44 protein-coding genes (2 of these 44 running past the window's edge) are annotated in these 57671 nt (G+C 71.8%); 34 read left to right on the top strand and 10 right to left on the bottom strand.

The window, feature by feature from the left end; translation table 11 throughout:
* Positions 1-765 carry the 3' portion of an ROK family protein gene (locus ACIBEA_RS17830; RefSeq protein ID WP_399261958.1) on the top strand. Its footprint begins 168 nt before the window's first position, so only the last 765 of its 933 coding nucleotides appear in the window; its start codon lies beyond the left edge, outside the window; its stop codon occupies positions 763-765.
* 84 nt (positions 766-849) lie between these two features.
* Here ACIBEA_RS17830 and ACIBEA_RS17825 read toward each other — a convergent pair whose 3' ends face one another.
* Positions 850-1845, bottom strand: coding sequence for a TAXI family TRAP transporter solute-binding subunit (locus ACIBEA_RS17825; protein WP_399261846.1), 996 nt, complete (start codon positions 1843-1845; stop codon positions 850-852).
* Between the two features lie 63 nt (positions 1846-1908).
* Between ACIBEA_RS17825 and miaB the strand changes: the two genes are divergently transcribed.
* Entirely contained in the window at positions 1909-3438 is a 1530-nt protein-coding gene (gene miaB / locus ACIBEA_RS17820; RefSeq protein ID WP_399261845.1) for a tRNA (N6-isopentenyl adenosine(37)-C2)-methylthiotransferase MiaB, read from the top strand.
* Positions 3439-3687: 249 nt separating this feature from the next.
* Positions 3688-4416, top strand: coding sequence for a class III extradiol dioxygenase subunit B-like domain-containing protein (locus ACIBEA_RS17815; protein WP_399261843.1), 729 nt, complete (start codon positions 3688-3690; stop codon positions 4414-4416).
* Between the two features lie 141 nt (positions 4417-4557).
* Here the strand turns inward: ACIBEA_RS17815 and ACIBEA_RS17810 are convergent, their stop codons facing one another.
* Positions 4558-4803, bottom strand: a complete 246-nt coding sequence (locus ACIBEA_RS17810) for an antitoxin (RefSeq protein ID WP_385786416.1) — start codon at positions 4801-4803, stop codon at positions 4558-4560.
* Between the two features lie 26 nt (positions 4804-4829).
* The gene (locus tag ACIBEA_RS17805) at positions 4830-5036 is read right to left on the bottom strand and encodes a gliding motility protein (RefSeq protein ID WP_399261841.1); all 207 of its coding nucleotides are present in this window, start codon (positions 5034-5036) and stop codon (positions 4830-4832) included.
* A gap of 164 nt (positions 5037-5200) precedes the next feature.
* Between ACIBEA_RS17805 and miaA the strand changes: the two genes are divergently transcribed.
* The 6 genes from miaA to hflX all read left to right on the top strand — a co-directional run bounded on the left by miaA (position 5201) and on the right by hflX (position 13313).
* The gene (gene miaA, locus ACIBEA_RS17800; RefSeq protein ID WP_399261839.1) at positions 5201-6139 is read left to right on the top strand and encodes a tRNA (adenosine(37)-N6)-dimethylallyltransferase MiaA; all 939 of its coding nucleotides are present in this window, start codon (positions 5201-5203) and stop codon (positions 6137-6139) included.
* 132 nt (positions 6140-6271) lie between these two features.
* Positions 6272-6805 carry a hypothetical protein gene (locus ACIBEA_RS17795; RefSeq protein WP_399261956.1) on the top strand — a complete coding sequence of 178 codons (534 nt, stop codon included), beginning with the start codon at positions 6272-6274 and terminating at the stop codon, positions 6803-6805.
* Positions 6806-6839: 34 nt separating this feature from the next.
* Positions 6840-7721, top strand: a complete 882-nt coding sequence (gene dapF / locus ACIBEA_RS17790) for a diaminopimelate epimerase (RefSeq protein ID WP_399261837.1) — start codon at positions 6840-6842, stop codon at positions 7719-7721.
* A 140-nt stretch (positions 7722-7861) separates the two neighbouring features.
* Positions 7862-9985 carry a RelA/SpoT family protein gene (locus tag ACIBEA_RS17785; protein WP_399261835.1) on the top strand — a complete coding sequence of 708 codons (2124 nt, stop codon included), beginning with the start codon at positions 7862-7864 and terminating at the stop codon, positions 9983-9985.
* 155 nt (positions 9986-10140) lie between these two features.
* Entirely contained in the window at positions 10141-11586 is a 1446-nt protein-coding gene (locus tag ACIBEA_RS17780; protein WP_399261833.1) for a M1 family metallopeptidase, read from the top strand.
* A 221-nt stretch (positions 11587-11807) separates the two neighbouring features.
* The gene (gene hflX / locus ACIBEA_RS17775) at positions 11808-13313 is read left to right on the top strand and encodes a GTPase HflX (RefSeq protein ID WP_399261831.1); all 1506 of its coding nucleotides are present in this window, start codon (positions 11808-11810) and stop codon (positions 13311-13313) included.
* A 116-nt stretch (positions 13314-13429) separates the two neighbouring features.
* Here hflX and ACIBEA_RS17770 read toward each other — a convergent pair whose 3' ends face one another.
* Positions 13430-14608, bottom strand: a complete 1179-nt coding sequence (locus tag ACIBEA_RS17770) for a trypsin-like serine peptidase (protein WP_399261829.1) — start codon at positions 14606-14608, stop codon at positions 13430-13432.
* Positions 14609-15090: 482 nt separating this feature from the next.
* Between ACIBEA_RS17770 and ACIBEA_RS17765 the strand changes: the two genes are divergently transcribed.
* From ACIBEA_RS17765 to ACIBEA_RS17745, 5 genes are all read left to right on the top strand, one after another.
* On the top strand, positions 15091-16386 hold the full coding sequence (locus ACIBEA_RS17765; RefSeq protein WP_399261955.1) for a diaminobutyrate--2-oxoglutarate transaminase family protein: 1296 nt from the start codon (positions 15091-15093) through the stop codon (positions 16384-16386).
* A 530-nt stretch (positions 16387-16916) separates the two neighbouring features.
* Positions 16917-18650, top strand: a complete 1734-nt coding sequence (locus ACIBEA_RS17760) for an IucA/IucC family protein (protein ID WP_399261827.1) — start codon at positions 16917-16919, stop codon at positions 18648-18650.
* A 16-nt stretch (positions 18651-18666) separates the two neighbouring features.
* A complete protein-coding gene (locus ACIBEA_RS17755; RefSeq protein WP_399261825.1) occupies positions 18667-19338 on the top strand; it encodes a GNAT family N-acetyltransferase in 672 nt (223 codons plus the stop codon).
* Positions 19339-19388: 50 nt separating this feature from the next.
* A complete protein-coding gene (locus ACIBEA_RS17750; RefSeq protein ID WP_399261823.1) occupies positions 19389-21245 on the top strand; it encodes an IucA/IucC family protein in 1857 nt (618 codons plus the stop codon).
* 52 nt (positions 21246-21297) lie between these two features.
* Complete coding sequence (locus ACIBEA_RS17745; RefSeq protein ID WP_399261821.1) at positions 21298-23268, top strand: ATP-dependent DNA helicase; 1971 nt, start codon at positions 21298-21300, stop codon at positions 23266-23268.
* Between the two features lie 110 nt (positions 23269-23378).
* On the opposite strand, the gene lexA is transcribed toward ACIBEA_RS17745, so the two are convergent.
* Positions 23379-24170 carry a transcriptional repressor LexA gene (gene lexA / locus ACIBEA_RS17740; RefSeq protein ID WP_354381387.1) on the bottom strand — a complete coding sequence of 264 codons (792 nt, stop codon included), beginning with the start codon at positions 24168-24170 and terminating at the stop codon, positions 23379-23381.
* Between the two features lie 480 nt (positions 24171-24650).
* Here lexA and nrdR point away from each other — a divergent pair, with 480 nt between their 5' ends.
* The 3 genes from nrdR (at position 24651) to ACIBEA_RS17725 (ending at position 28920) form a co-directional block, all read left to right on the top strand.
* Positions 24651-25163, top strand: a complete 513-nt coding sequence (gene nrdR / locus ACIBEA_RS17735) for a transcriptional regulator NrdR (RefSeq protein WP_354381388.1) — start codon at positions 24651-24653, stop codon at positions 25161-25163.
* A gap of 117 nt (positions 25164-25280) precedes the next feature.
* Complete coding sequence (locus ACIBEA_RS17730; RefSeq protein ID WP_399261819.1) at positions 25281-28169, top strand: vitamin B12-dependent ribonucleotide reductase; 2889 nt, start codon at positions 25281-25283, stop codon at positions 28167-28169.
* A gap of 205 nt (positions 28170-28374) precedes the next feature.
* Entirely contained in the window at positions 28375-28920 is a 546-nt protein-coding gene (locus ACIBEA_RS17725) for an NUDIX domain-containing protein (protein WP_399261817.1), read from the top strand.
* A 5-nt stretch (positions 28921-28925) separates the two neighbouring features.
* Here the strand turns inward: ACIBEA_RS17725 and ACIBEA_RS17720 are convergent, their stop codons facing one another.
* Complete coding sequence (locus tag ACIBEA_RS17720) at positions 28926-31460, bottom strand: TIR domain-containing protein (RefSeq protein WP_399261815.1); 2535 nt, start codon at positions 31458-31460, stop codon at positions 28926-28928.
* A gap of 539 nt (positions 31461-31999) precedes the next feature.
* Between ACIBEA_RS17720 and ACIBEA_RS17715 the strand changes: the two genes are divergently transcribed.
* From ACIBEA_RS17715 to ACIBEA_RS17690, 6 genes are all read left to right on the top strand, one after another.
* Complete coding sequence (locus ACIBEA_RS17715; protein WP_399261813.1) at positions 32000-32692, top strand: DUF6215 domain-containing protein; 693 nt, start codon at positions 32000-32002, stop codon at positions 32690-32692.
* Between the two features lie 134 nt (positions 32693-32826).
* Entirely contained in the window at positions 32827-33657 is an 831-nt protein-coding gene (locus ACIBEA_RS17710) for an arylamine N-acetyltransferase (protein ID WP_399261811.1), read from the top strand.
* A 33-nt stretch (positions 33658-33690) separates the two neighbouring features.
* Positions 33691-34296, top strand: coding sequence for a YdbC family protein (locus tag ACIBEA_RS17705; protein ID WP_354381392.1), 606 nt, complete (start codon positions 33691-33693; stop codon positions 34294-34296).
* A 106-nt stretch (positions 34297-34402) separates the two neighbouring features.
* On the top strand, positions 34403-35062 hold the full coding sequence (locus ACIBEA_RS17700; RefSeq protein ID WP_399261809.1) for a histidine phosphatase family protein: 660 nt from the start codon (positions 34403-34405) through the stop codon (positions 35060-35062).
* 11 nt (positions 35063-35073) lie between these two features.
* The gene (locus ACIBEA_RS17695; protein ID WP_399261807.1) at positions 35074-35985 is read left to right on the top strand and encodes an ADP-ribosylglycohydrolase family protein; all 912 of its coding nucleotides are present in this window, start codon (positions 35074-35076) and stop codon (positions 35983-35985) included.
* A 217-nt stretch (positions 35986-36202) separates the two neighbouring features.
* Positions 36203-37852, top strand: a complete 1650-nt coding sequence (locus ACIBEA_RS17690; RefSeq protein WP_399261805.1) for a DUF4153 domain-containing protein — start codon at positions 36203-36205, stop codon at positions 37850-37852.
* An 87-nt stretch (positions 37853-37939) separates the two neighbouring features.
* On the opposite strand, the gene ACIBEA_RS17685 is transcribed toward ACIBEA_RS17690, so the two are convergent.
* Positions 37940-39493, bottom strand: coding sequence for an MFS transporter (locus ACIBEA_RS17685; protein WP_399261803.1), 1554 nt, complete (start codon positions 39491-39493; stop codon positions 37940-37942).
* 141 nt (positions 39494-39634) lie between these two features.
* On the opposite strand from ACIBEA_RS17685, the gene ACIBEA_RS17680 reads away from it, so the two are divergent.
* Genes ACIBEA_RS17680 through ACIBEA_RS17670 form a run of 3 tightly spaced genes read left to right on the top strand, consistent with a single transcriptional unit; the run spans position 39635 to position 41745 of the window.
* On the top strand, positions 39635-40237 hold the full coding sequence (locus ACIBEA_RS17680) for a TetR/AcrR family transcriptional regulator (RefSeq protein WP_399261953.1): 603 nt from the start codon (positions 39635-39637) through the stop codon (positions 40235-40237).
* 57 nt (positions 40238-40294) lie between these two features.
* A complete protein-coding gene (locus ACIBEA_RS17675; RefSeq protein ID WP_399261801.1) occupies positions 40295-41005 on the top strand; it encodes a ribonuclease HII in 711 nt (236 codons plus the stop codon).
* Positions 41006-41013: 8 nt separating this feature from the next.
* Entirely contained in the window at positions 41014-41745 is a 732-nt protein-coding gene (locus ACIBEA_RS17670) for a hypothetical protein (protein ID WP_399261799.1), read from the top strand.
* Positions 41746-41899: 154 nt separating this feature from the next.
* Here ACIBEA_RS17670 and ACIBEA_RS17665 read toward each other — a convergent pair whose 3' ends face one another.
* Both ACIBEA_RS17665 and ACIBEA_RS17660 read right to left on the bottom strand, forming a co-directional pair.
* Complete coding sequence (locus ACIBEA_RS17665; protein WP_399261797.1) at positions 41900-42529, bottom strand: hypothetical protein; 630 nt, start codon at positions 42527-42529, stop codon at positions 41900-41902.
* Between the two features lie 216 nt (positions 42530-42745).
* Positions 42746-44905 (bottom strand): RecQ family ATP-dependent DNA helicase, encoded by a 2160-nt coding sequence (locus ACIBEA_RS17660; protein WP_399261795.1) that lies wholly within the window; start codon positions 44903-44905, stop codon positions 42746-42748.
* Positions 44906-45016: 111 nt separating this feature from the next.
* On the opposite strand from ACIBEA_RS17660, the gene ACIBEA_RS17655 reads away from it, so the two are divergent.
* The 7 genes from ACIBEA_RS17655 (at position 45017) to ACIBEA_RS17625 (ending at position 55349) form a co-directional block, all read left to right on the top strand.
* Entirely contained in the window at positions 45017-46330 is a 1314-nt protein-coding gene (locus tag ACIBEA_RS17655) for a DUF4192 domain-containing protein (protein ID WP_399261793.1), read from the top strand.
* A gap of 275 nt (positions 46331-46605) precedes the next feature.
* Positions 46606-48573, top strand: a complete 1968-nt coding sequence (locus ACIBEA_RS17650; RefSeq protein ID WP_399261791.1) for a glycogen debranching N-terminal domain-containing protein — start codon at positions 46606-46608, stop codon at positions 48571-48573.
* Positions 48574-48665: 92 nt separating this feature from the next.
* Complete coding sequence (locus ACIBEA_RS17645; RefSeq protein ID WP_399261789.1) at positions 48666-49415, top strand: NUDIX domain-containing protein; 750 nt, start codon at positions 48666-48668, stop codon at positions 49413-49415.
* 107 nt (positions 49416-49522) lie between these two features.
* The gene (locus ACIBEA_RS17640) at positions 49523-51313 is read left to right on the top strand and encodes an ATP-binding cassette domain-containing protein (RefSeq protein ID WP_399261787.1); all 1791 of its coding nucleotides are present in this window, start codon (positions 49523-49525) and stop codon (positions 51311-51313) included.
* Positions 51314-51450: 137 nt separating this feature from the next.
* A complete protein-coding gene (locus ACIBEA_RS17635; protein ID WP_399261785.1) occupies positions 51451-52392 on the top strand; it encodes a FadR/GntR family transcriptional regulator in 942 nt (313 codons plus the stop codon).
* A gap of 391 nt (positions 52393-52783) precedes the next feature.
* A complete protein-coding gene (locus ACIBEA_RS17630; RefSeq protein ID WP_399261783.1) occupies positions 52784-54382 on the top strand; it encodes an RNA polymerase sigma factor in 1599 nt (532 codons plus the stop codon).
* A 127-nt stretch (positions 54383-54509) separates the two neighbouring features.
* Positions 54510-55349, top strand: a complete 840-nt coding sequence (locus ACIBEA_RS17625) for a S1 family serine peptidase (protein ID WP_399261781.1) — start codon at positions 54510-54512, stop codon at positions 55347-55349.
* A gap of 123 nt (positions 55350-55472) precedes the next feature.
* Here ACIBEA_RS17625 and ACIBEA_RS17620 read toward each other — a convergent pair whose 3' ends face one another.
* Positions 55473-55706: a hypothetical protein gene (locus ACIBEA_RS17620; protein ID WP_385778219.1), complete on the bottom strand. Its 234-nt coding sequence runs from the start codon at positions 55704-55706 to the stop codon at positions 55473-55475.
* 443 nt (positions 55707-56149) lie between these two features.
* On the opposite strand from ACIBEA_RS17620, the gene ACIBEA_RS17615 reads away from it, so the two are divergent.
* Positions 56150-57671: the 5' portion of a type IIA DNA topoisomerase subunit B gene (locus tag ACIBEA_RS17615; RefSeq protein WP_399261779.1), read on the top strand. 599 nt of this gene lie beyond the right edge of the window; the window shows 1522 of its 2121 coding nt (coding positions 1-1522); it begins with the start codon at positions 56150-56152; its stop codon lies beyond the right edge, outside the window.

Raw genomic sequence — 57671 nt, 5'->3', positions numbered from 1 at the left:
GTGCGGTGCGGGATCGGCAGCGCGGGACCGGTGGACACCTCGCGGGGCACCGTCAGCCCGGTGAACATCGGCGCGTGGCGGGGGTTCCCGGTCCTGGACCGGGTGGTCGCCGAGCTGGCCCGGCACGGGGCCGACCTGCCGACCGTCCTCGCCGGCGACGGCGTGGCCATGACGGCGGCCGAACACTGGCTGGGCGCCGCCCGCGGGCACGCGAACGCCCTGTGCATGGTCGTGTCCACGGGCGTCGGCGGCGGACTGATCCTGAACAACCAGCTCCACCCCGGTCCCACCGGCAACGCCGGTCACATCGGCCACATCAGCGTCGCCTTCGACGGCGAACCGTGCGCCTGCGGCGGCCGCGGCTGCGTGGAGTCCCTCGCCTCCGGCACCGCCATCGCGCGCCGGGCCCTGGAACAGGGCTGGACCCCGGCCCCGGGGGGCGACCGCACGGCCGCGGGCGTCGCCGCGGCCGCTGTGGCGGGCGACCCCGTCGCCCTGGCCGCCTTCGACCGCGCGGGCCGCGCCCTGGCCGCCGCCATCGCGGCCACCGCGACCCTGGTCGAGACGGACATCGTGGTCATCGGGGGCGGTGTCGCGGCCGCCGGGGACACCCTCTTCGGCCCGATCCGCGCCCACCTGGCCTCGTACGCGACCCTGTCCTTCGTCCAGGGCCTCCAGGTCGTCCCGGCCACCCTGGGCACCCACGCGGGCCTCATCGGCGCGGCGGCCTCGGCGACCATGCTCCTGCCGACCGCCCGCGGCTGACCCGAGGGGGCCGATCAGCCCGCCCGGCTTCTGCGGGCCCGCCGGAGGCGGCATCGGCCCCGGCGGTGGTTCCGCTTCAGCCCGCTACGGCTTGACCGACCGGTAGTACCGGCGGGCGCCCTCGTGCAGCTCCAGCGGTTCCGTGTAGATCGCCGTGCGCAGGTCCACGAGCTGCGCCGCGTGCACCTCGTGGCCGATCCGGTCCCGGCTGAGGATCACGGTCCGGGTGAACTGCTCGGTCAGCTCCGGCGCCGTCCGGTCCGTGGTGACCAGCAGGTTCGGCACCGCCAGGGTCGCCACCGCCGAGGTGTTGCGGGCCCGCGCGTAGGCGTCCTGCGGCATGACCGCCGCCCGGTAGTAGTGCGTCGGGCTGCCGCCCTTCTGCAGCTCCGGCACCAGGTCTCCGAGCGGCACCAGCCGGATCTCGTAGCGCTCCGAAAGCCCCCGCACGGCACTGGTCGGCAGCCCGCCCGACCAGAAGAACGCGTCGATGCGCCCGGCCTCCAGCTCCGCGGGCATCGTGTCGATGCCGATGGGCACGGCCGTGAGGTCCCGTGCCGGATCCAGCTTGGCCGCCGCCAGCATCCGATCGGAGATCAGCCGGACCCCGGAACCGGGCTGGCCGACCGCGACCCGCTTGCCCCGCAGGTCCTTCGTCGACTGGATCTTGGAGACCGCCGGGACCACCAGCTGCACGTAGTCGTCGTAGAGCCGCGCGACCCCGCGCAGGTGCTCCGCCCCCGGCTTCCCGTCGCGCTTGTACTTGGCCACCGCGTCCGCCGTCGCCACGGTGAAGTCCGCCTGGCCGGCCGCCACCCGCTCCAGGTTCTGCTGGGACCCCTCGCTGGTCACCAGGCGTACGTCGACCCCCGGCACGTCGGTCGCCAGCGCCTGCTGGAGCAGCTCCCCGTAGCGCTGGTAGACCCCGGTGCGCACGCCCGTGCTGAAGACCAGGGTCCCCCGCAGCTCCGCCTTCCCGAAGGGCCACAGCCACCAGAGCAGCACCCCGAGGACGGCCAGCACGGCCACCAGGCCCCGCACGGCGCGGCGCCTGCCGATCTGGTCCGGTGCGAGGGGCATGGCCGCGATCCTGCCAGCCGACCGGCGTCCTGTCACGGCGCGCCGACCGCCTACCCTTGTCACATGAGCAGCGTGGAGCCGGGTGGAGCAGTGGACGTCATGGAAGCCAAGGGCACGTACGAGGTGCGCACGTACGGGTGCCAGATGAACGTGCACGACTCCGAGCGGCTCTCGGGCCTGCTGGAGGGCGCGGGCTACGTCCGCGCACCCGAGGGCTGCGACGGTGACGCGGACGTCGTGGTCTTCAACACCTGCGCCGTCCGTGAGAACGCCGACAACAAGCTGTACGGCAACCTCGGCCGCCTCGCGCCCATGAAGACCAAGCGCCCCGGCATGCAGATCGCCGTCGGCGGCTGCCTCGCCCAGAAGGACCGCGACACCATCGTCCAGCGGGCCCCCTGGGTCGACGTGGTGTTCGGCACGCACAACATCGGCAAGCTGCCGGTGCTGCTGGAGCGCGCCCGGATCCAGGAGGAGGCGCAGGTCGAGATCGCCGAATCGCTGGAGGCGTTCCCCTCGACGCTGCCGACCCGGCGCGAGTCCGCGTACGCGGCCTGGGTGTCGATCTCCGTCGGCTGCAACAACACCTGCACCTTCTGCATCGTCCCGGCGCTGCGCGGCAAGGAGGAGGACCGCCGTCCCGGCGACATCCTCGCCGAGATCGAGGCCCTGGTCGCCGAGGGCGTCTCCGAGATCACGCTGCTCGGCCAGAACGTCAACGCCTACGGCTCCGGCATGGGCGACCGCGAGGCGTTCTCGAAGCTGCTGCGCGCCTGCGGCCTGATCGAGGGCCTGGAGCGGGTCCGCTTCACCTCGCCGCACCCGCGAGACTTCACCGACGACGTGATCGCGGCGATGGCCGAGACCCCGAACGTGATGCCGCAGCTGCACATGCCGATGCAGTCCGGTTCGGACGGCATCCTCAAGGCGATGCGCCGCTCGTACCGGCAGGACCGCTTCCTCGGCATCATCGACAAGGTGCGCGCCGCGATCCCGCACGCGGCCATCTCCACGGACATCATCGTGGGCTTCCCCGGCGAGACCGAGGAGGACTTCCAGCAGACGATGCACGCCGTGCGCGAGGCCCGCTTCGCGAACGCCTTCACCTTCCAGTACTCCAAGCGGCCCGGTACCCCGGCGGCCGACATGGAGGGGCAGATCCCCAAGGAGGTCGTCCAGGAGCGCTACATGCGGCTCGTGGCACTCCAGGAGGAGATCTCCTGGGAGGAGAACAAGAAGCAGGTCGGCCGGACCCTGGAGGTCATGGTCGCCGAGGGCGAGGGCCGCAAGGACGGCGCCACGCAACGGCTGTCCGGGCGCGCCCCCGACAACCGCCTGGTCCACTTCACCAAGCCGGACGCGGAGGTCCGCCCGGGTGACGTGGTGACGGTGGACATCACCTACGCCGCTCCGCACCACCTGCTGGCCGAGGGCCCGGCGGGAACGGTACGGCGGACCCGCGCCGGCGACGCGTGGGAGAAGCGGAACGCCGCTCCGCCCCAGCCCGCCGGAGTCATGCTGGGCATCCCCACCCTCGGCGTCCCGGCCCCGCTCCCCACCGTCGCCTCAGCCTGCGCGGTCCCCACCCCCTGACCCGGGCCAGATCCAGCCCCCCCCCCGGGGGGGCCTGATCCAGCCCCGCCGGCGTTTGAGGCGCCGCCGGAGGCCAACGAGCGGAGCGTCACCCGCGCCGCCCCGGAGGCCCCGGCGGGCCAGATCCAGCCCCGCCGGCGTTTGAGGCGCCGCCGGAGGCACCAGGGCCACCTCTGCCCGGCCTGACCCACCCCCAGGACCGGGCTCCGGGCACGCCCCCCGCCACCCCCGGCGACTAGGCTGGCCGGCATGCTCGTAGCCGCAGCCGTCTGCCCCGCCCCGCCCCTCCTCGTGCCCCCGGTGGCCGCCGGAGCCGCCGGTGAACTCGCCGACGCCCGCACCGCCTGCTCCGACGCCCTCGCGGTGCTCGCCGCCGCCCGCCCCGACCTCCTGGTCGTGGTCGGGTCCGCCGACCCCGGCGAGGGGGGCCCGTACCCGCAGGGCACCCGCGGCGGATTCCACGGCTTCGGCGTCGACGTCGAGGTACGGCTGGGCGAGCCCCCGACCGACCCGGGGACCGACCCCCTGTCCGGGCCCCCGCTCCCCACGTCCCTCGCCGTCGCCGCCTGGTTGCTCGGCCACACGGCCTGGTCCGGAGCCCCGGTGGAGGGCCTGGGCGTCGAAGAGCCGCTGACCACCGCCCGCTGCCTGGAAACGGGCCGCGAGCTCGCCACCCGCGCCGAGCGGGTCGCCCTGCTCGTCATGGGCGACGGCAGCGCCTGCCGCACCCTCAAGGCCCCCGGCTACCTGGACGAGCGCGCCGCGGCCTTCGACGAAGGCGCCGCCAAGGCCCTCGCCGCCGCCGACCTGCCCGCACTGGCCGCCCTCGACGCGGATCTCGCCGCCGAGCTGAAGGCGGCCGGCCGCGCCCCCTGGCAGGTGCTCGCCGGCGCCGCCGAGGGCGCGGGCCTCGAAGGCCGCCTGCTGTACGAGGACGCCCCCTACGGCGTCGGCTACTTCGTCGCCGCCTGGTCCTAGCCCGCGCGCCAGGAGTCGTCGTCGTGCGCTGGGCCGAACGGGTCGCGCGCGCCCCGACCTGACGGACATCACCCCGCGCCCGGCACGTAAAACGCGAAGAAGGGGCGCGGGGGAAGCCCCCGCGCCCCTTCCGGGATCACGTCAAGCAGACGCCGGCGGTGTCGGCCCGCCGGGGCTGTCCTTGTGCGCGACCTTGCCCAGGGCGTCCTTCGCCTTGCCGGCGCCCGAGGTGATCTGGTCGCTGTACTTGCCCTTGGTCTTGGAGTCCACGACCTTGGCGACCTTGTCCAGGCCGTCGCCGATCTTTCCCTCGTGCTGTTGCGCGAGGTCACCCAGCTTGTCCTTGGCCGGCGCGAGCTTGGCCTTCAAATTGTCCAGCAGGCCCATGGGACACCTTCCAGTGGCAGTAGCTCCTACGTACGGGCGCCCTCACCGGCCTCGCTGTCCGCGGCTTCCTCCGCGCACTGCTGCTTGGGGATCTCCACGCCCTCCGGCGCGGCGGTCTCCGTCTCGGCCTTGGGGGCCTCGTCGGTCACCTCGGCTTCCTCCGCGGCGGCCGACTCGACGACCTCCTCGGTAGGCTCCGCGGCCTTCCGGCGAAACCGATCAAAAACGCCCATATCTACTCCCATAACGTTACTCGTGCGGGTGAAGTTCCGCCTTGGCCGGACCGGCCACCGCCGGTCGTGCGCCGGGCCGGAACCTCGCCAGGGCAACGACCCCGTACCCGGCCCGTCACGTAACTCGATCGGGTACATGCCTCGGGGTTTGCGAGACTGGGACGGTGAAGAGCCCAGCCCCCGCACCGCGGGTCATCGCCGTCGTCGGCCCCACGGCAGCCGGAAAGTCCGATCTGGGCGTCGCCCTGGCCCGTCGGTACGACGGAGAAGTCGTCAACGCCGACTCCATGCAGCTCTACCGTGGGATGGACATCGGGACCGCCAAACTGACGACCGAGGAGCGCGGCGGAGTCGTCCACCGGCTCCTGGACGTCTGGGACGTGACGGAAACGGCCAGCGTGGCCGAGTACCAGCGCCTCGCACGCATCGAGATCGACCGGCTGCTCGCCGAAGGCCGCACCCCCGTCCTCGTCGGCGGTTCCGGGCTGTACGTCCGCGGCGCCCTCGACGCGATGGAGTTCCCCGGGACCGACCCGCAGGTCCGGGCCCGGCTGGAGGAAGAGGCCACCCTGCGGGGCCCGGGCGCCCTGCACGCCCGCCTCGCCGCCGCCGACCCGGCCGCCGCCCTCGCGATCCTGCCGAGCAACGGCCGGCGGATCGTCCGGGCACTGGAGGTCATCGAGATCACCGGGCGCCCGTACACGGCGAACCTGCCCGGCCACGAGTCCGTCTACGACACCGTGCAGATCGGGGTGGACGTGGCCCGGCCCGAGCTGGACGAGCGGATCACCCTGCGCGTGGACCGGATGTGGGAGGACGGCCTGGTCGAGGAGGTGCGGGCACTGGAGGCCCAGGGGCTGCGCGAGGGGATCACCGCCTCCCGGGCGCTCGGCTACCAGCAGGTGCTCGACGCGCTGGCGGGCCGCTGCACCGAAGCGGAGGCCAAGGCCGAAACGGTCCGCGCCACGAAGCGGTTCGCCCGCCGCCAGGACTCCTGGTTCCGCCGGGACCCACGGGTCCACTGGCTCAGCGGGGCCGCCCTGGACCGGGCGGAACTCCCCGGACTCGCGCAGTCGTTGGTCGAACGGGCGGTCACAGCCTGATCACGTGATGGCATCGGGACGCTCCGGGCGCCTGTTCGGAGGCCGGGGCCGTGCCATCATCAAACTCCGGCCGGTGTCGACACCGGCGGTGATCGACAACGTACGAAGTCCGAGTGGGGAGGGCGCGTGGCGATGGAGGCCGGCCCTCGAGACACCGGGCGGGAGCGCGACCGGCAGGAAACGGATCCGGTCCTTCCTGACGGACTCGGCCTGCCCGCCGAACCGGTCCGGCTGACTCCCGACGGTCCGGACGGACCCGACGCGCTGGCGGGCCTGGCCGGGCTGGACGGCGGCCTGGACGCCGCCGACGCCGCGGCCGCCCAGGCTCCCGAGTTCGAGGTCGAACTACGCCCGCAGCGCCGCCTGCGGATCTGGCAGATCGCGCCCATCGTGATGCTGGCCGCCGCCGGGTCCCTGATGTTCGCCTTCCCCCTCGCCTTCGAGTTCGGCGACGGCGGCGCCGTCGTCGCCATGCTCGGCCTGCTCATCAGCTCCTGCGCCGGGGGCTGGGGCATGATGGCCGCCCGCCGCGTCGGCTACACCTGGCCGGGGCTACCGGCCCGCGGCTCCGGCCGCCGCCCGGACTGGCGCATCGCCGCCCTCTACGCGCTGGTCGTCCTCGGCCTGGTGGCGCTGGCCGTCCTGCGCGTGGCCCGGCTCCGCTGACGCCCTGGGCGGCGCGGGTTTGTACGATGTGGACGTGACCACCTCCACCGCGCCGCTGGCGTTCCTCAAGGGCCACGGGACCGAGAACGACTTCGTGATCGTCCCGGACCCGGACAACGCCATCGACCTGCCCGCCACGGCCGTGGCCCGGCTCTGCGACCGCCGGGCCGGGATCGGCGGCGACGGAGTGCTCCACGTGGTGCGCTCCGCCGCGCACCCCGAGGCGCGGTCGATGGCCGACGAGGCCGAGTGGTTCATGGACTACCGCAACGGCGACGGCTCCATCGCCGAGATGTGCGGCAACGGCGTCCGCGTCTTCGCCCGCTACCTCCAGCACGCCGGCCATGTCGAGGCGGGCGACCTCGCCGTCGCCACCCGCGGCGGCGTCAAGCACGTCCACCTCCACAAGGACGGCGCCGTCACCGTCTCGATGGGCCGCGCGGCGCTCCCCGAGGGCGAGGTCACCGTCACGGTCGGCCCGAAGAGCTGGCCCGCGCGCAACGTGAACATGGGGAACCCGCACGCCGTCGCCTTCGTTGATTCCCTCGACGACGCCGGGAGCCTGTTCGCCGCCCCCGGCTTCGGCCCGGCGTCCGCCTACCCGACGGGTGTCAACGTCGAGTTCGTCGTCGACCGCGGCCCCCGGCACGTCGCCATGCGCGTCCACGAGCGCGGCTCCGGCGAGACCCGCTCCTGCGGCACCGGTGCGTGCGCGGTCGCCGTGGCCACCGCCCGCCGCGACGGGGCCGACCCGACCGTCACCGGCGAGCCGGTCACGTACACGGTCGACCTGCCCGGCGGCACCCTGCTCATCACCGAACACCCCGACGGCGCGGTGGACATGACCGGACCCGCCGTCATCGTGGCCGCGGGCGAGTTCGATCCGGCCTGGCTCACCGAAACGGCTTTCGGCTAGAGGTTCCCTCTAATGGGTGATCCATTTCACGCTGTGCGAGAGCTGGACTGCGCCACGTGGTGGGGTCGGTAGCATCAGGCACCGGCCCTGAGGGCTCACCCCATGCCCACCACCGCCGGTCGAAGCCGCCGGAGGTGCCCATGAGTGCAGAGGCCACGAACCCCGACGCACGACCCGAGTTCCGCAGACGTGGCCGGACGCGGCTCGATCTGCTCCGACTGGGACGCGCGGCCCTGCTCGGGCCGACGTCCCGGGACCGGCTCCCCGACGCCATCGGTCACGTCGCCGAAGCCCACCGCGCCCACCACCCGGACGCGGACCTCTCCCTGCTGCGCCGCGCCTACGTACTGGCCGAGACCTCGCACCGCGGCCAGATGCGCAAGAGCGGTGAGCCCTACATCACCCACCCCCTCGCCGTCACCCTGATCCTGGCCGAACTCGGCGCCGAGACCACGACCTTGACGGCCTCGCTCCTCCACGACACCGTCGAGGACACCGAGGTGACCCTCGATCAGGTCCGCCAGGAGTTCGGCGACGAGGTCTGCTTCATCGTCGACGGCGTCACCAAGGTCGAGCGGATCGACTACGGCGCCGCGGCCGAACCGGAGACCTTCCGCAAGATGCTCGTCGCCACCGGCAACGACGTCCGCGTGATGTCCATCAAGCTCGCCGACCGGCTGCACAACATGCGCACCCTCGGCGTGATGCGCCCGGAGAAACAGGCCCGCATCGCCAAGGTCACCCGGGACGTGCTCATCCCGCTGGCCGAGCGGCTCGGCGTACAGGCCCTCAAGACCGAGCTGGAAGACCTCGTCTTCGCGATCCTGCACCCCGAGGAGTACGAGCGCACGCGCGCCCTCATCGCCGCCCACGCGGGCGAGCGCGACCCGCTCCCCGGCATCGCCGACTCCGTCCGGGCGGTCCTGCGCGAATCCGGTATCCAGGCCGAGGTGCACATCCGCCCCCGGCACTTCGTCTCCGTCCACCGGATCTCCCTCACCCGCGGCGAACCGCGCGGCTCCGACTTCGGCCGCCTCCTCGTCCTCGTCGCCGAGAACGCCGACTGCTACGGCGTGCTGGGGGAGTTGCACACCTGCTTCACCCCGGTCGTCTCCGAGTTCAAGGACTTCATCGCGGTACCCAAGTTCAACCTCTACCAGTCCCTGCACACCGCCATCGCCACCTCCGGGGGCAACGTCGCCGAGGTCATCGTCCGCACCCACCAGATGCACCGGGTCGCCGAGGCCGGAGTCGTCGCCCTCGGCAATCCGTACATCTTCGGGGAGGGTTCGGCCGCGGGCGCGCCGGTCCTCCCGGGGGCCCCGGGCGCCGCGGCCGAGGGCGACCGCGACGAGGAGCGCGTCGACCCCACCCGACCCGGCTGGCTCTCCCGACTGCTCGACTGGCAGCAGTCCGCACCCGACCCCGACACCTTCTGGAGCTCGCTGCGCGCCGAGCTGGCCCAGGACCGCGAGATCACCGTCTTCCGGGCCGACGGCGGGGGCGCCGACGGCACCATCAGCCTGCCGGCCGGGGCCACCTGTATCGACGCGGCCTACGCCCAGTACGGCGAGGCCGCGCACGGCTGTATCGGCGCCCGGGTGAACGGGCGCCTCACCTCGCTGGCCACCCGGCTGGCCGACGCGGACACCGTGCAGCTGCTGCTCGCGCACGACGCCTCCTCCGGGCCCGCCGCCGACTGGCTCGACCACGCCCGTACCCCGGCCGCCCGGATCGCCATCAGCACCTGGCTCCAGTCCCATCCCGCCGCCGTCAAACCGCCCACCGCCCCGCCCCGGGCGCCGCTGCCGATGGTCAGCCTGCGGCCCGGCGGGCGCAACGCCGTCGCCGACCTGCCGGACGCGCCCGTCCGGCTCGCGGGGTGCTGCACGCCGGTGCCGCCCGACTCGGTCGCCGGCTTCGTCGTCCGGGGCGGGGCCGTCACGGTGCACCGGATCGCCTGCCCGGCCGTCGAACAGATGCGCTCCGTCGGTCGGACCTCGGTCGCCGTGCACTGGCGGGCCACCGCCGACTGCCGGGTGACGCTGCTCGCCGAATCGTTCGGGCGGCCCCACCTGCTGGCCGACCTGACCGAGGCCATCGCCCACGAGGGCGTCGAAGTCATCTCGGCCACCGTCGAGGCCCCCATCGAACAGCGCGTCCGGCACACCTACACCCTGCACCTGCGCGACGCGACCGGGCTGCCGGGGCTGATGCGGGCCATGCGGGACGTGCCGGGGGTCTACGACGTGAGCCGCGTGTAGCGGAGCCGCGGGCGGTGCGCCGGCGAGGAGGGCGGCAGGGGGACCGGCGAGGGGGCCGTCGGTCGGGGAGCCGGAGCCACCCCTTCGGGTGGGGCCGTCCGTGCCGTGCGCCGCGTCGCACGGGAGCGGGCGGCGGGCGCTGGTATGGGGTGGGGATGCGCCTCACCTCCCCCCGCCTGCGCGCCGCCCTGCTCGGCGCGGCCTCCCTCACGCTCGTCGCCGCCGTCCTGCCCCCGCCGCAGGCACTGGGCATCGGTGACCGGCTCTTCCCGGAGCTCGGCAACCCCGGTTACGACGTCGACTCGTACGACCTCTCCTTCACCTTCAAGGACAACCGCACCCCGCTCGACGCGGTCACCGTCATCAAGGCCCGCACCCTCACGAAGCTGGACCGGGTCAACCTCGACTTCGCCCGCGGCACGGTCCGCTCCGCCGAGATCAACGGCAGGCCCGCGCCCTTCGCCACCGCGGGGGAGGACCTCGTACTGACCCCCGAGCGCCCGCTCGCGGCCGACGAACCGCTGCGCATCACCATCCACCACACCAGCGACCCGCGCGGCGGCGGGGACGGCGGCTGGGTCCGGACCGCGGACGGCCTGGCGATGGCCAACCAGGCGGACGCCGCCCACCGGGTCTTCCCCTGCAACGACCACCCTTCCGACAAGGCGCTCTTCACCTTCCGGATCACCGCTCCGCACGGCACGACCGCCGTCGCCAACGGGCTCCCGGTCCTCACGACCGACCGCGCCGCCGCCGGCGCGACCACCTGGACCTACCGCACCGTGCACCCCATGGCGACCGAGCTGGCCCAGGTCTCCCTCGGGGCCTCCGCCGTGCTCCGTCGCGAGGGGCCGCACGGCCTGGAGCTGCGCGACGTGGTGCCGACCGCGGACAAGAAGCTGCTGGAACCCTGGCTGAAGAAGACCCCGGCCCAGATGGAGTGGATGGAGAAGCGGGTCGGCCGCTACCCCTTCGAGACGTACGGGGTGCTGATCGCGCACGCCAGCACCGGTTTCGAGTTGGAGACCCAGACCCTCTCGCTCTTCGAACGCGGGATCTTCACCGACCCCGGCTACCCCGAGTGGTACGTCGACTCGATCATGGTCCACGAGCTGGCCCACCAGTGGTTCGGGGACAGCGTCACCCCGCGCACCTGGTCCGACCTGTGGCTCAACGAAGGACACGCCACCTGGTACGAGGCCCTGTACGCCGACGGGCTCGGCACGTACTCCCTGGAACGCCGGATGCGCGAGGCGTACCAGCGCTCCGACCAGTGGCGGGCCGCGGGCGGCCCGCCGGCCGAGCCCAAGGCGGCGGCGCCGGGCGAGAAGATCGGCCTCTTCCGGCCGGTGGTCTACGACGGCGCGGCCCTGATCCTCTACGCACTGCGCCAGAAGATCGGCACGCCGGCCTTCGAGGACCTGGAGCGCCGCTGGGTGAGCGGGCACGCCGACCAGATCGTCGGTACGGACGACTTCGTCCGGCTGGCGTCGCAGGTGGCGGGCGAGGACCTCACCGCCTTCCTCCAGCCCTGGCTGTACGGCAGGACCACCCCGCCGATGCCGGGGCACCCGGAGTGGAGCGCGCCGAAGACCACCTGACGGCGCGCGGGAGCGGGCGAGCGGCCCGAAAAGGGTGTGACGGTCGGGGAACGGGCATGTCACCATCGACGGGACGGGGATTGCCGACGCGGCCGCCGGTCCGGGGCTCCGTAGGGAATCTCCCGCCCGTGTGACACGTTGTACGTACGGTCGGGAGCCCTGCCCGCACCCACGGGCCGGACACCGGCGCAAGAACCATCCGAAAACGACGTAAGGATCCAATGACCTCCTCTTCTTCCCCTTCCCAGGACGCGCAGGACTCGCCCGAGGCGAAGGACGCGCAGAGCTTCACCGAGAGCCTTCGGGCCGATGCCCTGATGGAAGAGGACGTCGCCTGGAGCCACGAGATCGACGGCGAGCGCGACGGCGCGCAGTACGAGCGCTCCGAGCGCGCCGCACTGCGGCGCGTCGTCGGCCTCTCCACGGAGCTCGAAGACGTCACCGAGGTCGAGTACCGCCAGCTCCGGCTGGAGCGCGTGGTCCTCGTGGGCGTCTGGACCACCGGCACGGTGCGGGACGCGGACAACTCCCTCGCGGAGCTGGCCGCCCTCGCCGAGACGGCGGGCGCCCTCGTGCTCGACGGCGTGATCCAGCGCCGCGACAAGCCCGACCCGGCCACCTTCATCGGTTCCGGCAAGGCGCGCGAGCTGCGGGACATCGTCACCGAGACCGGCGCCGACACCGTCGTCTGCGACGGCGAGCTCAGCCCGGGCCAGCTCATCGCCCTCGAAGACGTCGTCAAGGTCAAGGTGGTCGACCGGACCGCGCTGATCCTCGACATCTTCGCCCAGCACGCCAAGTCCCGTGAGGGCAAGGCGCAGGTCGCGCTCGCGCAGATGCAGTACATGCTGCCGCGACTGCGCGGCTGGGGTGCCTCGCTCTCCCGCCAGATGGGTGGCGGCGGCGGTGGCGGCATGGCGACGCGCGGTCCCGGTGAGACCAAGATCGAGACCGACCGGCGCCGGATCCGCGAGAAGATGGCGAAGATGCGCCGCGAGATCGCGGAGATGAAGACCGGCCGCGACATCAAGCGGCAGGAACGGCGCCGCAACAAGGTGCCCTCGGTCGCCATCGCCGGTTACACCAACGCGGGCAAGTCCTCGCTGCTCAACCGCCTCACGGGCGCGGGCGTCCTGGTGGAGAACTCGCTGTTCGCCACCCTCGACCCGACCGTGCGCCGGGCCGAGACGCCGAGCGGCCGGATCTACACCCTGGCCGACACCGTCGGCTTCGTCCGGCACCTGCCCCACCACCTCGTCGAGGCGTTCCGCTCCACGATGGAGGAGGTCGGCGACTCCGACCTCATCCTGCACATCGTGGACGGCTCGCACCCGGCTCCGGAGGAGCAGCTGGCGGCGGTGCGCGAGGTGATCCGCGAGGTCGGCGCCGTCAAGGTGCCCGAGATCGTGGTCATCAACAAGGCGGACGCCGCGGACCCGCTGGTCCTCCAGCGACTGCTGCGCATCGAGCGGCATTCCATCGCCGTCTCGGCCCGCACGGGCCAGGGCATCGAGGAACTCCTCGCGCTCATCGACCGCGAGCTGCCCCGGCCCGAGGTCGAGGTGGAGGCACTGGTGCCGTACACCCGCGGCGGACTGATCGCCCGGGCGCACGCCGAAGGCGAGGTCATCTCCGAGGAGCACACCCCGGAGGGCACCCTGCTGAAGGCGCGGGTCCACCAGGAACTGGCGGCGGACCTCGCTCCGTACATCCCCGCGAAGCACTGACGCCGAACCACCGCGGTACCGGACACACATACAGGGAGGGCCCCCGCGATGCGGGGGCCCTCCCTGTATGCACTTCCCTACGCGAAGCTCCTACGCGGACTTCCCTACGTGCTTCCCTACTTGAACTTCGCGCTCACCGCGTCGAAGACGCCCTTCGCCTCCGGACCCAGCCGCGGACCGGCCAGCCAGCCGGCCTTGACCGGGCCGATGGAGGTGTTCGACACCAGCGCGCGCTTGCCGTCGGCGCCGGTGGCGACCCAGCCGCCGCCCGAGGAACCACCGGTCATGGTGCAGCCGATGCGGTACATGACCGGGGCGGAGGAGGCCAGCGAGTAGCGGCCCGGCTTGTCGCTGCACTGGTAGGCCTTCTGGCCGTCGAACGGCGTGCCCGCCGGGAATCCGGTCGCCGTGATGCTCGCGACCTTGCCCACGGCCGGAGCGTTGAAGTCCACCGGAAGCGCCGAACCGACCGTCTCCTCCAGTGACTTGCCGGCGCCGCCCTCGGGGGTCACGTGCAACACCGCGAAGTCGTACGGGGCGCCCGCGCCGCCGGTCGACCCGCCCTGGGCGATCCACTGGTCCGAGGTCTGCGCCCAGTCGCTCCACCAGACGCCGTAGGGAGCCACCTGCTCCCGGCTCGCGCCCTTGAGCTGCGCCGAGGACTTGCCGGAGTTGTTGTAGGAGGGCACGAAGGCGATGTTGCGGTACCAACCGCCGCTCTTGCCCGCGTGCACGCAGTGGCCGGCCGTCCAGACCATGTTGGACTTGCCGGGGTGCGCCGGGTCCTTGACCACGGTCGCCGAGCAGACCATCGAGCCCTCGGGGCCGTCGAAGAAGACCTTGCCGGCCTCCGGCACGCTCTGGTGGAAGGGCGGGGCGGCCGCCTTCGCGGCGACCGGGTCGGGCGTCGGGTCGGTGACGCCCTGGTCCTTGCCGAGGTCCGGGTCGGTGACCGGGCGGTCCGGCGGGACGTCGGCGTCACGCATCCGGTCCGGGTCCCACAGGCCCGCGATGATGGGGTTGATGTAGTCGCCCGCCTCGCGGAGCCAGTCCTCCTTCTTCCAGTTCTTCCACTCGCCCCCCTTCCACTTGTCCATGTCGATGCCGTGCTGCTTGAGCTTGTCCTTCAGCTCGTCAGGAATCTTGATGGTGTCGGATCCGGCCGGGAGGCCCGCCGCTGCGGTCGGCTTGGCGTCGCCGCCGGCCTCACCGTTGCCGGGTCCGCAGGCCGCGGCGGTCAGCGCGAGCGCGGCCGCGCACAGTACGGCGGTGACCGGTCGGTTCGGTCGTCGCATGTCGTGAATCTCCCTGGGTGGGTCGAGGCGTGGAGTGCAGCACCCCACTATGCCGATGTCCTGGGGGACGACACCGGGCGGGGCGGCGGTTGCGGCTCGGACGGCCCTTGCCCGCAAGGATCTTGGCGCCGCCCGTGATCCGCCGCCGTCATCGTCGTTGGTACGTACGGGGGATGGGGAGCAGCGTTCGCGTGCGTACGCGCAATCCGCAAGAGCACCTGTAGCAACCGGGCGCCCGTGCACGTGGCAGGGCGATCCAACTGGGAGGACCGACACCCGTGGCCTTGACCGAGTCGGCCGCGGCGGCGGCACGGACCGCCGCCGCACCGTCCGCCGTCGTACCGTCCGCCGAGCCCGCGCCGCTCGTGCCCGCACAATTCGGGCGGACGACGTCAACGGCGCCCTTCGTGCCCTCCGTACCCCCGGGGGCCCCGGACGGCTCGGGGGCCTGCGGGGTCGGGTCGGGCGGCGGGCCGGAGGGGATCCTGCGCCGGCAGTCGCTCCGGGAGTCCGCTGCCCGGACCTACGCCCGGGCGCTGCCCATCGTCCCCGTCCGCGCCCGTGGCATGACGATCGAGGGCGCCGACGGCCGCCGGTACCTCGACTGCCTCTCCGGCGCCGGAACCCTGGCGCTCGGACACAACCACCCGGTGGTGCTGGAGGCGATCCGCAAGGTCATCGACTCCGGCGCTCCGCTGCACGTCCTCGACCTCGCCACACCGGTCAAGGACGCCTTCACCACGGAGCTGTTCACGAACCTGCCGCCGGCGCTGGCCGCCGACGCGCGCGTCCAGTTCTGCGGACCGGCCGGTACGGACGCGGTCGAGGCGGCCCTGAAACTCGTCCGCACCGCGACGGGCCGCAACGGCCTGCTCGCCTTCACCGGCGCCTACCACGGCATGACGGCCGGCTCGCTGGCCGCGTCCGGCGGGGCCCGGGACGTCGAGGTGACCCGGCTGCCCTACCCCCGCGACTACGCCTGCCCGTTCGGCGTGGGCGGGCGCGAGGGAGCCCGTCTCGGGGCCCGCTGGACCGAGAGCCTCCTGGATGACCCCAAGAGCGGGGTGCCCGTGCCCGCCGGGATGATCCTCGAACCCGTCCAGGGCGAGGGCGGGGTCATCCCGGCGCCGGACGCCTGGCTGCGCCGGATGCGCGAGATCACCGCCGCCCGGGGCATCCCGCTCATCGCCGACGAGGTGCAGACCGGGGTCGGGCGCACCGGTGCCTTCTGGGGCGTCGACCACGCCGGGGTGGTCCCGGACGTGATGGTGCTGTCCAAGGCGATCGGCGGCAGTCTGCCGCTCGCCGTGATCGTGTACCGGGCCGAACTGGACGTCTGGCAACCGGGCGCCCACGCCGGTACCTTCCGCGGGAACCAACTCGCCATGGCCGCGGGTACGGCCACGCTGGCCCACGTCCGGAAGAACGGCCTGGACGCACGCGCGGCCGAGGTGGGCGACCGGATGCTCGCCGCCCTGCGCGCGCTGGCCGCCGAGCACCCCTGCATCGGCGACGTGCGCGGCCGCGGCCTGATGCTGGGCCTCGAACTCGTCGATCCGGACGCCCCGGATGCCCCGGCGGGGGACGGCGCTCCGCGGCTCGCCGCCGCCGTGCGCCAGGAGTGCCTGGATCGCGGCCTCATCGTCGAGCTGGGCGGGCGCCACTCCAGCGTCGTCCGACTGCTGCCCCCGCTCACCATCACGGACGAGCAGGCCGTGGCCGTCCTGGACCGCCTCGCCGATGCCGTGACCGCGGCCGAACGCACCCGGCACCCCTGACCGAGCCTCCGCCGAACCGAGCCTGCGCAAGGAACTCCGTGACCTCCACTCCCGACCCCGCGCCGCACCAGCCCCAGGACCCGGCCGAGCACACCCCGCCCCCGGCCCCGGCTCCGGAAGCGGCACCACCGCAGGCAGCGGTGGCACCCCCGGCCACCGTCCCCCGCCAGAAGGACGGCATCCCCAGGCCTCCTCAACCCCCCACCACCCCAGCACCCACCACCCCAGCCCCGACCCCGGCATCCACCCCCGGCCGGCTCTCTGCCGGGCAGCGACCCGGAGCCGCCGGCCCGACCGACGACGCCGCACATATCGGTGCGCACGCAGCCGACACCAGGACCGGCAGCAGCAGCGGGGCCAGTACCGGGAGTGGGGCGGGCACCAGGACAGAGACCGGTAGTGGGACAGGGCCGGGTACGGGCGCTGGCACCGCGACCGGCGCTGCGACCGGCACCAGCACCGGCACCGGCACCGCGACCGGCACCAGCACCGGCACCAGCCTCGTCCCACCCGGACCCGACCCGCTGGTCTTGCCCGATCTGTTGGACCACGTCGACCCGGCCATCGCGGCCGAGGCGGCGGCCGTGGAGAACCTGCTGCGCTGCTGGGTCCGCGAGAGCGGACTGGGCCGCCCCGTCGGCCCTCCCGGAACCCTGCTCCGCATCCCCCTTCCCGCCTCCGGCACGGCGTTGCTCGTCGCGGTCCGGCACTGGTCCCCGACGGGCTGGCACCGCTTCGTCCCCGCGCGGCTCGAAGGCGCCCCCGCCGACGCCTCCGCCCTGGACGCCGTCACCCTCGCCGGGCTCATCGCCCGCGAGGGCGGTGCGCGTGGTGGCGCCGACCTCGTCGGCCGGGTCGCCGACTCGGTGCGGCGCACCGCCGAGTTCATCGCCGACCGGCGCACCCGCCCCGTGCCCCCCGCCCCTGTCTGCGGAGAGCTCTTCCTCACGGCCGAACAGTCCCTGCTCCTGGGTCACCCCCTCCACCCCACCCCGAAGAGCCGCGAGGGCCTCTCCGAGGCGGAGGTCCGCCGCTACTCACCCGAACTCCACGGCTCCTTCCCCCTGCACTGGACCGCTGTGGACCCCTCCGTCCTCGCCACCGATTCGGCCTGGACCGAACGCGGCCGCCCCGTCCCCGCCGAACGGCTGCTCGGCCGCCTCGCCCCCGGCCTGCGGATCCCCGACGGCACCACCCCCCTTCCCCTGCATCCCTGGCAGGCTCGTGACCTCTTCCAGCGCCCCGCGGTCGCCGCCCTCCTCGACGCGGGACTCCTGCACGACCTCGGGCCCTACGGCGACCCCTGGTACCCGACCTCCTCCATCCGCACCGTCCACCGCCCCGGTGCCGCAGCGATGATCAAGCTGTCGCTCGGCCTGCGCATCACCAACTCGCGCAGGGAGAACCTCCGCAAGGAGCTCCACCGCGGCGTCGAGGTGCACCGGCTGTTGCGCTCCGGACTGGTCGAGCAGTGGCAGGCGGTCCACCCCGGCTTCGACATCGTGCGCGACCCCGCCTGGGTCGCCGTCGACGCCCTGGACGGCACTCCCGTCCCCGGCCTCGACGCCCTGCTGCGCCACAACCCCTTCCGTCCGGGCGACGACGTCGTCTGCATCGCCGCGCTCACCTCTCCCCGCCCGTGGCCCGGCCGCACCACGATGCGTTCGCGCCTGGCCGACCTGGTCGCCAGGCTCTCCCTCGCCACCGGGCGGTCCACATCGGCCGTCGCCGCCGAGTGGTTCCTGCGCTACCTCGACCACGTCGTCCTGCCGGTGCTCGCCCTCGACGCCCTCGCGGGCATCGCCCTCGAGGCGCACCAACAGAACACGCTGGTCCTGCTCGACGCCGCGGGCTGGCCTGTCGGCGGCCGCTACCGCGACAACCAGGGCTACTACTTCCGCGACTCCCACCGCGCGGAACTGGAGCGCCGGCTGCCCGGTGTCGGCGACGCCAGCGACACCTTCGTCTCGGACGCCGTCACCGACGAGCGCTTCGCCTACTACCTGGCCATCAACAACGTCTTCGGCCTCATCGGGGCCTTCGGCGCCCAGCGGCTCGCCGACGAGCGGGTCCTGCTCGCCGCCTTCCGCCGCTTCCTCGGCAAGGCCGCCGCCCTCGGGCCGCTCCCGACCCAGCTGCTGGACTCACCCACCCTGCAGTGCAAGGCGAACCTGCTCACCCGCCTCGGCGGCCTCGACGAGCTCGTCGGCCCCGTCGACACCCAGTCCGTCTACGTCACCATCGCCAACCCCCTTCACGACTGACGGGGAGAAGAGCGCCATGCCCTCCACCGATGCCTGCTCCACCGATGCCGGCTCCACCGCCGACGGGACCCTCGAACTGCGCCTTCCCGGCAGGCTGCTGCCGCTGCTCGCCGAGGCCGACCTCCTGGAGTCACCGGCCGCCTGGGGCGTCGCCGGCACGGCCTTCGGTGCCTTCCGCCTGGAGCCCGTACGCCTCGAACGTGATCTGGACCTGCTGGCCGTGTGGATGAACGACCCTGAGGTGGCGGCCTTTTGGGAACTCTCGGGCCCCGCCTCCGTGACCGCCGCGCACCTACGGGAGCAGCTCGACGGGGACGGTTCCAGCATTCCCTGCCTCGGCGTCCTCGACGGCACCCCGATGAGCTACTGGGAGATCTACCGGGCCGATCTCGACCCGCTCGCCCGGTACTACCCGGCGCGCCCCCACGACACCGGTATCCACCTGCTCATCGGAGACGGAACGAACCGGGGCAGGGGATTGGGTACCACTCTGCTGCGGGCCGTCGCCGACCTCGTGTTCGCGAACCGTCCTCGCTGTACGCGTGTCATCGCCGAACCGGACATGCGCAACACCCCCTCCGTATCAGCCTTCCTCAACTCCGGCTTCCGCTGTTCCGCGGAAGTCGACCTGCCCGAGAAGCGCGCCGCCCTGATGATCCGTGAGCGGGCCCTGCGCGATCTCCTCTGACCATAAAAACTCTGCGTCGCGCAGCTAAGTTCCCGATCCCGAGGAGTCTTGTGCCGAATTTCCCCCCTGCCTCCGACTCCACCGACGCGGCGCTGGCACCGTCGCCCCAAGGCCCCCGCACCCCACCCGAACTCACCCGCTCGACCTGGGACTTCGCCGCGCGGCGGCTGCTGGCCAAGATGCTCGGCGAATTCGCCTACGAGGAGATCGTCCGGCCCGTTCCGGCCCCGGCCGCCGACGGCGACGCCTGGACGCTCACCCTGGACGACGGCAGTTCCCTCGGATTCCGGGCCCGCCGCCGTGCCTACGGCAGTTGGCAGGTCGACGCCACCACCATCACCCGCACGGCCGCGGCGCCCTCGACCGCACCGGCCGGCGCCTTCGGGGACCCGTACCGCTTCCTCGTCCTCGCCCGGGAACTCCTCGGGCTCGACGGCACCACCCTCGGCCACCTCGTCCGGGAACTGAGCGCGACCCTCGCCGCCGACGCGCGCATCGACCACACCGCCCTCACCGCCGACCTCCTGGCCGACCTCGACTACGCGGCCCTCGAAGGACACCAGACCGGCCACCCCTGGCTCGTCCTCAACAAGGGCCGCCTCGGCTTCTCGGCCGCGGACGCCGCGGCCTGGACCCCCGAGGCCCGCACCCGCCAGCGGTTGCCCTGGCTCGCGGCCCACACCTCCCTCGCCGCCTACCGGGGCGCCGCCGGCCTGGAGGATCCCGCCCGGCTCTACTCGGCCGAACTGGACCCCGTCACCCGAGCCGCCTTCGACGGGGTCCTGCGCGACCGCGGACTCGACCCGCGCGGCTACCTCTACCTCCCGGTCCACCCCTGGCAGTGGGACGAGATCGTGCTCCCCCTCTTCGCCCCCGCCCTGGCGTCCGGCGCGCTCGTGCCGCTGCCCGCGGACCCCGACGTACGCCTGCCCCAGCAGTCGATCCGCACCTTCCTCAACGTCACCCGCCCCGACCGGCACACCGTCAAGCTCCCCCTGGCCGTCTTCAACACCATGGTCTGGCGCGGCCTGCCCACCGACCTCACCCTCGCCGCGCCCGCCGTCACGGCCTGGATCCACTCCCTGCGCGACGCCGATCCCTTCCTGCGCGACGAATGCAGGGTCGTCCTGCTCGGCGAGGTCGCCTCCGTCACCGTGCGGCACCCCGTCTACGACGGGCTGCCCGAGGTGCCGTACCAATACCGCGAACTGCTCGGCGCGATCTGGCGCGAGCCGCTCGCCCGCCACCTCGCCCCCGGGGAGCGGGCCCGGACGCTCGCCTCGCTCCTGCACACCGACCCGCGCGGCCGGTCCTTCACCGCCGAGCTGGTCGCCCGCTCCGGCCTGCCCGCGAAGCTCTGGCTGCAGCACCTCTTCGCCGCGCTCCTGCCGCCCCTGCTCCGTTTCCTCTACCGCTACGGCACGGTGTTCTCGCCCCACGGAGAGAACGCGATCGTGATCTTCGACGAGCGCGACGTCCCGGTCCGGCTCGCGGTCAAGGACTTCGTGGACGACGTCAACGTCAGCCGTGACCCGCTGCCCGAGCACGCCACCATGCCCGACGAGGTCCGCGCGGTCCTGCTCACCGAGCCCGCGGACTTCCTGCCCCAGTTCATCCACTCGGGACTCTTCGTCGGCGTCTTCCGCTACCTCTCGGCGATCTGCGAGGACCGGCTCGCCGTCCCCGAGCGTGACTTCTGGTCGCTCGTACGGGCGGAGATCCTCCGCCACCACGCCCGCTTCCCCGAGCTGAAGGAGCGATACGAGCTGTTCGACCTGCTCACGGAGCGGATCGACCGGCTCTGCCTCAACCGGAACCGGCTCCACGCGGACGGTTACCGGGACCGTCCGAACCGCCCGCACGCCGTCGTCCACGGCAGCGTGCCCAATCCCCTGCACCCCTCGTGACCACTCGCCGGTGCGGTCGCTGTCGGTGGCGCCCCGTAGGGTTGGCAGTGCTATGACGAAGCCCTCTCTCACCGACCTGCTGCACGCCGCCGTCACCGCCGTCGGCGGCACGGAGCGTCCCGGCCAGGTGGCCATGGCCGAAGCCGTCGCCGAAGCGATCGACGACAACTCCCACCGGCTCATCCAGGCAGGCACGGGCACCGGAAAGTCCCTCGGCTATCTGGTGCCCGCGCTCGCGCACGGCGAGCGCGTGGTCGTGGCCACCGCCACGCTCGCGCTCCAGCGCCAGCTCGTCGAGCGCGACCTGCCGCGCACGGTCGAGGCGCTGCACCCGCAGCTGCGCCGGCGGCCGCAGTTCGCCATGCTCAAAGGCCGCTCCAACTACCTCTGCCTGCACCGCCTCCACGAAGGGGCACCGCAGGACGAGGAGGAGGGCCTCTTCGACCAGTTCGAAGCGGCTGCCCCGACGAGCAAGCTCGGCCAGGACCTGCTGCGCCTGCGCGACTGGGCGGACGAGACGGAGACCGGTGACCGGGACGACCTCACCCCGGGCGTCTCCGACAAGGCCTGGGCCCAGATCTCCGTCTCCTCCCGGGAATGCCTGGGTGCGACGAAGTGCGCCTACGGCGCCGAGTGCTTCGCCGAGGCCGCCCGCGAGCGCGCCAAGCTCGCCGACGTCGTGGTCACCAACCACGCGCTGCTCGCGATCGACGCCATCGAGGGCGCTCCGGTGCTCCCGCAGCACGAGGTGCTGATCGTCGACGAGGCCCACGAGCTGGTCTCCCGGGTGACCGGTGTGGCCACCGGTGAACTCACTCCCGGCCAGGTCAACCGCGCGGTGAAGCGGTCCGCGAAGTTGGTCAACGAGAAGATCGCCGACTCTCTCCAGACGGCCGCCGAGACCTTCGAGCGGGTGATGGAGCTGGCCCTGCCCGGTCGGTTGGAAGAGATCCCGGAGGACCTCGGTTACGCCCTGCTCGCCCTCCGGGACGCCTCGCGCAACGTGATCTCGGCGATCGGCGGTACCCGCGACAAGTCCGTCCACGACGAGGACGCGGTCCGCAAGCAGGCCCTCGCCGCGGTGGAGAGCATCCACGGCGTGGCGGAGCGGATCACCCTCGGCTCCGAGTACGACGTGGTCTGGTACGAGCGCCACGACCGGTTCGGCGCCACCCTGCGGGTCGCCCCGCTCTCGGTGTCCGGGCTGCTGCGCGAGAAGTTGTTCGAGGACCGCTCCGTGGTCCTGACCTCCGCGACCCTCAAGCTCGGCGGCGACTTCAACGGCGTCGCGGCTTCGATGGGGCTCTCACCCGAAGGGGTCGAAGGGGACGACGTCCCCGTCTGGAAGGGCCTCGACGTCGGCTCGCCCTTCGACTATCCGAAGCAGGGCATCCTCTACGTCGCCAAGCACCTGGCCACCCCCGGCCGCGAGGGCACCCGCGGGGACATGATCGACGAGTTGGCCGAGCTGATCGAGGCGGCCGGCGGCCGCACCCTCGGCCTGTTCTCGTCCATGCGCGGAGCCAAGGCGGCCGCCGAGGAGCTCCGCGGGCGGCTCGACAACCCGATCCTGCTCCAGGGGGAGGAGACGCTCGGCGAGTTGATCAAGGCCTTCGCCGCCGATCCGAAGACCTGCCTGTTCGGCACCCTCTCGCTCTGGCAGGGTGTGGACGTGCCCGGTCCCAGCTGCCAGCTCGTCGTCATGGACAGGATCCCGTTCCCGCGTCCGGACGACCCGCTGATGAGCGCCCGGCAGAAGTCCGTGGAGGAGCGCGGCGGCAACGGTTTCATGGCCGTGGCCGCGACCCACGCGGCGCTGCTCATGGCGCAGGGCGCGGGCCGTCTGGTCCGGGCCTCCGAGGACCGGGGCGTGGTCGCGGTGCTGGACCCCCGCCTCGCCACCGCGCGCTACGGCAGTTTCGTCCGGGCCACGCTGCCGGACTTCTGGTACACCACGGACCGCAATCAGGTCCGCCGCTCGCTGGCCGCCATCGACGCGACCGCGCAGGCCGACGGCAAGTGAGCGGAGCCGCCCGGGCCGTCTGAGGACGGAAGAGGGCGGAGGGACGAGGGCAAAGAGCAGCCCCGGGACACGGCGCAGTGAGTCCCGGGGCCGGATGGGGGCGGCGGCCGTCAGAGGCGCCGCAGTACCGCGACCACCTTGCCGAGGATGGTCGCCTCGTCACCTGGGATGGGCTGGTAGGCGGAGTTGTGCGGGAGCAGCCAGACATGGCCGTCCTCGCGCTTGAACCGCTTGACCGTGGCTTCGCCATCGAGCATCGCGGCGACGATGTCACCGTTCTCCGCGACGGGCTGTCGGCGGACCGTGACCCAGTCGCCGTCACAGATGGCGGCTTCGATCATGGAGTCGCCGACGACCTTGAGGACGAAGAGCTCTCCGTCGCCGACGAGCTGCCGGGGGAGGGGGAACACGTCCTCGACCGACTCCTCGGCGAGGATCGGGCCGCCCGCGGCGATCCGGCCGACCAGGGGAACGTAGGAGGCGGCGGGCTTGCCGGTGGTGTCCGTGGGCTGCGAGCTGGGCTGGTCGGAGCCCCGTACCTCGTACGCCCGGGGGCGGTGCGGGTCACGGCGCAGGAAGCCCTTGCGTTCGAGGGCCATCAGCTGGTGGGCCACCGAAGACGTGCTGGACAGGCCGACCGCCTGGCCGATCTCCCGCATCGACGGCGGGTAGCCGCGGCGCTGCACCGAGTCACGGATGACCTCGATGACCCTCCGCTGCCGGTCCGTGAGTCCGGAGCTGTCGGCGCGGATGCCTGGAGGTCGCCCTGGCAGCGAGCGTGCGGGGCGGACGGGCTCCGCCTCCGGGTTCAGGCTTGAGTCGTTCATTGCATGCACCGGCTCGAGTCGGCTCTGGGAGCGGTTCTGGGCAGTGATGGTGGCACTGTCTGCGGTGGTGGTCACGTCGGCCCCTCTCGAAATGTTCTCCCTAGCTGGACAACGGTAGTAGCTTTCGAAAGGTTGCGCCAAACACACGTTCGAGTGAAAAAACGCAGATAGCTCATCGTGGTCATGTGGAGGGGTGTATAGACGAGCGGGTGGCCGAACGCGGGTTCGGTCGGGCGTCTTCCGCTTACGGTACCCTTGCCGGTTGAATCGCCCCGTCCGCTCCCGGGCCCAGTGTGGCACTCGGAGCCCCCGGATCCGGCCATGGGGGGCTGCGACACGCGGAGCGCCGTAAATCCTCCACAACCCAAGATCTAGTGGTTGGATGAGCGAAGTCACCCAGAGGTTGTGGTCCCCGGTCTGCTGCGCGGCCCGACATCGCATATGCTGGTGGCTGCTTCCCGAGCCCCTGACAGAGCCCTGTCTCTGTGGTCAGCTGTTGCTGCGCGGGCCTTTCGGGAGGTTGTTCAGTCGTGCCGAGAAGAAGGGTCCGGAGCTTTGCACTGCCCCTTCTGCAGGCATCCCGACAGCCGCGTCGTCGACAGTCGCACCACGGACGACGGGACGTCGATCCGCAGGCGCCGTCAGTGTCCGGACTGCTCTCGTCGTTTCACCACGGTCGAGACCGCGTCACTGATGGTGATCAAGCGCAGTGGGGTCACCGAGCCCTTCAGTCGCACCAAGGTCATCTCCGGCGTCCGCAAGGCCTGCCAGGGACGACCCGTCACCGAGGACGCCCTCGCCAAGCTCGGCCAGCGGGTCGAGGAAGCGCTGCGCGCCACCGGTAGTGCCGAGCTGACCACCCATGACGTGGGTCTGGCCATACTCGGCCCGTTGCAGGAGCTGGACCTGGTCGCGTACCTCCGGTTCGCGTCCGTCTACAAGGCGTTCAACTCCCTCGAAGACTTCGAGGCCGCCATCACGGAACTCCGTGACCGGCGGACTCACACCCAAGAGTGCGAGCCCGGTGGGACCTCCGCGGTCCCCGTGCCCGCCTCCGCCGCCGACTGACCGGGCGGCCGCGATGCGGCCGGGATCAGCCAGGCCATGTACGTAGATCACAGTCAAAACCGTGCCGGGGAATTTCGCTGGCACATTAGGGCGTTTCGCCCGCATATGGGAGGCGGCATGACAGAGACGGCGAGCGGCTCGGCGCGAGGTTCCCGCACCAAGGGAACCAAGGCGGCCAAGAGCGGCCTTCGGATCGAGCGCATCCACACGACCCCCGGCGTGCACCCGTACGACGAGGTGTCCTGGGAACGTCGTGACGTCGTCATGACCAACTGGCGCGACGGCTCGGTCAATTTCGAGCAGCGTGGCGTCGAGTTCCCCGACTTCTGGTCGGTGAACGCGGTCAACATCGTCACCAGTAAGTACTTCCGCGGGGCCGTCGGCACCCCGCAGCGCGAGACCGGTCTCAAGCAGCTGATCGACCGGATCGTGAAGACCTACACGAAGGCCGGCGAGGACTTCGACTACTTCTCCTCGCCCGCCGACGCCGAGATCTTCGAGCACGAGCTGACCTACGCGCTCCTGCACCAGATCTTCAGCTTCAACTCGCCGGTGTGGTTCAACGTCGGCACCCCCCAGCCGCAGCAGGTCTCCGCCTGCTTCATCCTGGCCGTCGACGACTCCATGGAGTCGATCCTCGACTGGTACAAGGAAGAGGGCATGATCTTCAAGGGCGGCTCCGGCGCCGGCCTGAACCTCTCCCGCATCCGCTCCTCCAAGGAGCTGCTCTCCTCCGGCGGCAACGCCTCCGGTCCGGTCTCCTTCATGCGCGGCGCCGACGCGTCCGCCGGAACGATCAAGTCGGGCGGCGCCACCCGTCGCGCGGCCAAGATGGTCGTCCTGGACGTGGACCACCCGGACGTCGAGGACTTCATCGCGACCAAGGTGAAGGAAGAGGAGAAGATCCGCGCCCTGCGCGACGCGGGCTTCGACATGGACCTGGGCGGCGACGACATCACGTCCGTCCAGTACCAGAACGCCAACAACTCCGTCCGTGTGAACGACGAGTTCATGACGGCCGTCGAGAACGGCACCGAGTTCGGCCTGCGTGCCCGCATGACCGGCGAGGTCATCGAGAAGGTCGACGCCAAGGCGCTCTTCCGCAAGCTGGCCGAGGCCGCGTGGGCCTGCGCCGACCCGGGCATCCAGTACGACGGTGTGATCAACAACTGGCACACCTGCCCCGAGTCCGGCCGCATCACCGCGTCGAACCCGTGCAGCGAGTACATGCACCTGGACAACACGTCCTGCAACCTCGCCTCGCTCAACCTGATGAAGTTCCTGAACGACGACGGCAAGGGCAACCAGTCCTTCGACGCCGAGCGCTTCTCCAAGGTCGTCGAGCTGGTCATCACGGCGATGGACATCTCCATCTGCTTCGCGGACTTCCCGACGCAGAAGATCGGCGAGAACACCCGCGCCTTCCGCCAGCTGGGCATCGGCTACGCCAACCTCGGCGCCCTGCTGATGGCCACCGGCCACGCGTACGACTCGGACGGCGGCCGCACCCTCGCCGCCTCGATCACCTCGCTGATGACCGGTACCGCGTACAAGCGTTCCGCCGAGCTCGCCGCGATCGTGGGCCCGTACGACGGCTACGCCCGCAACGCCGAGTCGCACAAGCGCGTCATGAGGCAGCACTCCGACGCCAACGCCGTCGCGCCGCGCACCGCGGACCTCGACAACGTGATCTGGGCCGCTGCCACCGAGGCCTGGCAGGACGTCCTGCGCCTCGGCGAGAAGAACGGCTTCCGCAACGCGCAGGCCTCCGTGCTCGCGCCGACCGGCACCATCGGTCTCGCGATGTCCTGTGACACCACGGGCGTCGAGCCGGACCTGGCCCTGGTCAAGTTCAAGAAGCTCGTCGGCGGCGGCTCGATGCAGATCGTCAACGGCACCGTTCCGCAGGCCCTGCGCCGCCTGGGCTACCAGGAGGAGCAGATCGAGGCCATCGTCGCCCACATCGCCGAACACGGCGTGGTCGTCGACGCCCCGGGCCTCAAGGTCGAGCACTACCCGGTCTTCGACTGCGCGATGGGCGAGCGTTCCATCTCCGCGATGGGCCACGTCCGGATGATGGCCGCGATCCAGCCGTGGATCTCCGGCGCGATCTCCAAGACGGTCAACATGCCGGAGACGGCGACCGTCGAAGAGATCGAGGAGATCTACTTCGAGGCCTGGAAGCTCGGCGTCAAGGCGCTCGCGATCTACCGCGACAACTGCAAGGTCGGCCAGCCCCTCTCCGCGAAGAAGAAGGAAGCGGAGAAGGTCGAGGTCACCGAGAAGGCCGAGGAGACCATCCGCACGGCGGTCGAGAAGGTCATCGAGTACCGCCCGGTCCGCAAGCGCCTGCCCAAGGGCCGCCCGGGCATCACCACCTCCTTCACGGTCGGTGGCGCCGAGGGGTACATGACGGCCAACTCCTACCCGGACGACGGTCTGGGCGAGGTCTTCCTGAAGATGTCCAAGCAGGGTTCCACCCTCGCGGGCATGATGGACGCCTTCTCCATCGCGGTCTCGGTCGGCCTGCAGTACGGCGTCCCGCTGGAGACGTACGTCGCGAAGTTCACGAACATGCGCTTCGAGCCGGCCGGCATGACGGACGACCCGGACGTGCGGATGGCGCAGTCGATCGTCGACTACATCTTCCGCCGCGTGGCGCTCGACTTCCTGCCCTTCGAGACCCGCTCCGCCCTCGGCATCCACTCCGCCGAAGAGCGTCAGCGTCACCTCGACACCGGTTCGTACGAGCCGCTCGAAGAGGAGCTGGACACGGAGTCCCTGACTCCGGCGGCCCCGCTCACCGTCGTCCCCGCCGCCCCGAAGCCGGTCGCGATCGTGGAGGTGCCCGCCCCCAAGCAGGCGCACTCGAACGCGGAACTGGTGGAGATGCAGCTCGGCGTGAGCGCCGACGCACCGCTCTGCTTCTCCTGCGGGACGAAGATGCAGCGCGCCGGGTCCTGCTACATCTGCGAGGGCTGCGGCTCGACCAGCGGTTGCAGCTGATACCGGACGGAATCGCGTCCGAGACACAGTTGAGCACCTCGTGCAGAGGGCGCTGATGTGCACATGAGAGGGGGCCCCGACCATTGGTCGGTGCCCCCTCTGGCATCGGGGAACCACTCCGTCAGAACGGTCCGCCCGGGCAGTCAGCGCGTACCATCGCGGCAAGTCGATTCCGAACTGGTGAATCTCCGGCAGGATTTCCGTCATGACCGAGCGACGAGGACCTTGGGTCCGTCACAGCCGGGTGCCGCTGTGTGCGACACCACGTCTCACCGCCTATCGCGACGAGGTCACACTTCCGCACGGAATGCGGGGCACGTACGACTGGGTGCAGGTGCCGGATCAGGTGCGGGTGGGCGCGTTGGTCAACGGGGCCCTTCTCGTCGTCGAGCAGTTCCACTACCTCACCGGGCCGATGTGGCAGCTGCCGGGAGGGTCAATGGATCCGGCGGACCGCAGCAGCCGCAAGGCTGCCGAGCGGGAACTGGTCGAAGAGACCGGCTATCGCGACGGGCGGTGGTACGACAGGGGCTCGCTCCGCGCCTTGCCCGGGCTCACGCCCGCCCAGGTCCACTTGTGGAGCACGATCGATCCCGCCTGGTCCCGTGCCGCTCCTGAGCCTGAGGAGGCGGACTTGGTGGTCCGCCGCGTCACCTTGAATGAGGCGGTTTTCGCGGTACGGGACGGGCGCCTGCGGTGTGCGGCCAGCGCGGCCCTGGTGATGATGCTGGCCCTGGACCGGGGTCCGTGAACCCGTCAGCCCAGGTCGCTCCGCGTGTCCAGGTCGAAGTCCTCCTCACGGCCGGCGAGCCGATCCTCGCACCGCTTCAGCTCTGCCTTGAGATCGGCGCGCAGCTGCGGGGCGAGCGCGGTCCGATCGAGCATTCCCCGCAGGGCGTCCCGCCGGATCAGGAGGTGAACGGGACGCTCGGGGCTGATGAACCGCTCCGTGTATTCGTACGCGGTCTGGTAGTCCTGTTGGGCAATGCTCAGCCGCGCTCTGAGGCCGGTACGAATGTCGCGGCGCTGCTTGCTGAACTTGCGGTCGAGCTGGTCCAGGGCCGCGCTTGCCTCGCCGAAGCGCGAGGTGCGCAGCGCGCAGAGCACGTAGTTGGCCAGTACCTCGAAGCGTACGTTGTCAGACTTCTCCACCGCCTTTTGAGCGAATTCATAGGCGGTTTCCATGACGCCGCAGAGGTACTCCACGCGTGACGTGCGGTGGCTGACCATCTCGGCGCGGTCGATGTCGGCCAAACGCACGAGCAGCGAGAGCGCCGTGTCCCGGTCGCCCAGCCTGCACGCGATTTGGATTTTCAAATCCACGACGTACCGGTTGTCGGGCTGCTTCTCCTCCGCTCGCGAGATGTGCTCGTCGGCGCGAGACAGGTCGCCCAGACGCAGACAGCAGTCCGCCATCTCACGGTGGATCGCCATGCCTCCGCGTCCATTGTCGAGTGCCTTCTGATAGAAGCTCAGAGCCACTCGGTGCTGACCCCTGTGCCGCTCCAGGAAGCCGGTGAGGAAGAAGGCGTCGCGCATCTGGCCACGCTTCTTGAGCTCCGTGATGTGCTCGCCCGCCTCCACGTACTCGCCGAGCTTCACATGGGCGCGAATGAGTGTCGCCCGGGCCTGATGGATCCCAGGACCGGAGTCGAGTGCATCGGTCGCCATGTCCACTGCGCGTTGATATTCCTGCTCGTGGTAGTACTGCTCGGCCAGCCGTACCCGGTCGGTGAGCAGCGCGTACGCTCGGGGAGTCGATTGCTGTCCGGCCTTGTCCATGGCGCGGAACAGAGTGCGTTGCAGGGCCAAGTAATCGGTCCCCGCCTCTGACCGCGCCAAGAACTTGTCGAGCCGCGTCGCGACTGCCCCGTACTCGGCTTTGCTGCAGGCGCCGAACTCGCGGCGGATCGCGTCGACGGCGGGCCCGGACACTCCGTACCAGCCACCGGCGGTAGGGACGATCAAAGAGACGTCGATGAGATGGATCAGGGCTTTGTCAATTCCGTCCTCCGAGGTACTGGTCGCCTCCTGCAGGACGGAGAGCGGCAGTGGGCTGTTCGCAGCCATGACGCGTAGGATCTTCTGCTCCAGGCTGCTGAACTTGTTCTGCTTGAGGTAGCTGGTCAGTGGTGACGCACCGAAATCCGAGAGCATCCTGCCGCGGATACCGAGGTCAGGCCCATAGACCGTGATCAGTTCGAGTGCGAAGGTGACGGAGGGCGGGTAGCCGCGGACCGCCGCGGTGACCTCTCTGACGGTCGCGGGGGCCAAGGTGATCTGATGGGCCTTCGCCATGAGGCCCACGAGACGGCTGATGTCCGCATCTTCCAGGGGTCGGAGTTGGACCACGCCGAGAGGGCGCATCTTCCGCGCATTGAAGCGGTCCGGCGAGGGTCGCCTGTTCGTGAGCAACGCGGTGACGATGTCCGGGTACTGGCTCAGCGACTCGATCAGGTCGAGGATGTAGGGCGCGATGTCTCCGTCGTTGTCCAGGAGCCCGCCCTCATCGTGGAGCACAGGCATCTGGTGGTACTGGCAGATTTCCTGGAACTTGCCCAGCGTATGCGCAAGGGCCTCATCGTTGCCGAGTGCCGTGATCTCCCTGGTGCGTGTCAAGGACTCCTCGGGGGTCTCCGAAGGATCGACCAGTGCGGAGACCTTCGCGGCGAGGGCCTGCACCGTGTCACCCGGTTCCACGTCGATGACCAGGAGGGTCTCCAGGTCCAGCGACTCGCGGACCATCTTCGTCAACGTGGAGCGCCGGCCGATGCGGGGAAGCCCCGTCACGCAGGCAACCTGGCTCTCCGCACCCGGTTCCGGCGCGGAGTACACGTCTTGAAGCGCAGCGATCTCGGCGGCCCGGCCGACGAAGCGGGGGCTCTGGCCCTGACGCACCACATCGTCGATGAGGCTTCTGATCCTACGTGCGGCAGGCTTCGCCGCGATCGTCGTGATGTGCTTGGTGCGGTTCAGCCACTCCGGCAGATCCGCGGGCGCAATGTGCGGGTCCAGGCGGACCACCAGGACGTTCTTGATCCGCCCCATCGCTGCCTGGAACCGTGCCTCACGGATCTCGTGCCCCACCCAGGGGGAGGCCAGGGCGGCCTTGCTGAGGAAGAGGACGAAGGCCGCTGATTCCTTGAGGGCCTCATCGATGGAGCTCAAAAGATCGCCACCGGCACGGAACGACCGGTAGTCGATCGTGGCAAACGCGCGGCCGATCTCGGACGCCACTTCGCGTACGAAGGCGGCGTCCTGGGTGGAGTAGGAGAAGAACGCCTTGATCACGGAGCAGCCGGTCCTTTCGGGGTGGGAGGCTGGGACGGGTCGGACGCTCGCGGAGCTTGGTTGGGGACGGCTATCGGTGGCCCGATCAGCTCCGCAACCCGCGCTCTCGCTTTGCGCCCGGTGTCGCCGGGCCCCCACTCGCCACCGAATTCCCCCAGGAACGGAACGGTGGTCTTGACGTTCAGCTGCTTCGGCCGCATGTGCCCCCCAGCGGGTGTCGATCCGTCAGATGCTAGATCAGCCATCGGGGCAGGGAGGCCGTACTGCGGATTGTGGGGGTAGGAACCGGATCATGACGACGACGGCGCGTATGTCACCGAGCCTGCCTAGGTACGGGCTTCGAACGAGCCTTCGCGCGATCGGACGAGGGAAGGGCACCGCGGAGGTTGCTCGAAATGGAGACCCACCTGGACCGCCCTCGGCGTTTTTCCGCACCGAGTTACTGGACGGTATTTCTTCTGTTTCCCGGGAAACGATCACCGGTTAGGATCCACCGGCGCGCAACTGGCGCGAACGTCGAGGTGGGGGACGCGGGGGACATGGTCGAGGACAGTGCCGGATCCAAGAAGGGCATGAGCGCGGGGGCTCAGGCAGTGGCTGCCGTGGTGGTGGTCGGGGGACTCGTGGGTGTCCTGTGGAGCGTGCAGAACGCTGCCGGGAACACGGCCGACGCGAACAAGCCGGCCGTCTGTTCGCCTTCGCGGAGCGCCGCGCCCGCGGCGCCGCAGGTCTCCGGCGCGCAGATGTGCGCGGCACTGAACCGGCCCGACCTGGCCGTGCTGCTCGGAACGCCGGGCGAGCAGCCGGTGACCGCCTGGGGCAACGACGGCGTGATCGAGCGCTCCGACGGCACCAAGAAGGTCAGCCCCTCGGCGGACGTCGAGCTGAAGACCCACCACGTGAAGCTCTCCTCGTCCGGGGACCGGATGCAGGTGGCCCAACTGGCCGAAGTCCTCGGCAGCAGCGTGCAGAAGCAGACCGTGCTGGGGCACTCGGCGGTCTTCTCCTCCGACCGGACGTTGTCCCTCAGCTTCAACCTGGGCGGCGGCAAGAGCAGTGCGGCTCCCGGGGTCATGGCCCGCACCCTGTTGGTCGCCAGGGACGGCAAGGACAGCGGCGGCTCCTTCGAGCTCGTCGTCTGGCGGCAGGACGGGCAGCTGCCCGACGATCCGATGCTGCTCCGTCTCGCGGAGCAGCTGCTTCCGACGGTCCCGGGGTGGAGCGCGACCTGACCGTACGTGCGCCGGGCCCCGGCCGACCCGGTGGCGGCGGGGACGGGGCAGGGGTGGTCAGCTGTGGCGCCAGTGGCATCGTGTGTGTGGGGGCGTACCGGACGGGCGCCTTCGGACCGAGGGGCGGGGGAGACATGTGGAGCGGTGACGAACTGGATCTGGACGCCTATCTGGCGCGGATCGGGTACGCGGGGGAACTCCAGCCGGACCTCGACACGTTGTTCGGGGTGCATCGGGCCCACACCGCCGCCATCCCCTTCGAGAGCCTCGACGTCCTGCTCGGCCACCCCATCGCGCTCGACGTCAAGAGCATCGAGGACAAGCTCGTGCGCAGCCGCCGCGGCGGGTACTGCTACGAGCAGAACACGCTGCTCGCCGCCGCCCTGGAGCGGATCGGTTTCACCGTCGCCGGGCGCGGCGCGCGCAACAGGACCCGCGGTGACGCGCTCCTACCCGTCACCCATGCCGTCCTCGTCGTCACCGTGGACGGTGAACCCTGGCTGTGCGACGCCGGGTTCGGCCTCCAAGGGCCGCGCGAGCCCGTCCCGCTGGGCCGACCGGGCACCGTGGTGTCCCAGGGGGAGTGGTCGTACGCCGTGCGCGAGGAGGCCGACGGCGTGCTCGTCCTGACCTTCCTGCGCGAGGGTGCCTGGCGGGACCTGTACGCCTTCGGCCCGCAGCCGACCCACCCGGTCGACTACGTCCTGATGAACCACTACAGCTCCTCCCACCCCCGGTCCGCCTTCATCGGGCAGCTCGTCGTCCACCGGCCCGGGGTGCCGGGAGCCGTCCACCGGCTCTCCCTCGTCCGGGGCGAGTTCACGACGCTCCACCCCGACGGGCGGGCGGAGCGCCACCCGGTCGCGCCCGACGAGCTGACCGCACTCCTCGACCGGGAGTTCGGGATCCGGCTGTCCGATCGGGACGCGGGCGAACTGGTACGGATCTACCGGGCCGAGTACTGACCCGGGCCGCGCCGGGCACCGTACGATGGCGCGGTGCTGGTCAAGTGGATTCGCTGCACGGTGACGGACCGACGCGGGTTCGAACGGGGGCAGCGCAAATGGGCGGGGCTGCCGGGTGAACCCGGATTCCGGGGGCAGGGCGGCGGCTGGAGCCGGGGCCGGCAAGGCGTCGCGCACGTCTTCGCGTTCTGGGAGAGCCGTTCCTTCTACGACTCCTTCATGGCGCGCTCGTACGACCGGCTGGCCGCGGCCCAGCACGGCACCTACACCAACCCCCGGGTCACCCTCTTCGACCACCGCTTCGACGTGAAGACCGGGTTCGAACCGCGCTTCACCGACGCCGACGTGGTGCGCGTGGCGCACTGCCGGGTGCGGGAGGGGCGGACCGAGCACTTCGCGCTCATGCAGGAGAAGGTGTGGAATCCGGCCATGGCGGGCTCGCCCGGGATGCTGCGCGGACTCTTCGGAGAGGCCCCCGGGCGGGAATTCCTGGTGCTGTCCATGTGGCACGCGGCGGCCGAGCACGGCAAGTACCGCCAGGAGCGGGTCGAGCGGCTCTCCCTGCGGGCGCAGACCGAGGCCGACGTCGAGGCGCTGACCGGCGACGTCGTCGACCTGGAACCGTCGTGGACAGTCTGAGCCCGGTGCCCGTATGACGGTGTGACCTTAGGAATGTCGCCAGGACCACATGCGTGACCGGCGCGCTCTGCTCGTCCGACGGCGATGGCCGGATTAGGGTCATGGAATGGCACGACCGCGGCGCATCGTCCTCGTCAGGCACGGGGAATCGGAGGGCAATGCCGACGACTCGGTGTACGAACGGGAGCCCGACCACGCCCTGCGGATGACCCGCACCGGGCACGAGCAGGCCGCCGCCACGGGCGAGCGGCTGCGGGCCCTCTTCGGCGACGAGCCGATCAGCGCGTACCTCTCGCCCTACCGGCGCACCCTGCAGACCTTCCGCGACCTGAAGCTCGACCCGGGCCGGGTGCGGGTGCGGGAGGAACCGAGGCTGCGCGAGCAGGACTGGGGCAACTGGCAGGACCGCGACGACGTGCGGCTCCAGAAGGCCTACCGGGACGCCTACGGGCACTTCTTCTACCGCTTCGCGCAGGGCGAGTCGGGGGCCGACGTCTACGACCGGGTCGGATCCTTCCTGGAGAGCCTCTACCGCAGCTTCGAGGCCCCGGACCATCCGCCCAACGTGCTGCTGGTGACCCACGGGCTGACCATGCGGTTGTTCTGCATGCGCTGGTTCCACTGGTCGGTGGCCGAGTTCGAGTGCCTGTCCAACCCCCCGAACGGCGACTTCCGGGTCCTGCGGCTGGGGGACGACGGCCGCTACCGGATGGACCGCCCATTTGAACGGTGGACCACACCCGAGCCCTACGACCTGGACGGCTAGAGTGACCCGCGATGACCCCTGAACCCGCTTCCGACCGGCGCTACGCACGCGCCTTGGCCAGCCTCCGCGGGCTGGCGCTGGGTGACGCGCTGGGCTCCCAGTTCTTCGTCCCCGTCAACTACCCGCTGCTCAAGAGGCGCGAGCTGCCGTCCGGGCCCTGGCAGTGGACCGATGACACCGAGATGGCCTGCTCGGTCGCCGCCGTCCTCGCCGCGCACGGGCGGATCGACCAGGACGCGCTGGCCACCTCCTTCGCCGTGCACCACGACTTCGACCGTGGCTACGGGCCCGCGGTCAACCGCATGCTGCGGCTCGTGCGCGAGGGCCAGGACTGGCGCGAGCTGTCCTCGGCCCTCTTCAACGGGCAGGGCTCGTGGGGCAACGGCGCCGCGATGCGCATCGCCCCGCTCGGCGCCTGGTACGCAGACGACCCGGAGCAGGCGACCCACCAGGCGGAGATCTCCGCCTACACCACCCACCAGCACCGCGAGGCCGTGTGCGGGGCGATGGCGGTCGCCGCGGCGGCAGCGCTGGCGGCGGCGCCGGCGGGACCGCCGACGCCCGGAGACCTGTTGGACGGGGTGATCGCGCTGGTGCCGCGCAGCGCGGTCGGCGCCGGTCTGCGCCGTGCGCGCGGCATGCTGGACTACGCCGACGCCACCACCGTCGCGGCGGTGCTGGGCTGCGGGCGCCGCACCAGCGCCCACGACACCGTGCCCTTCGCCCTGTGGTCGGCCGCTCGCTCGTTGCACGACTACGAGCAGGCCTTCTGGACGACCGCGCAGGTCGGCGGTGACGTGGACACGACCTGCGCCATCGTCGGCGGGGTACTGGGCGCGCGCGGCGACGAGAACCTGCCGGCGGACTGGCTGGCACGGACCGAAGCCCTGCCCGCCTGGCTCCCGGAAGCCGCGGCGCTCTGAGCGCGACGCAGGTACGCGGCGCAGGTACGCGGCGCAGGAAGTGGTGCGAAACCGGCGCGGAGTCGGTAAATCCGGCTCTTTGCCGGGCCGTTGAGGATTGTCACGGTCCTGCCACAGGCGACCCCTCGATCGGCTGAAAGCGCACGTCAGGCCCCTACTCTGACCGCTTCGCCGTCCGCGCCCAGTGCTCGGCGGGCGGTTGTCGGGAGGGGATCCAATGACAGAGAACAACGCCGGCAGGGCCGAAGGGGCCGAAGGGGCCACAGCGCCGCCGACCGTGCAGCAGGCCAGGGCGGCGCAGCACTGGGAACGCCAGCGGTACTGGGAGGCGCAGCAAGCCGCCCGCCAAGCGGAGCGTCTGGCCAGGAAGCAGGCCAGGAACAACGGTTGGGCCAGGGCGCTGCGGCCCGCCGATTTGGCGCCGATCCGCACCGGCACCCTGATCGCCGCCCTGGTGAGCGGTGTCGCCGCGGCCCTGCTGCTCGGTGACGGGGTCGGTCCCGGGCTGTTGATCGCCGCCGTACCCGCCGTCGCCGCGGCCGGCGTCGCCGCGCGCGCCGCGGGGCGACGGCCGCGCCCCTGGACCCTGGTGTGGGCGGTCGGCAGCCTCGCGCTGCTCGTCGTACCGGCGCTGCGGGAATCGGCCTGGCCCTCCACCCTGGCGATCCTGGCCGCGATCGGGCTCGGCGCCCTCGCCCTCTTCGGCAGCCGGACCTGGCTCGGGGTGCTGCTCAGCCCGCTCGGCTTCCTCGAAGCGGCGCCGACGGGGATCGGGTGGGCGTGGCAGGGGCTGATGGCGCGCCGCAGCGGGAACCGCCGGAACTGGTGGCCCGTTGTGAAGGCAGCGGGCGTGGGGCTCGCCCTGCTGGTGGTCTTCGGCGCACTGTTCGCGTCCGCCGACGCGGCTTTCGCCGATGTCCTCGGCGGGTTGGTCCCCGAGGTGTCCGCCGGGGACGGTCCGGTGCGGGTGCTGCTCTTCGCGCTGGGTGTGCTCGTGGCGCTCGCGGCCGCCCGCGCGGCCGGGGCGCCGCTGCGCTGGGACCGGGTCGCGGTGGCCGCGGGGAAGCCTCGCTCCCGGGTGGAGTGGGCCCTTCCGCTGGTACTGCTCAACCTGCTCTTCGCCGGCTTCATCGGCGTCCAGCTCGCCGTCCTCCTCGGCGGCTACGACAAGGTGAAGGAGCGCACGGGCCTGCTCCCCGCCGAGTACGCCCGACAGGGCTTCTGGCAGCTGTTGTGGGCCACCGTGCTCACGCTGATCGTGATCGCCCTCGCGCTGCGTTGGGCTCCGCGTTCGGGTCCCGGGGACCGGCGGCTCGTGCGCGGCGTGCTGGGTGTGCTGTGCCTGCTCACCCTGGTGGTCGTCGCTTCCGCGGTGCGCCGCATGGACTTCTACGTGGACGCCTTCGGGTTGACCCGGCTGCGGGTCTCGGTCGTCACGATGGAGCTGTGGCTCGGGGTGGTGATCGCACTGATCGTCGCGGCCGGCATCTTCGGCGCGCGGTGGCTGCCCAGGGCCGTGATGGCGAGCGCGGGGGTGACCGTACTGGCCTTCGGCCTGCTGTCGCCGGACGGGATGATCGCGGAGAGCAACGTGAGTCGATTCGAGAAGCAGCACAAGATCGACCTCGCCTACTTCCAGTCGCTCTCCGCGGACGCCGTCCCGGCGCTGGACCGGCTGCCCGAACCCCAGCGTTCCTGCGCGCTCCGCGGGATCAACGACGACCTGGCCGATGCGGGCGAGGTCCCCTGGTACGCGATGAGCCTGGGTGACCGCAGGGCCCGGGAGATCCTGCGGGAGCGTCCGGTGAAGGCGTCGTACGAGACGTGCGCGGCGCTGCGGACGTTCTCGTCCCGGTCCGCCGGCTGATCCGCGAGCCGATCCGCCAGCCGGTGGCCGACCCGCTGGGGACCGTACGCGCGACGGGATGCGTACGGTCCCCCGCCGGGGGCGGGCTCAGGCTGCCGGGCCGGCCTCCGCGGCCGCGCCGTTGAGGGCTTCCAGGTCGCTCTTGCGCACCCGGATCACCAGCGTCGCCGAGAGCAGGGCGAGGGCCGCCATGGCGACGGCGGCGATGAACGCCGTGGAGATGCCCTGGGCCAGCACCTCGTGCCCCCAGGCCCCGGGGAGGCGGCCGGTCTCCTTGAACGCGGCCAGCTGACCGGGGTCGGCGTGGGCCATGAAGTCCGGGACCTGCTTCTCGGCCTCGGTGCGGCTCGCGGTGCCGAAGACGGTGACCAGGATGGAGAGGCCGAGCGAGCCGCCGACCTGCTGGCTGGCGTTGAGCAGTCCGGACGCCGCGCCCGCCTCCTTGGGGGCCACTCCGGAGACCGCGGTCAGGGTGAGGGTGACGAAGTTGAGGCCCATGCCGAAGCCGAAGAGCAGCATCGGGCCGAGCACGCCGGACACGTACGAGGAATCCGTGCGGATGAGGGTCAGCCAGGCCAGACCGCAGCCGACCAGAGTGGAGCCGAGGACCATGAAGGGCTTGGGCCCGAAGCGCGGCAGGAGGCGCTGGGAGAGACCGGCGGCGGTGACGATCGCGACGGTCACCGGCAGGAAGGCGAAGCCGGACCTGATCGGGCTGAAGTCCAGGACGTTCTGCACGAACTGCACGATGAAGAAGAACATCCCGAACATCGCCGCGGCGAGGCTGAGCATGATCAGGTAGGTGCCGGCGCGGTTGCGGTCGGCGAACATCCGCAGCGGGGTGATCGGCTCGCGCGCCCGGGACTCGACGAGGGCGAAGAGGGCGAGCAGGATGACGGCGGTGGCGAAGGAGCCGAGGGTCAGAGCGTCGCGCCAGCCGTTCTCGGAGGCCCGGATGAAGCCGTAGACGAGCGAGGCCATGCCGCCTGTGGAGGTGAGCGCACCCGCGAGGTCGAAGCGGCCGGGGTGGCGTTCGGATTCGGTGATGTACAGCGGGGCGAGGACCGCGATCAGCACGCCGATGGGGACGTTGACGAAGAGCACCCAGCGCCAGTTGAGCCACTCGGTGAGCATGCCGCCGGTGAGCAGGCCGATGGCGCCGCCGCCCGCGGAAACGGCGGCGAACACTCCGAAGGCCCGGTTGCGCTCGGGCCCTTCGGCGAAGGTCGTGGTGATCAGGGCGAGCGCGGTGGGGGAGGCGATGGCTCCGCCGACGCCCTGGAGGGCGCGGGCGGCCAGGAGCTGCCAGGGTTCCTGGGCGAAGCCGCCGAGCAGGGAAGCCAGGGTGAAGAGCAGGATTCCGGCCATGAACACACGGCGCCGGCCCAGGATGTCGCCGGCCCGGCCGCCGAGCAGCAGCAGGCCGCCGAAGGTCAGGGTGTAGGAGCTCAGCACCCAGGAGAGGTCTGTGGTGGAGAAGGACAGGGCGTCCTGGATGTGCGGGAGGGCGATGTTCACGATGGTGGCGTCGAGGACCACCATGAGCTGGCACGCCGCGATGACGGCCAGTGCCACTCCGGGCCGCCCCTCGCGGTGGGCGGCGCCCGGTATCCGAGGCTTGGCGAGTTGCGGACTTGTCACTGAGGATCCCCCCAAAGTGAAATAGTGAACGCATTCGTTCACTGCGGGTCCACGGTAGGAGCTGCGATCTAGTGAACGCAAGCGTTCACTAAGGCTGAAAACGTGTGCGACCGGTGCGTGGGCCGGGTGGAGGTGGCGACGGTGGTGGGTTCGCGCTGGTCGGCGGAGCCGCAGGGCCGCAGGCGGGGGCCGGAGCTGGACTCGGCGATCCTCGACGCGGCCCTGGAGCAGTTGAGCACCGTCGGTTGGAACGGGCTCACGATGGAAGGGGTCGCCGCGCGGGCCCGTACGGGCAAGGCCGCCGTCTACCGGCGCTGGCCCTCGAAGGCGGACCTGGTCGCCGACGTGCTGCGGGCCGGACTTCCGCCGCTCGGCGAGATCCCGGACCACGGGTCCATCCGTGAGGACCTCGGCGTGCTGTGTCGGGGGATGCGGGACGCGATGAGTTCTCGCGCCGGAACCGCTCTTCGCTCTGTTCTTCACGAATGCGACGCTGCGAGCGCCGATCGCTTCCATGAGCTGATCAGGACCGGATTGACCGAGCCCTCACGTCGGCTCTTCGAGGACCTCGTGCGGCGTGGAATCGCAAGGGGTGACGTCCGGTCGGACGCCACCGGAGAGTTCATCGCCGATGTCATTCCGGCCATCATGATGTACCGATCGAAGGTGTGCGGGAGCGAATGGGGGGACCAGGACATTCGGGAAATGATCGACCAGGTGCTGGTGCCGCTGCTCACTGTGTGAGCCAGGGCCGGCCCGGGGTGTGCAGGCGGCGCCGGGCGGCGTAACCTTGCTGGCGCCATGCCGTACGAAGCACCCACACACACCGTCGAACGCTCCCTCCGCGCAACCACCGGCGCCAAGGTCGTAGCCGGGGTCGACGAAGTCGGACGAGGCGCCTGGGCCGGGCCCGTCACCGTGTGCGCGGCCGTCACCGGTCTGCGTCGCCCGCCCGAAGGCCTCACCGACTCCAAACTGATCACCCCCAAGCGCCGCGACCGGCTCGCCGTCGTTCTGGAGGACTGGGTGACGGCGCACGCCCTCGGGCACGCCTCCCCGGAGGAGATCGACGAGCTCGGGATGACCGCCGCGCTGCGGCTCGCCGCGGTGCGCGCCCTGGAGGCGCTGCCGGTGCGGCCCGACGCGGTGATCCTCGACGGCAAGCACGACTACCTCGGCCCGCCCTGGCGGGTCCGGACGGTGATCAAGGGCGACCAGTCCTGCGTCGCCGTCGCCGCGGCCTCGGTCATCGCCAAGGTGTGGCGCGACCGGATGATGGCCGAACTCGGTCGACCGGGTGACGGCATCGAGGACTTCGCCTTCGGCTCCAACGCCGGATATCCCTCGCCCGTGCACCGGGCGGCGCTGGAGGAGCGGGGGCCGACCGCGTACCACCGGCTCTCGTGGTCCTACCTCGACGCGCTGCCGCAGTGGCGTCACCTCAAGAAGGTGCGGCGCAGCGAGGAATCGCTCGAACTGGAAAACGGAGGCCAGCTCGGCTTCGAATTCTGATCGCACTCATGTGCGGCCCACCGGTACCTTTCGCACCGGTGTTTGAAAAATGTCAACTCACGCCTCTCACCCACGAGGAGCCTCAGATTCACGAGAGTGCCCAGGGTCCCCGCGTCACGCCGGCCGCGAGCCGCACCGCGCAGACCCCCCGCCCCGTACCTGGTCCGCGTCCCGTCGCCGTACCTCGGCCCGGGCGTCCCGGTCCCTCCCCCGCAGTGGCAAGCCACGCGGGCGGTACCCCCAGGCCCGCTGCGCCCGCCCCGCGCGTGCCGCAGCAGGCGACCCCCGGAACCCCGTCCGTCACCCCGGCCGCGCCCGCGGCCCCCACCGCACCGTCGGTCTCCGCCGCGGTGCCGCAGATCCAGCTGATCCCGGCCTCGGCCGAGGGCGCGTTGGACGCGGCCGAAGAGGCCGTGGACCTGCTGCTCGACACCGGCCGTGCGCCGGGCGACATCCTGGTGCTCACCAGCGGCGACCCGCACCCGTGGGCAGCGCACGAGCTGTCCTTCGGCGAGAGCGCGTACTGGGCCCAGCAGGGCCACCAGGACGACGTCTTCTACGCGGACGCGGCGCAGGTGCAGCGCGCCGACACCCGCCCCGTCGTGGTCTTCGCCGTCAACGGCGGACCGGTCGACGCGATCGTGGCGGCCCTGCCGGCCGCGCTCGCGCGTGCCGGTGCGCTGCTGGTCGTGTGCGGCGACGCGGAGCTGACCAACTCGGTTCTGGGCGCGGGCGTCTGACGTCCCGCACCCACCGTGGGCGAACAGCGGGGCGGGCCGTCGGTCGGCCCCGCTGGACCCCGCGGCGCGAGGGCCCACGAGCCCTCGCGCCGCGGGGCCCACGGCCGTTCCGAGCTGCTCAGTGCCGTGCCCTGCCGCGTCGCGCCTCGGTGTTTCAGCGGGCCGCGGTACGGCGCAGGACCTCGGCCGCGCCCCCACCGGAGCGCAGGGGCAGCGGAGTCGGATCCGGCACGATCTCGCCGATGCGCAGCGGCCGGGAGTCCGCACTGGGCCGCCGACCGCCCCGACCTTCACCGAGGACCTGCCAGCCGCCCTGGGTGAGGGTGATGTACGCGCCGCAGCGCAGCCCGTGCAGGGTGCAGGCGTCCCGCAACCCCCACATCCAGGCCCCGTCCTCTTCGGTCCACCGTTCGTCGCCGTCGCGACAGTAGAGCAGCACCGCCGTGCGCACCGGAGTCCGTCTGCGCAGGTCGTGCGGTAGTACCCGGCGCAGCCGCGCCAACAGCGCGTTGCGGTATTCCCAGCCGTCCGCCGAGCCGGCGCGCTGGACGAACGAGGCGCTGGCCACCAATCGTTCCTCGGGTCCGAGTACGGCGATCACCGCGGTCGAGGGCACGGGGCTGTGCCGGGAGTGCAGTCCGCTGACGATCTCGCGCGGATTGCGCAGCAGGGGGATCCCGGCGGCGGTCCACTCATCGGCTTCCAACAGTCTGCTGTGGCGGCTGGCGCCGCCGGTTGCGATGGTCGACGAGGTGGTCGTGGGCGGGGCGAATCCGAAGGTCACGGTCCTCCCTTCGGGTACGCGCGCTGTCGATGGGCGCGGTTGGAGTGCGGGCGCGCCACAGGGCGGCCCTCAAGAGTGCCGACGGGCCGAGCGGGAACACGACAATTCTCGCGCGGCCCGTGAGCATGCGGCAACGAGCAATTGCCGCCGCGGACCGTAATTGGCTGGTATGCCGCTCATATCCTTGCCCCGCCACGCCGACGATGACGCATCCGGTCACGGCTGGACGGCCAGTACCAGCGGAAACACCTCCTTCGCGCCGGCCCGCCGGAGCAGTCGGGCCGCGACGGCGAGGGTCCATCCGCTCTCCGCGCGATCGTCCACGAGGAGTACCGGGCCGGGGGCCTCCTCGAGCTTCGCAGCGAGCGCCGGGGGGACGGTCAAGGCCTGGTGGAGTCCCCGCACGCGCTGGGCGCTGTTGGAGGAGGGCAGCCCGAACTCCGGTACCTGGTCGGTGTACTCGAGCGATCCGAGCAGGGGCATCCGCCCGACCTCGGCGATCCGCGCGGCCAGCGAACCGATCAGCAGGGGCTTGCTCCGCGAGGGCAGTGAGACCACGCCCACGGGCCGCGCGGGCGCGCCCGACGCCCCGGAAGCCCAGCCGCCCGGTCCCCGCGCCCAGTCGGCGAGCACGGCCACCACGGCCTGGGCGACATCGTCCGGAATCGGTTGGTCGGCCGTCTGCGGCGCCAGCATCGGGCGCAGCCGGTTGCCCCACCCGATGTCGGAGAGCCGGCCGAGGGCCCGGCCCGTCGAGGCCTGCTCGCCCGCGGGGATGCGCCCCTTGAGGTCCACCCCGACGGCCACCAGACCGGTCGGCCACATCTTGCGCGGGTCCAACTCCACGCCCGGGCGCCCCAGCTCGCCCCGCGCGGTGTCCAGCGCCTTCGAGGACACCTCCACGGTGAAGCGGGCGCCCGCACAGTTGTCGCAGCGGCCGCAGGGGGCGGCCCCCTCGTCGTCCAGCTGGCGCCGCAGGAACTCCATCCTGCAGCCGGTGGACGCCGCGTAGTCGCGCATCGCCTGCTGCTCGGCGGAGCGCTGGCGGGCCACCCACGCGTACCGCTCCGCGTCGTAGGTCCACGGCTCGCCCGTCGCGGTCCAGCCACCCTTCACCCGGTGCACCGCGCCGTCCACGTCGAGGACCTTGAGCATGCTCTCCAGCCGGGTCCGGCGCAGGTCGACCAGGGGCTCCAGGGCGGGCAGCGACAGCGGCCGCCCCGCCTGGGCCAGCACGTCCAAGGTGCGGCGGACCTGCTCCTCCGGCGGGAAGGCCACGGACGCGAAGTACTGCCAGATCGCCTCGTCCTCGCGGCCCGGGAGCAGCAGCACCTCGGCGTGCTCCACCCCGCGGCCGGCGCGACCGACCTGCTGGTAGTAGGCGATCGGCGACGAGGGCGATCCCAGGTGCACCACGAAGCCGAGGTCGGGCTTGTCGAAGCCCATCCCCAGGGCCGAGGTCGCCACCAGGGCCTTGACCCGGTTGGCCTGGAGGTCGTTCTCGGCCTGCTCGCGGTCCGCGTTCTCCGTCTTGCCCGTGTAGGAGGACACGGTGTGCCCCCGGTGCCGGAGGTACGCCGTCACCTCCTCGGCGGCGGCCACGGTCAGCGTGTAGATGATCCCGGAACCCGGCAGATCGCCCAGGTGGTCGGCGAGCCAGGCCAGCCGGTGCGCGGCGTCGGGCAGCTCCAGAACGGCCAGGCTCAGGCTCTCCCGGTCCAGCGGGCCGCGCAGCACCAGGGCGTCCGTGCCCGCCCCGGTGCCGAGTTGCTCGGCCACGTCAGCGGTCACCCGGGCGTTGGCCGTGGCCGTCGTCGCGAGCACCGGGACACCGGGCGGCAGGTCCGCGAGCATCGTGCGCAGGCGCCGGTAGTCGGGCCGGAAGTCGTGCCCCCAGTCCGAGATGCAGTGCGCCTCGTCCACCACCAGGAGCCCGGTGGCGGCGGACAGCTTGGGGAGGACCTGGTCGCGGAAGTCGGGGTTGTTGAGCCGCTCCGGACTCACCAACAGGACGTCCACCTCACCCGCGGCGACCTCGGCCTGGATCCCCTCCCACTCCTCGGGATTGGCGGAATTGATGGTGCGGGCGCGGATCCCGGCACGGGCGGCGGCTTCGACCTGGTTGCGCATCAGCGCCAGCAGCGGCGAGACGATCACGGTGGGTCCGGCCCCGCTCGCCCGCAACAGCGAGGTCGCGACGAAGTACACGGCGGACTTGCCCCAGCCCGTGCGCTGGACCACCAGTGCCCGGCGCTTGTGCGCGACCAGGGCTTCGATGGCCCGCCACTGGTCCTCGCGCAGCCGAGCGGTGCCCGTCGGATCGCCGACGAGGCGGGCGAGTACGGAATCGGCGGAAGACCTCAGGTCAGGGTTCATGCCCCCATGCAACCCGATGCCTGTGACATCGCGCCAATGACGCTCCTGGGCCTGTGGATAAAGTTATCCACAGGGGTTTCCCGATCCGGCCGTGCACGGGACCTTCGAGCCATGACGAAGAACCAGGAACCACGCGACCCGTCCGGTAGCGAGCCCCGCAAGGCGGCGGCCCGCAAGCCATCCATCAACCACGCGGTGCTCCCCGCCGGGTCGGCCGGCCCGGCGGCGGCCACCGAATCGCAGATCACCCTGCGCAGTCCCGCCGAGCTGGCGGACGCGCTGCCCTACCTGCTCGGCTTCCACCCGACCGACTCCCTCGTCATGGTCGCCCTGCACGGCGAGGGCGGCCGCTTCGGAGGCCGATTGAGGGTCGGCATCCCCGCCGACCCGGGGGAGTGGGAGGACACCGCCCGCCAGGTCGCCGACTGCCTGGTGCACGGCAGCGAGCGCCGCGGTGCGAAGCCCGACAGCATCGTGGTCTTCCTGTGCCAGGACCCGCGGGACGAGGAGAGCGGGCAGCGCGTCATGACGCGGCTGCGCCCGCTCGCCCAGCGCATCCGCATCGCCTGCGGGGCACTCGACGTGCCCGTGCTGGAGGCGCTGTGCGTGTCCGCCGGCCGGTACTGGTCCTACTGCTGCCCCGACGCGCGGTGCTGCCCGGCCGAGGGCACCTCCCTGACCGCGCCGGGCACCTCCGTCATGGCGGCGGCCGCGACCTACGCCGGACTCCGGGTGCGGGGTTCGCTCCAGGAGATCGAGGGCCGCCTGGCACCGCTGCGCGGGTCGTTCGCCGACGAGCAGGAGCGGGCCCTGGACCTGGCCGCCACGGCCCTCGTGCCGAAGATTCTCGACGGAGCCACCCGGGAGGAGGTGGGCGCGGACACCCTGGAACTGGCGCGGACGCTGATGCGGCGGCTCGCCCTCGCCCCGCCCGCCGACGGCGGGCCCTGCGCCGAGGACTGGGACGACGCGCTCCTCGGACACGGTGAGGCGGCCTCCCTCATCCTCGGCCTCCAGGACCGTGAGGTCAGGGACATCGCCGCGGAGTGGATGGAGGACGAGGAGGCGGCCCCCGCGCTGCGTCTGTGGCGCGCGCTCGCCCGCCGCTGCGTCGGCGCCTACCGCGAGCACGCGGCCGCCCCGCTGACTCTGGCGGGCTGGGTCTCGTGGTCGACCGGGGACGAGCCGACCGCCCGCATCGCGCTCGGGTTGGCGCTGCGCGCCGATGCCGACTACCGCTTCGCCCAACTGCTCCACCACGCCTGCAACGAAGGCATCGACCCGGAAGGGCTGCGGGAGTGCCTGCGCGCCGAACGGGGACGGCGCGAGCCGCGCCGCAAGCGGGCCACCGCCGTCACGCGGCCGCCCGGCCGGCCCCGGGCCGGCCGCCGGGCCCCGCGCAGCAGGGCGGGGAGCGAGCAGTGAACCGCCACCGTGGCGCGCGGCGGCGAGGAGCCCTGCACGGGGCGGTGCGCGAGGTGGTTCGCGCAGTGCCGTACACGGCGGTGGCGCGACGCGCGGCGCACCGCTGGATCAGCGCGGTGAGCGCCGGGCTGCGCCCCCGAAGAGGCGTCACACGGGGGCAGCCGCCCCCTCGGCCCGTGTCCCGGGCGGGGGTGAGGGCGTTCAGCTGTGGGGTGGCGGGGCCCTGGTCGCGCCGCCGCCCTGGGAAAACGACCGGAACGCAGACAAGGCGACGCATGGCCCACCCCGTTCCCCCCGCCCGACGGCCCGAGTTGCCGCCTGTGCACGGCGCCCTCATCTGCGTCGCCGCGCCCTGTCTCGTCATCTCGCCCGAGCACGGACAGTTGACCGGACACGGGATCGACGGGATCTACCGTTCCGGCCGCAGGCTGCTGTCCCGCTGCGTGCTGCGCATCGGCGGCCGCGAGCCGGTCGCCCTGCAGGGCCGCAGCCTCGGGGCGGACCGGGCCTCCTTCACCGCGACCGTCCGCATCGGGGCGGAGCCCGGACCGGACCCGGACATCGGGGTGGAGCGGATCCGACACGCCGACGGCACCGAGCGGATCACCCTGCGCAGCTACACCGCGCGCCGGGTGCGGTTGCCCGTGGAGATCTCGCTCGCCACGGACCTGGCCGAGTTGGCCGCGATCGCCGCCGGGCGGGGCGGGCCCGAGCTGCCCGCCGCGGTGCACGCCGGGGGCCTGCGCTGGAGCACCGGCCCGGCCCAGGCGGTCACCACGGCGGAGCCCGCCCCCGACGACGCGCTCGCCGCGACCGGCATGCTGCGCTGGCAGCTGGAGCTGGCCCCCGGAGAGTCGCGCACCATCGAACTGCGCACGTCCCAGGACCGCGGCGCGAGAGCTCCGGCCGGACAGGTCGCCAACCCCCTCGCCCCGGCCCGCGCCGAGTGCGACGACCCCCGCGTCGACCCCTGGTTGCGCACCGGCCTCGACGACCTGGGCGCACTGCTGCTCAGGGATCCCGAGGACCCCTCGGACGCCTACGCGGCGGCCGGTGTTCCCTGGCGGTGCGGGCTCGCTCCGGCCGAGTCGCTCTGGGCGGCCCGGATGGCGCTGCCCCTCGGCACGGGGCTCGCCGCCGCGACCCTGCGCGTCCTGGCCCGGACGCAGGAGACCGGGACGGGACCCGGAGTCGGGAAGATCCCCGGACCGCTGCGGGGCGCGGGCCCGCAACTGCCGCCCGGCTGCACCGGCACGGAGGCCACCTTGGCCTTTCCCGTCGTGCTGGCCGAGGCGCGGCGATGGGGGCTGTCGGAGCCCGAGGTGGAGCGGCTGCTGCCGACCGCGGAGCGGTGTCTGGGCTGGCTGCGCGGGGCGTTGTCCGGGGACGGGTTCCTCGCGGACCCCGACCCGGGGCCGCGGCGCTGCGAGATGCAGGCCCACGCCCATCGGGCCGCCCTGCTCGGCGCGGATCTGCTGGAGGGGTGCGGTCGGCCCGGCGCCGAGGAGTGGCGCGAGTGGGCCGCCGCCCTGCGGGTCCGGTTCGCGGACGCCTTCTGGCTCGATGGTCCGGACGGTGGGCGGCCCGCGGCCGCCCTGCATCCCGACGGGCGCCCGCTGCCCCGGCTGACCGGAGCCGCCGCGCACCTGCTGGACACGGGCCTCCTCGGCGGGGGACGGCTGGCCCCCGGCCTGCTGGACCGGATCCGGAGCGAGCAGGTGGCCCGGCTGCTGGGGGCGCCCCCCATGGACTCCGGCTGGGGGCTGCGCAGCATGGCGGTGCGGGAGCCGGGACACAACCCGTTCGGTCACCACTCGGGCGCCGTGCGGGCGCACGAGAGCGCCGTCGCGGTGGCCGGTCTGGCGGGCGCCGGGTTCGAGAAGGAGGCGGCAGGGCTGCTGCGGGGTCTGCTCGACGCCGCCGAGCGCTTCGGGTACCGGCTGCCCGAGATGTACGCCGCCGAGCAGCGCACGGCGGGCAGCGCCCCGCTGCCGCACCCGGCCGCCTGCCGCCCGGCCGCGGTGGCGGCGGCCGCCGCGATCCACGTACTGGCCGCCCTGGCCGGCATCCGCCCCGACGCACCGGCGGGCACCGTGGCGCTGGCTCCGATGCCGGGAGCTCCGCTGGGGGAGCTGCGGCTCTCCGGGCTCCGGGTCGCGGGGGAACCGTTCGCGGTCCGGGTCAGTCGGCTGGGCCTGGGAATGGTGGAGGAGGCCTCCGATGCGCTCCAGCTCGGCGTCTGAGCCGCCTCCATCGGGGCGGCCCGTCACGCAGAAGTGGGTTCCGGGATCACGAAAGCGATGTTTATCGTCAGGAAGACGACTATGATCGCGGCATGTCGCCCTACGACCCGTCGGCCTTCCCGCCCTTCGCCGTCACCGTCGACCTGGTCGTGCTCACCGTGCGCCGCCACGCGCTCTGCGCGCTGGTCGTCCGACGGGGTGAGCAGCCGTTCCAGGGCCGATGGGCGCTGCCCGGCGGTTTCGTCCGCGGGGACGAGGACCTGGCGACCGCGGCCGCCAGGGAACTCTCCGAGGAGACCGGACTGTGCGCCCAGGAGTCGGCCGCGAAGGGCGACGGGGTCCACGGCGCGCATCTGGAACAGCTCGCCACCTACGGCGACCCCCGGCGGGACCCGCGCATGCGGGTGGTCAGCGTGGCGCATCTGGTGCTGGCACCCGACCTGCCCGCGCCCCGGGCCGGAGGCGATGCCAACAGCGCGCGCTGGGCGCCCGTGGACGAGCTGCTCGCCGCCGCCGAGGAGGTGTCCGCGGGGCTCGCCTTCGACCACACGCGGATCCTGGCCGACGGCGTGGAGCGGGCCCGGTCGAAGATCGAGTACTCCTCGCTGGCCACGGCGTTCTGCCCGCCCGAGTTCACCGTCGGCGAGCTGCGCCGGGTGTACGAGGCGGTCTGGGGCGTGGCCCTGGACCCGCGCAACTTCCACCGCAAGGTCACCGGCACCCCCGGGTTCCTGGTCCCCGCCGGCGGGACGACGACCCGTCAGGGTGGCCGCCCCGCACAGTTGTTCAGGGCGGGCGGGGCCACTCTGCTCAACCCGCCGATGCTGCGCCCGGAAGTCTGACGGCCCGGTACCGCCCGGCCCGGCTTCGAGGCAAATCGGACATATCGCGTTATCTTGCTTGTGGTATTCACACTGCCCCACAGTGGTCTCACCCTGCGAGGGAAGCGATGCTCCAGGCCATCGGACTCACCAGTGCACCCCGTCGAGACCTTCCGCCCATGGTCGACGACCTCACCTTCGAGGCCCGCCCCGGGCAGGTGACCGCCCTGCTGGGCGCGACCGGTTCCGGCAAGACCACCGCGCTACGACTCATGCTCGAACTCGAACCCGGCCGCGGCGTCACCTACTTCCGCGGTCGCCCCCTGCACCGGATCGCACATCCGGGGCGCGAGGTCGGCGTCCTGCTCGGCGACGTGCCCGGGCATCCCGCGCGCACGGTTCGCGGGCAGCTGCGGATGCTCTGCGCCGCCGCCGGGGTCTCGCCCTCGCGGGCGGACATCATGCTCGACGTCGTCGGCATCTCGGGTCTGCGCGACCAGCGACTCGGCTCGCTCTCGCTCGGGATGGACCGCCGGGTCGGACTCGCCGCCGCCCTGCTGGCCGATCCGTGCACCCTGCTCCTCGACCAGCCCGCCGCGGGACTCTCGCCGCGCGAGCGGAACTGGCTGCACGGGCTCCTGCGCGGGCACGCCGCCCTCGGCGGGGCCGTGCTGTTCACCACGGACGACGCCAAGGAGGCCGCCCGCAGCGCCGACCGGGTGGTCAGCATCGAAGCGGGACGCCTGGTCGCCGACCAGGAGGCCGCAGACTTCGCCCGGACCCGGCTGCGCCCCAGGGTGGCCGTCCGGACCCCGCACGCGGCCCGCCTGGCCGACGTGTTGGGCCGGGAGGCCCGGGCGGCCCGGCGGACGGTGGAGATCGTCGAGGAGAGCGGCAGCCGCCTCTCGGTCTACGGGAGCAACTGCGCCGAGGTCGGTGAGGCCGCGTTCCGGCACGGCGTGCTCGTCCATCAGCTGGCCGACGAGACCGGCGACAGCGGACCCCCGGTGCCGCGCGCGCGCACCGCCGCCTCCCCGGATACCTTCCCGGACACCTCCGCGGGGTCGACGGACGGACCGGCGGGCGCCCCCGCGGCCCAGCGGCGCCGCTCCGGTGCCACGCGACCCCCCTCACCCGTTCGGCGCGTGGGCGGGCCCCTGCGGCCGCTGCGCTACGAGCTGCGCCGGGTCTTCGGCACCGCCACCCCGCTCCTGGCGGCGGCCCTCGTGGCGGTCACCTCCGTGGTCACCGCCCTGCTGCTCGCCCGGCTCGGCGCAACCCCGCAGAACCGGCTGCTCGCCGCATGGCCCGCGCTGCTGCCGCTGCCCCCGGCCGCCCTCGGCGCCGGACTGCTCGGCGCCCTGGCCTTTGGTGAGGAGTACCGCTACCCCGCGCTCGCCGCCGACCGCGGCACCGTGCCCCGCAGGCTGGGCCTGCTCGTCGCGAAGCTCGGTGTCTGCGGTGTGCTCGCCCTGCTCCTGGGCGCCCTCGCGGTCATCGTCGACGGGGCCGCCCTCGCGCTGGTCTTCGACCGGGGTCCGCTGCGGCCCCCCGCGCAGTGGATCGCCCCGGCTGCGGCGTGGGCCGGGCTGCTCGTCGGCTGCGCCTGGGCCGGCGTGCTCGCCTCCGCCGTGTTCCGCTCCGCGCTGGCGGGGCTGGGCGCGGTGGTCTCCGTACCGGTGCTCGTCGTACCGCTGGTGCGCAAGGCGCTCGACGGGCCGTCCGCCTACCCGGCGTCCGGCCTGGCGGGTCGGCTGCGCGGTCTGTCCTGGGCGCAGTGGCCGCCGGAGGCCGACCGGCTGGTGCTCGGCGCGCTGCGGGTGATGGCCCAACCCGTGGGAACCGCACTGGTGTTGTCGCTGTTCGTCCTGTTGTGCGCCTATGGGTTCACCGGACTGCGCGGCAAGGTCCGTTGGTGACCGGTGTGGGGCGAGGTGGCGACGTCGGGAGACCACCTGAGTCCGCTTCACTCGAACCGGATCGCAACTCCCCGTAAAAGGCCCGGTTCTTTACGATAAGTCGTCAATTGCGTAGGTGGCACCGATCACCCTTTCGTGTGCTTTTCACCAAAGACCTCAAGGGTCGCCGGGACACGGCCGACAAAGGATTCGTGAGTACCCTTGCGCACACCATGATGACCGCCGCCCGCCACGCCGACACCGGCCTCGCCGGCCCGGGCGAACTCGACCGTTACCCCTTCGCCGAGGCCTCCGGCACCGACCGTGTCGGCGTACCCCACTGGGACGGAGCCGACCTCGAGTTGAGTCGGGCGGGCCGTCGGTCGGCGGGCAGCCGCGGCCGCGGGCTGCACGGCCAACTCGTCCAGCAGCTCGGCCAGATGATCGTTTCCGGTGACCTCGGAGCGGATCGCCCGCTGGTGCCCGAGGAGATCGGCCAGCGTTTCGAGGTCTCCCGCACGGTCGTTCGCGAATCGCTGCGGGTCCTGGAGGCCAAGGGCCTCGTCAGCGCCCGCCCCAACGTCGGCACCCGGGTCCGCCCCGTCGCCGACTGGAACCTGCTCGACCCCGACATCATCGAGTGGCGTGCCTACGGTCCGCAGCGCGACGACCAGCGCCGCGAGCTGAACGAGATGCGCTGGACCATCGAGCCCCTCGCCGCCCGTCTCGCGGCCGGACACGGCCGCCCGGACGTCCAGCAGCGGCTCGCGGACATGGTCGAGATCATGGGCCACGCCCTCGGTCAGGGTGACGGGATCACCTTCGCCCGCGCCGACAACGAGTTCCACGCGCTGCTCATCCAGGTCGCGGGGAACCGCATGCTGGAGCACCTCGCGGGCATCGTCTCCTCCGCCCTCCAGGTGTCCGGCAACCCGATCACCGCCTGCGACCGGCCGAGCGAGACCTGCGTCGCGCACCACGCACGGATGGTGGAGGCGCTCGCCGCGGGTGACGCCACGGGCGCGGAGGCGGCCATGCGCCAGCTCCTGACGGTCCATCCGGAAGTCGAGCGCGTGGTCCCCGCGCCGCGCGAGCACTGACGCGCCGGACGGGCGGACAGGGGCGAGCGCGGGGTGTACGCAGGTCGCCGGGCCCGGTCGGGTCCGGCGACACCGGTGTCCGGGACGGCCGCGAACTCGGTTGTCCGCGACCGGATGGCCGGCGGAACCGGGTTACCCGTGACCGAACGACCGGCATGGGAACACGCGGGATGTGACTCGGGCCACGAAGATTGGGCGTAACGCTCTGCGAGGTCACGCGATGACCTAAGAGGTGATGGCCGACGGGAGGAACACAGCAGCCGTTCCCGGTGCTGTGCAGCTCCCCGGCTGTTCCTTGCGCCGCCGGCCGGTCCCCCGTCGGTGGTCGTCGGCTCCGGTTCAGGACCAGGCCGGGGTCGGAAGCCGTTCCCACTGTTCCGAGAGGTTGTTCGTGTCGGCCAGCACATCCCGTACGCTCCCGCCGGAGATCGCCGAGTCGGATTCCGTGATGGCGCTCATCGAGCGGGGCAAGGCCGAGGGGCAGATCGCCGGCGATGACGTGCGTCGAGCCTTCGAGGCTGACCAGATTCCGCCAACCCAGTGGAAGAATGTTCTGCGCAGCCTCAACCAGATCCTCGAGGAAGAGGGTGTGACGCTGATGGTCAGTGCCGCGGAGTCGCCCAAGCGCCCTCGGAAGAGCGTTCCTGCGAAGAGCCCCGCCAAGCGGACGGCCACGAAGACGGTCACGGCGGCGCAGGCGGGGGTCGCCCCCGTCGCCGGTACGGCCCCCGGGGCCGGGGCGGGCGACCTGGAGGGGCCGCAGGCGCTCGCGGAGGGAACCGGGTCCCAGGCTGGATCCGAGGTCGAGGCCGAGTCCCCCGCCCCCGCCAAGAAGGCCGCGGCGAAGAAGACCGTGGCCAAGAAGACGGCGGCCAAGAAGACCACCGCGAAGAAGACCGCGGCCAAGAAGACGGCGGCCAAGAAGGACGGCGACGACGCGGGCGAGGACGAGGCCGCCGAGGGCGCTCCCGGGGCGGCCAAGGGCGAGGAAGGCGAAGAGGAGGAGGGCGGCGAGAACAAGGGCTTCGTGCTCTCCGACGACGAGGACGACGCCCCCGCCCAGCAGGTCGCGGTCGCGGGAGCCACCGCGGACCCGGTCAAGGACTACCTCAAGCAGATCGGCAAGGTGCCCCTCCTCAACGCCGAGCAGGAGGTGGAGCTGGCCAAGCGGATCGAGGCGGGCCTCTTCGGCGAGGACAAGCTGGCGAACTCGGACAAGCTCGCCCCCAAGCTCAAGCGCGAGCTGGAGATCATCGCCGAGGACGGGCGCCGGGCCAAGAACCACCTGCTGGAGGCCAACCTCCGCCTCGTGGTCTCGCTGGCCAAGCGTTACACCGGCCGCGGCATGCTCTTCCTGGACCTGATCCAGGAGGGCAACCTGGGTCTGATCCGCGCGGTGGAGAAGTTCGACTACACCAAGGGCTACAAGTTCTCCACCTACGCCACGTGGTGGATCCGCCAGGCGATCACCCGCGCCATGGCCGACCAGGCCCGCACCATCCGCATCCCGGTGCACATGGTCGAAGTGATCAACAAGCTCGCCCGCGTGCAGCGCCAGATGCTCCAGGACCTGGGCCGCGAGCCCACCCCGGAGGAGCTGGCCAAGGAACTCGACATGACCCCCGAGAAGGTCATCGAGGTCCAGAAATACGGCCGCGAGCCGATCTCCCTGCACACCCCGCTCGGCGAGGACGGCGACAGCGAGTTCGGTGACCTCATCGAGGACTCCGAGGCGGTCGTCCCGGCCGACGCGGTCTCCTTCACGCTCCTGCAGGAACAGCTGCACTCGGTGCTCGACACCCTGAGCGAGCGCGAGGCGGGCGTGGTGTCGATGCGCTTCGGCCTCACCGACGGTCAGCCGAAGACCCTCGACGAGATCGGCAAGGTGTACGGCGTCACGCGCGAGCGGATCCGCCAGATCGAGTCGAAGACGATGTCGAAGCTCCGCCACCCGTCGCGCTCGCAGGTTCTGCGCGACTACCTCGACTAGTACGGACTAGCACGGCCTGGTCCTACCAGTGGGTATGGGGTCGTACCGGTGGCCGTGCGCGGGTGCGCGCGGCCACCGGTCATTCCACTCTGGGTGCAGTCATGTCCACACAGAGTCAGGAGGCCCTATGCGTCGTCCCTTTGCCCGAGCCATGGCAGGTGCGCTGACCCTCGTGGCGGGAGCGGGTGTGGCCCCGCTGGCCCAGGCGCCCCGAGCCCTCGCCGACGGCGTGGTGATCGGCGGGCAGCCCGCGAAGGTGGCCGACAGTCCCTGGGTGGTGGCCCTGGCCAGCCGTGACCGGTTCGGGCGTACGAGGGCCGGACAGTTCTGCGGGGGCGTGGTCGTCGGCCCGACCAAGGTGCTCACCGCGGCGCACTGCCTGGGCGAGAACGTGCTGGGCGGACCGGTGCAGTCGGTGTCCGACTTCGTGGTGATCACCGGCCGGACCGAGCTGAACGCGGGCGACGGCCGTGAGATCGCGGTCAGCGGCGCCCGGGTGAACCCGGCCTACGACCCGGTCACCAACGCCGGGGACATCGCCGTACTGGAGCTGCGCGAGGCAGTCCCCGCCGGGTACGTCCTTCCGATGGCCGCCGGCGGGCATCCGGGCTACGCCCCCGGTGCGGACGCGACCGTATACGGCTGGGGGGACACGAGCGGCTTCGGTGACTACGCGTACGCCCTGCAGGCCGCCCGGGTGAAGGTGCTGGCGGACGAGGACTGCGTCCGCGCCTACCCCGGCGACGCGGACGGCCGGTACCAGGCGACCACGATGGTCTGCGCAGGGGCCCGGGAAGGCGGCAGGGATGCCTGTCAGGGGGACAGCGGGGGGCCTCTGGTGGCCCAGGGCAGGCTCATCGGGCTGGTGTCCTGGGGGCGCGGCTGCGGGCGCGCAGACAGCCCTGGGGTGTACACGCGGATCGCCCCGCTGATCGACTTCGTCGGCGGGGCGGGGCGGCGGGGCTGAGGAAGGCCGCCTTCGGGCGTGCCGGGACATGAGGACGGGCGACCCCCCTGGGTCTCAGGGGTGCCGCCCGTCGACCGGCATGCGCCGGTCCTGGCTCGTCGGGATGCGAGGTATAGGCCTGTGTCAGCGGTCCTCGGGGTCGGCCACAGTGGCCGGAGCGGTCGTAAGCCGCTCAGTCTCATCCTGTATTTCCGCGGCGATCTTCTTGAGTTCCGGCTCGAACTTACGCCCGTGGTGGGCGCAGAAGAGCAGTTCACCGCCGCTCAGCAGGACGACGCGCAGGTATGCCTGGGCGCCGCAACGGTCGCATCGATCAGCGGCCGTCAGCGGGGTCGCGGGTGTCAGAACAGTAGTCACGTCGCCTCTTCTCTAGCTCGACGAGCTGTCGTACCAGGGTCAACATCCAACCAGGCCGAAAACGTTCCCGCTCGCGGCTTTTCCTCGAAACTTCCTTCCGAAGCTGGCCGGCTGTTGCCGGTTGGCGGCGAAGGAGCCGTATTGCATTGCTTTACGGTTTCGCGTTGTCTGTCGTTGCTTCTTGCAGGTTCAGCCCTCTCCGGCGAAGGCCGGTTGTTGATGAGGACGTGCCCGAACCCTAAATGGTTCATGCCTGGAAGGGAACGTGATGTTTGCTTCACTCCAACGAGCGATCGAACATCCGTGCGGGCCTGCACTAGGCTGAAGGATCACGAGGGTGGCGTTACATAGGCTCTACCAGGCCTCGATACCCTCTGACCGGCACCCGAGCCACCCCTGCGCCCGACCGGGCCAGAAAAGAAATTCAGCGAGGAGCGAACTGCGTGACCGCCGACACGTCCGTGCCTTCCAGCGCGCTGCTGTCCGGAGCAGACCGGGACGGTTCCAACTACACCGCGCGGCACCTGCTCGTCCTCGAGGGCCTCGAGGCCGTCCGCAAGCGCCCCGGCATGTATATCGGGTCCACGGACAGCCGTGGCCTCATGCACTGCCTGTGGGAGATCATCGACAATTCCGTCGATGAGGCCCTGGGCGGCTACTGCGACCACATCGAGGTGATCCTCCATGAGGACGCCTCCGTCGAGGTCCGCGACAACGGCCGTGGCATCCCGGTCGACGTCGAGCCCAAGACGGGGCTGGCCGGCGTCGAGGTCGTGATGACCAAGCTGCACGCCGGTGGAAAGTTCGGCGGCGGCTCGTACGCGGCCTCCGGCGGCCTGCACGGCGTCGGCGCCTCCGTGGTGAACGCGCTCTCCGCCCGCCTCGACGTCGAGGTCGACCGCAACGGCTCCACGCACGCGATCAGCTTCCGGCGCGGTGTGCCGGGGATGTTCACCGAGCAGGGTCCCGACAGCCCCTTCGACCCGGCCAACGGCCTGCGCAAGGGCAAGCGCGTCACCAAGGGCCGCACCGGGACCCGCATCCGCTACTGGGCGGACCGGCAGATCTTCCTCAAGGACGCCAAGCTCACGCTGGACACGCTGTACCAGCGCGCCCGCCAGACCGCCTTCCTCGTCCCCGGCCTGACCATCGTCGTCCGCGACGAGCGGGCGCTCGAGGGGGCCGGCAAGACGGAGGAGACCTTCCGCTTCGACGGGGGCATCAGCGAGTTCTGCGACTACCTCGCCCAGGACAAGGCGGCCTGCGACGTCCTGCGGCTGACCGGCTCGGGCACCTTCAAGGAGACCGTGCCGGTCCTGGACGACCGCGGCCACATGACCCCCACCGAGGTCACCCGCGAGCTGGGCGTCGACATCGCCCTGCGGTGGGGCACCGGCTACGAGACGAACATCAAGTCCTTCGTCAACATCATCGCCACGCCCAAGGGCGGCACCCACATGTCCGGCTTCGAGCGCTCGGTCACCAAGACGGTGAACGAGGTGCTGCGCTCGGCGAAGCTGCTGCGCGTGGCCGAGGACGACGTGGTCAAGGACGACGCGATGGAGGGCATGACGGCCGTCGTGACCGTCCGGCTCGCCGAACCCCAGTTCGAAGGCCAGACCAAGGAGGTCCTCGGGACCTCGGCCGCCACCCGGATCGTCGCCGCGGTGGTCGCCAAGGAGCTCAAGGCGTTCCTGACCTCGACCAAGCGCGACGACAAGCAGCAGGCGCGCTCCGTGATGGAGAAGATCGTCGCGGCGGCGCGGACCCGGATCGCGGCCCGCCAGCACAAGGAGGCGCAGCGCCGCAAGACCGCGCTGGAGTCCTCCTCGCTGCCGGCGAAGCTCGCCGACTGCCGCAGCGACGACGTGGAGCGCAGCGAGCTGTTCATCGTCGAGGGGGACTCCGCCCTCGGTACCGCGAAGCTGGCGCGCAACTCCGAGTTCCAGGCCCTCCTGCCGATCC

Source organism: Streptomyces sp. NPDC051555 (assembly GCF_044454405.1).
Lineage (GTDB): Bacteria > Actinomycetota > Actinomycetes > Streptomycetales > Streptomycetaceae > Streptomyces.
Note: the sequence above shows the minus strand (reverse complement) of the source record. Positions and strands in the feature narration are given on the sequence as shown.

Coding starts and splice junctions, on each gene's coding strand:
- ACIBEA_RS17710 (WP_399261811.1), top strand. CDS start 32,827: ATGTGGAGCGGTGACGAACTGGATCTGGACGCCTATCTGGCGCGGATC.
- ACIBEA_RS17645 (WP_399261789.1), top strand. CDS start 48,666: ATGTCGCCCTACGACCCGTCGGCCTTCCCGCCCTTCGCCGTCACCGTC.
- ACIBEA_RS17770 (WP_399261829.1), bottom strand. CDS start 14,608: ATGCGACGACCGAACCGACCGGTCACCGCCGTACTGTGCGCGGCCGCG.
- ACIBEA_RS17755 (WP_399261825.1), top strand. CDS start 18,667: ATGCCCTCCACCGATGCCTGCTCCACCGATGCCGGCTCCACCGCCGAC.
- ACIBEA_RS17795 (WP_399261956.1), top strand. CDS start 6,272: ATGGAGGCCGGCCCTCGAGACACCGGGCGGGAGCGCGACCGGCAGGAA.
- ACIBEA_RS17625 (WP_399261781.1), top strand. CDS start 54,510: ATGCGTCGTCCCTTTGCCCGAGCCATGGCAGGTGCGCTGACCCTCGTG.
- ACIBEA_RS17650 (WP_399261791.1), top strand. CDS start 46,606: ATGGCCCACCCCGTTCCCCCCGCCCGACGGCCCGAGTTGCCGCCTGTG.
- ACIBEA_RS17695 (WP_399261807.1), top strand. CDS start 35,074: ATGACCCCTGAACCCGCTTCCGACCGGCGCTACGCACGCGCCTTGGCC.
- ACIBEA_RS17715 (WP_399261813.1), top strand. CDS start 32,000: ATGGTCGAGGACAGTGCCGGATCCAAGAAGGGCATGAGCGCGGGGGCT.
- ACIBEA_RS17780 (WP_399261833.1), top strand. CDS start 10,141: ATGCGCCTCACCTCCCCCCGCCTGCGCGCCGCCCTGCTCGGCGCGGCC.
- ACIBEA_RS17730 (WP_399261819.1), top strand. CDS start 25,281: ATGACAGAGACGGCGAGCGGCTCGGCGCGAGGTTCCCGCACCAAGGGA.
- ACIBEA_RS17655 (WP_399261793.1), top strand. CDS start 45,017: ATGACGAAGAACCAGGAACCACGCGACCCGTCCGGTAGCGAGCCCCGC.
- miaB (WP_399261845.1), top strand. CDS start 1,909: ATGAGCAGCGTGGAGCCGGGTGGAGCAGTGGACGTCATGGAAGCCAAG.
- ACIBEA_RS17815 (WP_399261843.1), top strand. CDS start 3,688: ATGCTCGTAGCCGCAGCCGTCTGCCCCGCCCCGCCCCTCCTCGTGCCC.
- ACIBEA_RS17660 (WP_399261795.1), bottom strand. CDS start 44,905: ATGAACCCTGACCTGAGGTCTTCCGCCGATTCCGTACTCGCCCGCCTC.
- ACIBEA_RS17690 (WP_399261805.1), top strand. CDS start 36,203: ATGACAGAGAACAACGCCGGCAGGGCCGAAGGGGCCGAAGGGGCCACA.
- ACIBEA_RS17700 (WP_399261809.1), top strand. CDS start 34,403: ATGGCACGACCGCGGCGCATCGTCCTCGTCAGGCACGGGGAATCGGAG.
- ACIBEA_RS17785 (WP_399261835.1), top strand. CDS start 7,862: ATGAGTGCAGAGGCCACGAACCCCGACGCACGACCCGAGTTCCGCAGA.
- ACIBEA_RS17640 (WP_399261787.1), top strand. CDS start 49,523: ATGCTCCAGGCCATCGGACTCACCAGTGCACCCCGTCGAGACCTTCCG.
- ACIBEA_RS17810 (WP_385786416.1), bottom strand. CDS start 4,803: ATGGGCCTGCTGGACAATTTGAAGGCCAAGCTCGCGCCGGCCAAGGAC.
- ACIBEA_RS17675 (WP_399261801.1), top strand. CDS start 40,295: ATGCCGTACGAAGCACCCACACACACCGTCGAACGCTCCCTCCGCGCA.
- ACIBEA_RS17745 (WP_399261821.1), top strand. CDS start 21,298: ATGACGAAGCCCTCTCTCACCGACCTGCTGCACGCCGCCGTCACCGCC.
- ACIBEA_RS17670 (WP_399261799.1), top strand. CDS start 41,014: ATGTGCGGCCCACCGGTACCTTTCGCACCGGTGTTTGAAAAATGTCAA.
- ACIBEA_RS17725 (WP_399261817.1), top strand. CDS start 28,375: ATGACCGAGCGACGAGGACCTTGGGTCCGTCACAGCCGGGTGCCGCTG.
- hflX (WP_399261831.1), top strand. CDS start 11,808: ATGACCTCCTCTTCTTCCCCTTCCCAGGACGCGCAGGACTCGCCCGAG.
- ACIBEA_RS17825 (WP_399261846.1), bottom strand. CDS start 1,845: ATGCCCCTCGCACCGGACCAGATCGGCAGGCGCCGCGCCGTGCGGGGC.
- ACIBEA_RS17805 (WP_399261841.1), bottom strand. CDS start 5,036: ATGGGCGTTTTTGATCGGTTTCGCCGGAAGGCCGCGGAGCCTACCGAG.